This is a genomic window from Pseudobutyrivibrio sp. OR37 (assembly GCF_900113655.1).
In the GTDB taxonomy this organism is placed as follows: domain Bacteria; phylum Bacillota; class Clostridia; order Lachnospirales; family Lachnospiraceae; genus Pseudobutyrivibrio.
Window position 1 is genome coordinate 1 of record NZ_FOQF01000011.1, and the last position, 57,671, is coordinate 57,671.

Consider the following 57,671-nt stretch of genomic DNA (forward strand, 5'->3'; position numbering starts at 1 on the left):
AAAATACTACCTGTGTGAAGGAGCTTGGTCTCACGTGTGTTGCGACACAGAATACAAGCGCTTCTATGACATCAAATACAAAGAAGTCAACAGGAACCAGCACAAACGCGCACTCGCACTTACTGCCCGTAAATTTGCTAGATTGGTCTACAGTATGCTGAAGACTAATCAGCTATACAAAGCTCCTGTTTCAAAGTAGTAAATACTACTTTAGGAGTTAACGCCCTGTTTTTTTGAAACAGTACGGCAGGGCTTAGGCGGTCGTTCTTTCTTTTTTGAAAAATAACCAAAAAGAAAGGGACTTTTCAAGATTTTTCATCTTGACATATCACCGCTAGACTATTTATTAATTTTCCTCAAACAATGCCTTGGCGCGGGCGTAAGAAATGTTGAACTTTCTTATTCCCTCATAGTTTTCCTTTGGATAGGTGTAGCGCACCTCTTCTTCCAAATCCTTCAGTAGCTTCTTGTTACCTTTTAGTGCAGGGGCTGCATCTGGTGAAAGGTTTCCAGTAATGTATTCAGCTACATTTTCGGATTCGTCTACATAAGCTTCCACGTGAGCTAAATCATATTTTGCGATTTGGTAATCAGGATTTGCAAATGCAAATATGATGTAGGCAACAGTGATTGTGACCATGGCAGCCTTGAACACTGGGAAGGTTGATTTGTACATAGATACAATCAAAAATGCCAACCAGAGACTAAGTACGCATAAGAACCATAGTACAAAAACTCTTAAGAAGGTAAGCTGAAATGCCTGGATGTAAAGAATCATTCTCATGGCAGAGGATGCTACCATGATGTATGTACAAGCTCCTATTACTGAAAGAATAACTGTAAGTAATTTATTCTTGGCAAATGCACGTGAGCACACCAAAACAAGTGCAACATTAATCATGCAGACTGCAAGTAACTGATAGAAGCCTTCGTGAGCGTACTCTGCGTATGTGTAGCCAGTTGGAAGCTTCATGCTGTCTGTGAACAGGAAAAGTACCTGAATCAAGCAGAAGAATAAATATACTATTCCAAGCAAAATAGTAAATGTAATAGCTATTAATGGATTGTTATTTCCCTGCTTTGCTGGGCTGATATTTATATTTTTCTTATTGAGCGAATAAGGTATGGTGTATGCGCATACAAATGCTGCAAATAATGTCCATGCGATTCCAACAATATCCCAAATATTATCTGGAAGATGTATCTCACTAAAGGCCTTTTCTAACACTCTGCTGAACACTGCATCAGCTGATATAAGAAGGCTAATTACCACTGCAAGAAGTGGAATTGCAATGATAATTCCAAGACCGACAGCCATAAGAGCGCTCTTTCTCTCCTTGCTGGTTTCACTACCCTTATCTTTAACCCATACAGCAAAATCTCTAAATGGCCAAGGGAAATATTCTATCGGGCGAACTATTGTAAAAAATATTCCACAAATCCAGCCAGCAATATCCCAGCCTGTGGTATCAGCATATAGCTGCATGATAAATGACATAAATAATAGCACTATTGCAAGACTACTTAGGTTCTGCACGCTATGGCTTGTAAACATGCACTTTGAAACAGCCAGTAACATCAGCGATATTACATAGAAAAGATTAAGCCCCACCTTTCCATTTCTATCCTTTAGAAATGTTAGATTATCACTCTTTCTAACAAGGGCAATTAATCCCAGTGTTATTGCCATAAAGATTGGGTATGTTATTGATGTTCTATTGCTGTATAAACATATCGTATATACGATAGCAAATATTAATGCTACAAGACCGTATTTTTTGAAAGCAACTGCATCTCCATTTAGTTTGTTTTCCTTTTCAACTACTTCTGCTAATTTATTTTCAGTAACTGCGTTATCCATAACTATTCTTCCTCCGCTTTTTCTACATATTCAAGTATATCTCCTGGCTGACATTGAAGCGCTTCACAAAGCTTCGCAAGAGTTGACACCTTTAAGGCCTTTGCCTTGCCTGTTTTTAAAACCGACATATTGGCTACGGTGATTCCAACCTTTTCTGCCAGTTCTGTAACAGACATCTTTCTTTTGGCAAGCATTACATCTATGTTAAAAACAATTTCACCTTCCATACTTCCACCTCTTAAATAGTTAAGTCACTTTCTTCCTGAAGTTCTGCTGCGTTTTTCACCAATCTGGATAATACCGCCGATGCAACTGTAATAGATACTCCAATAAAAACTACCATTAATGAACAAAGTGTAATCCCCGGATGGCTCATGTTAAGAAATAGCAGTACCACATTTCCAATGAAGAAATATGCTGTATCTCCTGCGGCAACCCATGATATTCGCTTAAAATGCTCTACATTCGCTAGTGAAAAGGATTTGTTATTGCCTATGTTAGTAGCGATCATCCAGCCAATTACAAGCACCGCGTAGCATGGGATTCCGCTAACCCATAGAAAGATTAGCCATGGCCAATAGCAATAACTAAATTCCGGATTATTATATACAATGCTTTCACCTAATGCTGGAAAAAGCACAAAGTATAATACCAATCCACATATAGCCACTCCAATCAATATTACCTTTAACCATTTTTCCAAAGCTTTTAATTCCATAATCATTTCCTCACTTTATTAATACTCTAAGTTCCATATCTATGGTATAACACTTTCTGTATCTAATTGCAATAATAATTTATCGTTTTACGATAAAAATTATTCGTTGAACGTAAAAAACAGGAGACTCATTTCTGAATCTCCTGTTCGTATTACTCAATATGCAATTTCTAGAAATTGAAATATAAAAATGTGCTGATACCAGAAAATGACATCACACTGGCTGCTATTAGCACCGCTGTCCACAGCATGTTTTTAACGGATGGCTTGAATGAAGCCATCAGCTGATGTGAGTTACGGAAACCTAGCACTATAAACAACGCCAGGAAATAATACATTCCTACATAAATAAATGGAAGAGAATTCGTCACTGCAGTACCATCTAGGAAATACTTAAGTGCCGGTGTCTGGAAGGCATAAAGTATGTGCACATCGATGTTGGTGAAATCCACATACATAATCTGCTTGATAAATTCTATTGCATCACCGATTGTGTTAGCTCTAAAGAATACTAATGACACTGCGAAAAATGCCTGTGTAATCATCCAACCAAGAGCTGGGTGCATGTCATCAAATTTCTTTTTAAACATTCTAGTGATAATTACAAAAATACCATTGAGCACCGACCAAATTACAAATGTCCATGCAGCACCGTGCCAAAATCCACTAAGTAAAAATACTATGAAAATATTAACATAGGTTTTTACCTTTCCCTTACGATTTCCACCAAGTGGAATATACACATATCTGGTAAAGAATCGACCTAAGGTCACATGCCATCTGTTCCAAAAATCAGCAATGTTAAAGCATTTGTATGGACTGTCAAAATTCACTGGCAAATCGATATTGAGCATCTTGCCAAGTCCCATGGCCATATCACAATATCCGCTGAAATCAAAATACAGCTGAAAATAATATGCAATCATCACAAGAATTGCGTTGGTAGCCTTAAGTGATGGAACATCCTCAAAGCCCCAATTTACTGCCACGCCAAACACATCTGCTAACAGCACCTTTTTGCCTAGACCCATAGCAAACATGTAAAAGCCCTTTGCCATATTATCCCAGTTGATAGATTTCTTCTTAACATCCTTAAGCTGTGGAATCAATTCATCATGGGTAACGATAGGACCTGCCACCAGTTGTGGGAAAAATGTCACATAGCAGGCATAGGTAAGGAAACCATAATCCGGCACCTCTCCTCTGTAGGTATCCACAATGAAGGATATCTGCTGGAAGGTAAAAAAGCTGATTCCAAGTGGCAATACTATATGCATAAGTGGCCAGTCAGTTTTTGCTATCGTATTTACGTTTTCAATGAAGAAATCCATGTACTTGAAATAGAAGATTATTCCAAGGTTAATAGCTACTCCAAGAATCATCACTGGCTTGCTGCATTTCAATCTACCTACAGATGAAACTGGCAGGATATCAAGCTCAGGATTTTCCGTGGTGGCCTCAAGCAAGGTTTTGTGCTGTAAGGTCTTCATCCACTTGTAAATCAGATAGTTAATGATGACCGATGACACGATAATCAACAGATAGCTTGGATTAAAGTATCCGTAAAACCATAGCGACATGCCCAGCAAAAAGCCATGTCCCAATCGATAGTTTCCTGTTTTGTTCAACAGGAAATATCCAACTATACAGATTGGTAAAAAGCAAAATATAAATATATACGAATTAAATAACATAGTTATCCTCTACTATTATTTGAATGTGACTATTGTAACGCCGGCATCGCCTTCGCCAAATTCGCCTAAATGGAAATCGGCAACGTTCTTACACTTGCGAAGATACTGCTGCACACCTGCGCGAAGTGCGCCTGTTCCCTTACCGTGAACAACCCTTACAGATGTAAGGTGGCTGATGTAAGCGTCATCCAAATACTTTTCAAGCTTGGCGATTCCCTCGTCAACAGTGCATCCCAAAAGATTGATTTCTGGTGAGATAGATGCTGATTTGTTGAAGCCGCCGTAAGTCATGTTCTTAACACGTGTGCCCTTCTTTGGAACGAACTTGTCTTCCTCTTCGATGAGCACCAAATCCTTGATGTTAACAGTGGATTTCATGATACCCATCTGTACTGTTACATCGCCCTTGGCGTTTGGCTTAGAGCATACGTTACCAGTAAGATTCATTGAAAGCACCTTAACCTTGTCGCCCACATGTAAATCTGTAGGTACGTTTGTGTTTTCCTGAACCTCAACCTTTTCCTTGGCCTTGCTCTTGGCCTTGTTTACGCCCTTACCAAGTGCGGCACGCTTTGCTTCCATAGCAGAAATATTTCCGCCGCCCTTGCCGAATTTATTAAAGTCACGGATTGTTTCGTCAGCAATATCCTTTGCCTCCTGAAGGATAGCTGCTGCATCCTCATGAGCCTGACGGATAAGCTCCTCACGTTGCGATTTAATCTTTTCTTCTTTTGCTGTGGCATTTGCAAGCTTAGCCTCAGCTTCCTTAAGTGCTGCCGCAGCCTCTGCTGCATCCTTTTCAACCTGATGGCGCTTTTGCTCAAGGTCTACCATCAAATCCTCGAAGGATTTATCGTTTTCTGAAAGACGTCCCTTTGCATCCTCTATTAAATCTGTTGGAATACCAAGCTTTGATGAAATAGCAAAAGCGTTAGACTTTCCTGGCACACCGATAATCAAATGGTATGTAGGGCTGAGTGTCTCAAGTGAGAATTCGCAGGATGCGTTCTCAACTCCATCTGTTGAAAGAGCGTACACCTTCAGCTCGCTGTAGTGAGTGGTTGCCATTGTGCGCACATCTAATGTGTGAAGTCTATCAAGGATAGACTGGGCAAGTGCTGCACCTTCCTTTGGATCTGTTCCGGCGCAAAGCTCATCTATAAGGATTAAGAACTGTGGAACCTTATTAGGCTCGTTGGTTCCATGCAATACCTTGGAATGAACAAAATCTTTTGCGTTCTTTTCCACAAGCTCCTCGGTTTCATGGCTGTAGTTTCCACTGTTTATTGCCTCTAAAATGTGGACAATGTTCACCATGTGAGATGAGAATGTGGATAGTGACTGCTCGATAGACTGCTCGTCACCTATATCTGCATAAACATCGTCAAATACTGCTATCTGGCTACGGTCCTTTGCAGGAATGTGAAGTCCCGCCTGGGCCATAAGCGTAAGCAAGCCGCAGGTCTTAAGTGATACTGTCTTACCACCTGTGTTTGGACCTGTTACAAGCAGAAGATTGTAATCCTCGCCAAGCTTAATATCTGTTGCCACTACCTTCTTTGGATCAAGAAGTGGATGGCGGGCGCCGCGAAGATTAATGATACCATCCTCGTTAAACTCTGGGTTGCTAGCGTTTAATTCGATGGCAAATCTACCCTTTGCAAGGATAAAATCTATTTCTGTAAGCAATTCGAAATTGCGAATAATGCCTTCTGAGCTTTCTGCGATTCTGTTAGAAATGTTTGCAAGGATTCGGGCAATCTCATCCTGCTCTCTAACCTGAAGCTCTCTCAGTTCGTTATTCAAATCCACTGCCTGCATAGGCTCGATAAAGAATGTGCTTCCTGTTGATGACTGGTCGTGAACCATACCAGGCACTCTTGATTTGTAATCAGAACGAACTGGCAGACAGAATCTTCCGCCGCGGACTGTTACTACAGGCTCCTGAAGATAGCCTCTTGTAGTGCTGTTATTAAGCATGGAATTCATGACACTTTTAATCTTGTCATTGGTGCGCTTCATACCCATACGGATATCGTAAAGGGCAGTGCTGGCATCATCTGCGATAGTCTCCTCGTCAATGATGCAACGTCTGATTTCGTTCAAGATGGCTACCTCTGGCGAAAGTCCATTGAAGTAGAAGCTAAGAGCATCCTCCTCTTCCATCTGCTTGCCATAAGCGCTTACTCGCTTTGTAACCTCTAGCACATTTGCTACCGCAAGAATCTCCTCGATGGATAATGTTGAACCAAGCTCAAGACGTGCAAGGCTAGGACGTAAATCTGTAGTGCCGCTGGCGCTTACATCTGAAAACTTAATAAGGCGATTAAAGGCACAGGCAGTCTCCTGCTGCATCACCTTAATATCTTCTATGTTGTTTATTGGAAGAAGCTCCAAGCAGCGCTTCTTACCAGACTCACAGGTAGCAAGCTCTGCAAGCCTATTTATAATCTTGTCATATTCTAGTGTTTTTAATACTTTTAAATTCATCTTATTTCCTCAATTAATACTTGTTTGAAATCAACTGAATCAGCTCATTAGCCGTATACTTTCCAACTAAATCAACAAATTCATTTTCTTCTATATCTTCTATTAAAGACATTACTTCTTCATCAGGGATATTTTTAGTGTAATCGGTTGGCTTAACTGTGGCAATAAGAGAGTTCTCTTCTGCCTCATTGTCCTCATCAGCTGTATTATCATAATCATAGGATAAGCAATATATTCTTTCAAGTTTATTCTTTTTTATAGAATAATAGAGAGTTTGGTTTGTATAGTAATCTGAACCACTTTCTTCATCATGCAGCTTTATCCAATTATTTTTTGGCGAATACTGATAAGGCTCTTCACCAGTAACATAATAGTCTAACTCAATTGCAATAGGAGTAACCAAGCCATCCTTGAACGTGTATATGTTTATGCTTCCTGTTGCATTTTTTATCAGCTCTGGGATATCGTCACCGTCAATATAGGCTAGTGCATAGGTTTCACCATAATCGGAGCCTTCTACTTTTAGGAACTGTTTGTAGGCCTCCTGCCAATTATGGTTTGCTTTTCTTTCGGTGCCAATAATAGCTTCTTTTACAGTATCTATTGTGAGATTATCCGCTAATTCATTACTAAGTGAAAATGATAAATCACTAGATGTAAATAGACCATAGGTATCATCATATTTCTTCTCAGTTGTAAATATTATTGTTTTTAATATGGAATGGTTATCATATCCAATGGCAATTAAATCATTCACGCCATCACAGTTCAAATCGCAAACTTCAATATGGGTGATTTTTCTAATATCAATGATATCATCATCCTCTGAAGCGTATAGATTAACAAAATCCACCAACTGATTATCACCGATAATGGCAATCCTTGCAGAGTTACCATCGTCAAAATGAGCATCATCACTTTGATAGGTAACTAACCTGGCATCTGCTGAAAGCTGTGGAATATCAACATCAAATGTAAGCTTCTTATCATTTCCAACTTCCCACATGTTTACGCTTAACTTAACTACATAGCCATTTTCAGTCTTTACCAAAACCATTTTCTTATTAGGTTCTGTAATATCTCTTTTGTCACTAGCGACCTCTAACACATAGGTGTCTTTTAATTTCACTCCGGAAACGCAGGTGCATGGTTTATACTGTAAATAATCTAATTCCTTATAATAAAAATCCTTATCTTTATTATAGACCCACAGGAGGTCATCTTTTAAATCGATGCTAGTGCCTGTGTGCTTATATATATAATCTTTTATACTAGCTCCTGAAATGGCTATCAGCTCATAATCCAGTGAATTATAAGATCTATCATCATCTAAATAGAATTTTTTATCCTTTTTTGTTATCTTCTCCCTTGGAATTCCAGCCCCATCGGCTAACACTTCATTCCAATCTATGTCCTTTGGCTTATCAAATGTTACTCGGTAAAAGCCGTTATATTCATCTGAATCCAAAAGCTCTGTAAATTCCTTGCACTCATCCCATGACAAATCAACAGCATCCTTGGAAGCCTCTATTTCATCTGCATCGACAGTTCTTTTTAAGGCCTCTTGATATAGAGCTTCCTTACTGTATTTCTCATATGCTTCTTTTCCATAATAAGCTCCACCAATCGCCAGCAGGCCAACCAGAAGCACTACTATTAGTTTTTTCATTTTATTTTTATTCCCTTTATCTATAGGCCACGTAAGCCTTTCGAATCTTTCTATCAATCCTTTATAATTATAAGGTATACGGGGGCTAACACAAGCGAAATATTAGTAATCCAGAGTGCTTAACTTGAAATACCCATCATATTTCATTCATGTCAGCCGCTGGTTGCTCGTTACTACTATCTGCGATACTTTTTTCTATCTAGGCAGTAGTCATTCTCATTTTGTTTACTACCTACGATGTGTTTTTGCCTTCAGATAGTAGTCAACATTCATAGCTTTACTATCTATAATAATTTTTTCGCTATAGATAGTAATTAGAAGCCATTGCATTACTATCTGCGAGATATTTTTCTCTGTAGGTAGTAATTGATAGCTGATTCTTTACTACCTATATTCTCTTTTTCTTTTCAGATAGTAATCTCATTAAAATTGATTACTATCTATAAATTATTTTCTGACACAGGTAGTAGCCAGGTCAAAAAACACTACTATCTATGCCTCTATAGCAGTTTCATAATTGTATAATTCTATATACAAAAATTTTTGAACACCATATATATTTACATTACTCCACACAAATGGTATATTGAGCAGCGGATGGTATTCGAAAGAAACTATACCCTTTAATTTCTAAGTTTTAAAATAGTAGAACCCGCACGGCATGCTCGTATCATTTTGAACGAGACTGTATCACCCCCATAAAGGAGGTGTTGCCAATGAAGGTTGGATTTATAGGCGCTGGAAAGGTGGGCTGTTCCTTAGGAAAGCTTTTTGCCGAGACCCAGCATAATCTCACAGGCTATTATAGCCGTTCTTCATCATCTGCGGAATCTGCAGCTGAATTTACCAACTCAACATATTTTCAAAATTTAGAAGACTTAATTCAAGATAGTGATACAGTGTTTATCACCGTTCCTGACGACGCTATTACTGCGGTTTGGGAGCAGCTTAAACACATGTCAATTGCTGGAAAAATGATATGTCATTGCAGCGGTTCTTTATCTTCAGAAATCTTTAGGGATATAAAAGAAACTGGCGCTTACGGTTTCTCGGTCCATCCATTACTGGCGGTATCAGATAGATACATTTCATACCAGGAGCTTCCAAAGGCTTTATTTACAATCGAAGGAGATGCAAATCACATAGGTGATATTGAAGCATTGCTTACGGCAAGCGATTTGCAATCTGCTCGTATAAGCGCAGATGTAAAAACCAGATATCACGGTGCAGCTGTACTTTGTTCAAACCTAGTTGTGGCCCTTATTCAGGCTGCGGAGGATGAACTTCGTATATGCGGATTTTCAGAGGAACAGTTGGCTGATGCCATCGCACCACTTTTATTAGGCAATGTGAACAAGGTTCTTTCTGTAGGAACTAAGGCGGCTTTGACAGGTCCAATTGAACGAAATGATGTTGGAACCGTTAAAAAGCATTTAGACACCTTTGAAGGAATTGATAGGGAAATCTACAGGGTTCTTTCAAAAAAGACCTGTGAGATTGCAAAGGATAAGCATCCTTCCGTAAACTATGAAGCTTTGGAGCAATTATTAAACTCGTAAATGGAGGACGAATAATTTATGAAAAACACAGTAACTACCCTTCAGGCTATGAAGGCTAAGGGCGAAAAAATCAGCATGCTTACATGCTACGATTACACAACAGCATGCCTTATGGAGGAGGCTGGCATCAACGCTATCCTCATCGGCGATTCACTTGGCATGACAATGATGGGCTACAGCGACACACTTCCTGTAACAGTTGATGACATCATTCATCACTGCGCTTCTGTATCTCGCGGACTTAAGGATACATTCCTTGTAGCAGATATGCCTTTCATGTCTTACCAGACTAGCGTAGAGGACGCTGTAAGAAATGCAGGCCGACTTATTAAGGAAGGTCACGCACAGGCTGTTAAGCTTGAGGGTGGCGCAACAGTTGTTGAGCAGATTAAGGCTATTACAAAGGCTGATATACCTGTAGTTGCACACATCGGTCTTACACCTCAGTCTATCAATGCATTTGGTGGATTCAAGGTGCAGGGTAAGAACATCGAGCGCGCTCTTCAGATTGTAGAAGATGCAAAAGCTGTTGAGGCTGCCGGCGCATTCATGGTTACACTTGAGTGTGTTCCAGAGGAGCTTGCAACTCTTATTACTAAGGAGCTTTCAATTCCTACAATCGGCATCGGTGCTGGTAATAACTGCGATGGTCAGGTTCTTGTATATCAGGATATGCTCGGCATGTTCTCTGGCTTCAAGCCAAAGTTCGTAAAGCATTTTGCAAATATCGGTGAGGAAATGAAAAACGCATTTAAGGCTTATGATGCTGAGGTTAAGTCACAGGCTTTCCCTGCTGCAGAGCACAATTTCGCAATCGATTCAGAGGTAATTGCTGAAGTTGAAAAGCAGATTAATACAAAAGAATTTACAGTAAACATTGATTCAAACAAGGTTTTAGCATAAGGAGATATTATGATAAGAGCAACAAAAATTGATGAAGTAAAAGCCAACGTTAGGGAATGGAAAAAGGCTGGTCTTACAATCGGTCTTGTTCCAACCATGGGATATTTACATGAAGGGCACGCAAGCCTTATTGAGCGTGCTCGCAGGGAGTGCGACAAAGTTATCGTTTCAGATTTTGTAAATCCAATTCAGTTTGGACCTAAGGAAGACCTTGCCACTTACCCTAGAGATTTTGAGGCAGATTGCAAGCTTTGCGAAGGTCTGGGAGCTGATTTGATTTTTCATCCTGAACCAAGCGAGATGTATCTTGATGGTTTCCATTCTTACGTTGGTGTGGATACTTTATCCACAGAGCTTTGCGGCAAGAGCCGTCCTATCCACTTCAACGGTGTTTGCACTGTTGTTAGCAAGCTTTTCAACATCACAGAGGCTGATAAGGCTTACTTTGGTGAGAAGGATGCTCAGCAGCTTGCCATCGTAAAGCGTATGGTTCGCGACCTTAATTTCAACATTGAAATCGTTGGTTGCCCTATCATCCGCGAGGAGGACGGCCTTGCAAAGAGCTCACGTAACACATACTTAAACGATGATGAGCGCAAGAAAGCTCTTATTATTCATCAGGCTCTTACCAAGGGTGAGGAAATGGTTCGCTCTGGCGAGAAGGATGCTAACAAGGTAAAGGATACTGTTAGATCTATCATCGAATCAGAGCCAATCTGCCGTGTTGATTATGTGGAAATCGTTGACTGGAACGAGCTTCAGAAGGTGGATACAATCGATGGACCTATCCTTACAGCCGTTGCTGTTTACATGGATGAGAAGGTTAGATTGATTGATAATTTTATTGTTGAATAAGCTAGTGTATTAGAAATGAGGATATTATGAATTTAACAATGCTTAAAGGAAAGATTCACAGAGCAACCGTTACCCAGGCTGCTTTAGACTATGTTGGAAGCATCACAATTGATGAGGATTTATTAGATGCTGCTGGTATTTTAGAGTACGAGCAGGTACAGATTGTTGATGTGGAAAACGGAAACCGCTTCGAGACTTACACCATCGCTGGTGAGCGTGGTAGCGGAATGATTTGCCTTAACGGTGCCGCAGCCCGTTGCGTTCAGGTAAACGACCATGTAATTATCATGTGCTATTGCAGCATTGATTCCAAGGAAGCTGCAGACCACAAGCCTAACGTAGTGTTCGTGGATGACAAAAACGGAATCAGCCGCGTTACATGCTATGAAAAACATGGAAGATTAGAGGATATGTAAAAGCACTAAATAAAAAGCCACCTGGTTACGGTAACAAGGTGGCTTTTTAGTATCTTTATATTTCCCTATTTTTAATTTCGATGTAAGATTTTACGACTTCGATTAATCTGTCGTAGTCCATAACTCCGGTGTCTAGGCAGAAGTCGTAGTTGCGGGCATCGTTCCAATCACGGCCAGTGTAGTATTTGTAGTATTCGGCGCGGTGTTTGTCGATGTCGTGCATGCGTTTGATAAGCTCCTCATCTGTGCCGCTTACCTGCTTACGAAGACGCTCCAGGCAATCCTCCTCGGAGGCGTAAAAGAACAATGAAAGTACATTAGTTTTATCTCGCAAAATATAATCTGCACAACGTCCAACTATGATACAGCTTTGGGTATCAGCAATTTGTCTGATTACATCAGCCTGAAGCTCGAAAAGGTTATCATCTGATGTGAAGGCTGAATCCTCTGGTGTAAGAGGCTTTCCTTTATATTTGCCCTTTGCCTTCAAAAAGATTTTGCGAACGTGCTCATCTACCTGACCGAACATTTCCTCGCTGATTCCGCTTTGATCAGAGGCCATTCTTAGGATTTCTCTGTCGTACACTGGCAAATTCAGCTCTTTTCCAAGCTTCTTAGCAAGTGTAAGACCACCTGAACCATAACTTCTAGCAATACTAATAACTAACTTCTTTTCTTCCATAATTACCCCCTGTAATTTGGCTTAATCGACTGATAGATAGACTTCCTTTCCACCCTCATCAGTCAGCTTCGCTGACAGCTTGTCTCGCCTCCCGGCTCGGTCGTTGCTGAACAGGCTCCACTGGAGCCTAGCAACCCCAGAGGGGGAAGCCTTATTATTCGCCTAAGTACGCCTTCTTGATAGAATCGTCATTCATTAACGCATCGGCGTCGCCAGATAGGACGATGTTGCCTGTTTCGAGGACGTACGCCCTGTCAGCAATGGCGAGAGCCTTCTTTGCATTTTGCTCTACCAAAAGTACTGTGGTGCCTGCTTTAGAGATTTCTTCGATGATTTTGAAGATTTCATCTACGTAGATTGGAGACAGACCCATAGATGGCTCATCCATCAGGACGATGCTAGGCTTGCTCATAAGAGCTCGGCCCATGGCAAGCATCTGCTGTTCTCCACCTGATAATGTTCCTGCAAGCTGATTTTGACGTTCCTTCAGTCTTGGGAAGCTTTCGTAGATTCGTTCAAAACTATCGGCTATTTCTGCTTTACTACTTCTAGTATATGCTCCCATTTTCAAGTTTTCAAGCACTGTCAAACCGCTAAAAACTCGCCTGCCCTCTGGTACATGAGCAAGTCCCATTGAAACGATTTTGTGGCCTGGAATCTTTGTAATATCGGTGCCCTCAAGTAGGACTTTTCCGCTTGTTGGCTGAAGCATTCCAGATATTGTTTGAAGGGTTGTGGTTTTGCCTGCGCCGTTGGCGCCGATGAGGGCAATGACTTCACCTTTGTTTACTTCGAAGGAGATTCCTTTAAGTGCTTGGATTACTCCGTAATTTACTACTAAGTTTTCTACTTTTAACATTTTTATTCTCCTAAATACGCTTTGATTACTTCTGGGTCGTTTAGGACGGCGGAGGTCTCGCCGGAAGCGAGAACTCGGCCAAAGTTTAGAACTGTAAGCTTTTCACAGATTCCTGATACAAGCTTCATGTCGTGTTCAATAAGAAGGATGGTAACGCCGAATTCCTTGCGGATTAGAGCGATGGTATCCATCAAATCCTGTGTTTCGTTAGGATTCATTCCTGCGGCTGGCTCATCTAAAAGCAATAGCTTTGGGCCAGTAGCAAGGGCTCTTGCAATCTCCAGCTGTCTTTGCTTGCCGTATGGAAGATTAGAAGCAAGTACATCTGCCTCCTTATCCAAGCCAAATACTGATAGTATCTCAAGGGCTCTTTCATCCATCTTCTTTTCTGTTGCAAAATACTTTGGTAATCGGAACACTCCTGTGAAGGTTCCGTATTCATAGGAATTGTGTAATCCTATTTTTACATTATCTAAAACTGACTGGTCCCCAAACAATCTGATATTTTGAAAGGTTCTAGCCACGCCAGCCTTGTTAATATCAGCTGTGTGCTTTCCAGTGATATTATTTCCGTCTAAATGAATCATGCCATCTGTAGGCTTATAAATACCTGTAAGCATGTTGAAAACTGTTGTTTTGCCTGCGCCGTTTGGGCCGATAAGTCCATAAAGCTCACCCTTTTCGATGGTCAGGTTGAACTCGTCCACCGCCCTAAGTCCGCCAAAGGAAATGCCAAGATTTGTAACTTCTAGTAATGCCATTACTGCACCTCCTTATTCTTTTTAAATCTGCCAACAAGCTGCTTTGTAGTAAGGCCATGCTCTTCTCTGAATTTGAGAATTCCTGGTGCCCAGTTGAAAAGCATAAGGCCAATCAACACGATTGAATAAATCAACATTCTGTAGGTTGAAAGTCCTCTAAGCATTTCAGGAAGCATGGTAAGCACCACTGTTGCCACTACCGAGCCAGAGAAATTACCAATGCCACCAAGCACAACATATACAAGAATCATGATTGACATGTTGTAACCAAAATTGTTTGTTGTTGCGGTTAAGGAATTGATGTTGTGAGCATAAATCACCCCGCCAACACCAGCTATAGCCGCAGAAATAGTAAAGGCTGTAAGCTTATATTTTGTAATTGGAAGACCTACTGTTTCTGCCGCAATTTGATTGTCACGAATAGCCTTTACCGCTCTACCTGTTCTGGAATTTACAAAGTTATGTGTGATAATCAACGCAAGTATCAGCAGTACCACTGCAATAGTAAAGGTAGACTGACGTGGTGTTCCTGTGATTCCCTGGGCGCCGTTTACAATAACAACTCCATCAAAATCCATATTCAGGGACATCATATCTTTCAGTGAAAAATGGAAGCCATTTACATCCTTACCTACGTACAAAACATTGATTACGTTTTTGATGATTTCGCCAAAAGCAAGTGTAACGATTGCCAGGTAATCGCCGCTAAGTCTAAGTACTGGGATTGCAATAAGAAAACCAAACAATGCTGCAAAAAATGTTCCAATTAAAAGTGCAAGGATAAATCTTGGCACATCAGGTATCTCATTCTGAAATGCCTTTGAAAAGAAGGCCGATGTGAAGGCTCCCACACACATAAAGCCTGCGTGTCCTAGTGAAAGCTCTCCAAGATATCCTACGCACAGGTTAAGTCCGATTGCTACCAGCGAATATGCGCAAACAGGAACCAGCAATCCGCTCATAAGGGAGCTAAGATTTCCTGTAGCCTGCATGCCGTTCATCACTAGATAAAGCACTACGATTATTGCGATAGATGATATTAAATTTTTGGTTGAACCATTTAGTTTTTTCATAAATATCACCTACACTTTCTCTTTGATCTGCTTGCCAAGAATACCTGTTGGCTTCACTAAAAGCACGATAATCAGTACTGCAAATACAATAGCATCTGCCAACTGGCTGGATATATAAGCCTTCGCCAAAATCTCGATTACACCAAGTAAAAGTCCACCAATAAGAGCTCCTGGGATTGAACCGATTCCTCCAAATACCGCTGCCGTAAAGGCCTTGATACCTGGCATTGAACCAGTATAAGGATTCAAGCTTGGGTATGAGCTACAAAGCAATGCACCTGCGATTGCTGCCAAGCCTGAGCCGATTGCAAAGGTGAGTGATATTGTGGCATTTACATTGATACCCATTAATGTTGCCGCATCCTTGTCCTCTGAAACAGCACGCATGGCCTGACCTGGCTTTGTGTTCTTAACAAACCACATAAGGGCAAACATGATAATGAGACATGTGATGATAGTTACAATTGCGTTGCCAGTGATTTTAAGCTGTCCCCCTGCAAGTGATAATCCTGGCCATGAAACTACTGATGTGAAAGACACTGGGTTTGAACCAAAAATCATAAGTGCCATGTTTTGTAGAAAATAGCTGACACCGATTGCTGTAATAAGCACCGCAAGATTTGTAGCGCGTCTAAGTGGTTTGTATGCTATCTTTTCTATAATTATTCCGATGGCTGTACAGCAAACAATAGCAATAATAATAGAAAGTACAGCAGATAATCCTGAATTCGACATGCACATAAATACCAAATATGCGCCCAGCATAATTACATCACCATGGGCAAAATTCAGCATCTTTGCAATACCATATACCATTGTGTAGCCCAAGGCGATAAGTGCATATACACTACCAAGGCTAAGTCCATTTATCAAATAGGTTAAAAATCCCATATATCTTCTCGCTTTCATATAATAAAGTCGATGCGAGTTTCCCCGCATCGCCCTTGATGTCGAATATTTGTAATTTTAGATGAGGCTGTAGTCTACAAACTATATGTAACTTAAGCGAAGCTTTCCATGCTGAGCGTAGTTATATATAGTTTGTAGACGTAACAGCCGGACTCCATTATTCTACAGATACGTATCCGCCGTTTTGGATGATAACAGCCTTTGGACTCTTAGAAACTTCACCCTGGTCATTCCATGTCATGCCTTCTCCTGTAAGTCCGTTGTAATTTACCTTCTGGATAGCTGCAATAAGAGCATCACAGATTTCCTCGTTTGAAGCCTCTGGTGTAAGTCCTGCAGACTCAAGTGCTTCCTTTAAGATGTAAACTCCGTCGTAAGCATCTGCTGCAAACTGGTTTGGTGTGCCACCGAACTGCTCCTCATACTTAGTTACAAAGTTCTTTGTTGCATCGTCCTCTGCATCTGCTGCGAATGGTGTAAGAAGATATACGCCCTCTGCAAGGCTAACATCGAAATCCTTTACACCGAGAAGTCCATCAAAACCATCTACACCAAACATTACAGGTGCATAAGACATATCGTGTGCCTGCTTAAGAACTACTGAACCCTCCTGATAGTAGAATGGAAGGAATAATAAATCTGCTCCTGCATCCTTGCACTTCTGAAGCTGTGTTGAGAAATCTGTCTTGTTGTCGCTTGTGAAAGCTTCAGTTGCTACAATTTCAAGTCCTACGTTTGCTGCTTCCTTAGCGAAATTCTGGTAAACACCTGATGAATATGGATCTGAGCTATCGTAGATAATACCAATCTTTGTTCCTAGACCGTTATCAGCAATGTAGTCTGCTGAAACTGTACCCTGGTTAGGATCTGAGAAACAAATCTGGAAGGTATTGTCGTTTCCTTCAGTAACACTTGTTGATGATGCTGATGGTGTAAGCTGGAAAATTCTGTCGTTATATGTTTCTGCTGAAACTGCTGCACAAGCACCTGATGTTACTGTTCCTTCTAATATTTGCATGCCCCAATCCTTAAGTGTATTGTAAGCATTTACTGCCTTCTGGTTATCTGCCTCGTCGTCCTGGAAATTAAATGAAACCTTGTAGCCGTTGATTCCGCCCTCTGCATTTACTTCATCTACTGCTATCTGAATAGCATTCATAACTCCTTGACCATACTGTGCTGCACCCCCGGTGATAGGACCGATACCACCAATTCGCCATGTAAGCTCTCCTGATGTCTCAACTGTTTCCGGTGATGTAGCTGCACCATTATCTGCTCCGCATCCTGCAAATAAAGATGCTACCATTGTGGCGCAAAGACCAACGCTTAGAAACTTCTTCTTCATATTCCGTCCCTCCTATTCTTTATGAAACTGCCATCCCCAATGTTGCAATTTCACTTTCACTCTTTAACACTTTAAAGGCTAAAACCCCTCTGTTGAAACATATAATAAAACTTATTAATTCAAGAGTCAATACTTTAATTAGTTAAAGTGCTCGATTTCACAAATTTCCCCCATTTTTAATTTTTCTTCATCAAGCTTAAGAGGGCCAAATGCTGTTCTTTTTAGTTCTACAACCTCTCGGCCTACTGCAAAAAACATGCGCTTAACCTGATGGAACTTGCCTTCGTGAATAGTGATATAGCAGGTATTTCCCCCTTCGTATTCCACTGTAGCTGGAGCTGTCAAATCTCCCTCGCCGATATGTACTCCTGCTTCTAATGCTGCTACATCATCAGCTGTCAATTCGCCATCAAGGGTTACAAAATATGTTTTATCCACATGCTTCTTTGGAGAAAGCATGTCATGGGCCAGCTGACCATCGTTGGTAATAAGCAAAAGTCCTGTGGTGTCCTTATCCAATCGCCCCACTGGAGATAGGCCTCTCGGAGCATCTGGGCACTTGCTGTAAAACACATCCATTACAGTTCTATCATGTGCATCCTCAGTTGCGGTGATAACTCCCTTAGGCTTGTTCATAACATAGTAGGAAAATTTCTTATATGTGTATTCCTTACCCTGATATGAAATCACCACTGAATTTTCATCCACCTTCATCTCTGGCTTTGTTGCCTTTTCATTGTCTACAAAAATAAGGCCCTTCTTAAGAAGAGCCTTAACTTCAGACCTTGTTCCGATATTTAATTCTACCAAAAGCTTGTCTAATCTAATCATTATTCAATTCACCTTAATAAGAAATTACTTCGTAGCCTGTCTCTGTAACAAGCACCTGATATTCCCACTGAGCAGAAGGCTTACCATCAAGTGTTGAAACCTCCCAGCCGTTGTTAGGGTCTGTCTTAATCTTCTGAGTACCCATGTTAATCATAGGCTCGATTGTAAACATAAAGCCAGGCACAAGTAAAAGCTCTGTTCCAGGAAGTGTGTTATAGCCAACCCATGGCTCCTCGTGGAACTCTAAGCCTACGCCGTGTCCACCGATTTCACGTACAACCTGATATCCATTAGCATGAGCGTGCTTGCAGATAGCAGCACCTACATCACCAAGGAAGCCCCAAGGCTTAACCTGCTCAAGACCTAGGTCACAGCATTCCTTTGTAACCTCTACAAGCTTTTTAGTTTCAGGATCAACATCACCAATCATAAACATACGTGATGAATCTGAATAATAGCCATCTAATATTGTAGAGCAGTCTACGTTTACGATATCGCCGCTCTTAAGAATTACATCATCTGATGGGTAGCCGTGGCATACCTGATCATTAACTGATGTACATACACTATATGGGAAGCCCTCATAGTTAAGTGGTGCTGGGATTCCTCCCATTTTTGTTGTAGTTTCGTATACGATTTTGTCGATTTCTGAAGTAGCCATTCCCTCATGGATAGCTTCTGCAACTGCATCCAGACATGCCATATTGATAACTGCTGACTTCTTAATCTTTTCGATTTGCTCTGGTGTCTTAAGCATATCGTGAGTTGGAACCTTGTGTCCCTTTACTGCAAAGCTTTCGATTTTTCTATCGAAGGCCTCATGACATTGTTTGTATTTACGACCGCTGCCACACCAGCATGGGTCATTTCTGTTTAATTTAACCATTTGTATTGCCTTTCTATTTTTTGCTTTTTTTCTTGTCCTCATCAGTCAATCCATTTATATAATTTAGCTTTGAGTGTGTGAGTGTAATATCTCCAAGCACTAGCTTATTCCACAGCTTTTTATTCAGCTTAATATCATGGGTATCCTTAATCAGGCTGTAATAATAGCCGTCATATTTATAAGCCGCCTGGCTTGTGTTGTTCTCCCTAGCAAGATGATTGCCATATTTTTCAGCGATAGCCGCAATGCGAATCTGATTATTAATAGTGGCTTTATCGCAAGGCAAACGCTCCCACTGAACGTCCAGCATATCTTCCCAAAAATCTGCAATAGAGCCTTCAAGTTCTTTCTCTTCGGCATCTGTTAGCTCATCCATCCCCTCTGCAACAGCAAGCTGATAAAACAGATGGTCATGAACAGCCATACCAAGTACTACGGATTTTGCTTCAGACTGAATGAATTTATCATTGGTATGAATGTTCCAATAGTCCTTGGTGTATTCCTTATTATAGATTCTGGCCTGCTCCTCTACCTTTCTTTCCTCAAAAAGAATGTAGAAGGCTAAATCCTCAAAGGTGACATTTTTCTCATCAACGGTAAAGGCTGTATCCTCAAGATGCTCATTATAATCAAGTGGCCCCCTACCAGTTCCCATGGCAAGAAATGCGTAGAGTATCACCCCTACGCAAATCACTAGCACCATCGATTTAAGAAAAGTTTTTATTCTCATAGCACCCTTCGTATTGTAATAATTGAATGGCAGTTGACTGAGCGATAGTTAGTAATACCGGTAGCAGTACTTTGTGCTTCCACGATAGTACCTCCACCAGCATAGATTGCCACGTGACCTGGGTAGCAAACTATGTCACCGGGTTGCATGTAATTATAGCTAACCTCCTGACCGACATTCCTAAATCCGCCTGAAGTCATTCTTGCTCCATAGCTAATTCCAAAATTAGCCAGAACCTGTTGAACGAATCCTGAGCAATCACAGCCTTCTGTAAGGGAATTTCCTCCCCATACATATCTGTTGCCCACATATTGATTCGCGTATGATACAACGCTTGAACCACTGACGCCAGTTGAATATCCAGGGTTCAAATCGCCATTAACATTGTAACTAGAGCTTGCTGATGTATTAGCACCACCAGAGCTATTTCCATTTGCGGCTGCCGCTGCTGCAGCTCGTGCGGCTCTAAGTGCTGCTTCTCTTGCAGCAATTTCCTTGGCTTCCTTCAGCTCGGCATCCAAATCATCCATCTCGCCACGTTTTTCATCAATCATAGTCTCTAAGGCTGATTCTTGGGACGCCAGCTCCTTCTTGGAAGCTTCAAGTCCTGCTTTTTCTTCCTCTAAAGCTGCTGCCAGTTCTTCGATTTCTGCCTGAGTGGCCTCGAACTGATTAAGCTTTTCTCTATCGTACTCATAAACGCTATTTGCATATTCTAATCGATTTAAAAACTGGCTGATTGAGCCAGATGCAACAAGCATTTCAAATATGCTAGGATTTTCCTTTTCATACATATACTTGATACGAAGCTTCATGGATTTATACTGGGATTCCCTAGCTGCCTTTGCCTCCTGTAAGGAAGCCTCTGTATCAACAATTTCTGCCTCTGTATCAGAAATGGCATTTTCAATTTCTGTAATCTCACTGATTAAGCTATATAAATCAGCATCTAATGTATCGATTTCTTCCTGCAATGAATCCTGCTCTGCTTCAATCTCTGAAATAGAGCGGACCGCATTGGAAACCGTAGAATCCGACGCCAGCAAACATACCGAAACGGCCACGCCTAACACTGGCCGTAAAAATTTCTTATATTTCATAAACACTATCTCCAAACCTAGTGGGTGCCCCCACATCTAGCGGGTTTTCTCATAAACTCACAACATAATGATACAAGTTATCTCCAATGTTTTCAATATTAAAACCGACTATTCAAACTATCTTCACTTTTCATAAACGAAAAAAGAACCACCGTAGAAACGATGGCTCCATAAAATTCAATATTCAATTTTCAATTTTAATCATAACTAGTCTTGCAGGTTAGCAAAGCTTCATGCGGATTTCCTTAGTAATGATATCTGTGTAACTGAAGGAAAGCAACTGAGATGGGCTAGTCTCTGTGTCGTCCACTAAAATAGTGAACACACTAGGGTAAGCCTCCTGGATAACACCCTCTTGGATGTCAACCTTATTACGTCCCCTGTCTAATTGAATCACAACTCTACTTCCGCACTGCGATCTGACCGAATCGCGTACCTTGTCAAAATCCTCGCGCTCCATGATGTCTCCCCCTTTTCTAGCATTTGAATACTTAAAAGTATTCTTATGTCGTTGGAGAGAGTTTATCATATTTTGTGTAATTTGTCAAAATTTTGCTTCTATTTTTTGAATATTTATAATAAATTCAGTAATGATTGCTAAGAGGCTTAGTCTACTCTATAATAAAATTATTCAGAATTAACTGAATAATAGTTATATTTGGAGGACGATATGTTAAGAACTATCATTACTGTAACTTTTGTTACCATTTTTCTGATTTTAAGTATACCTATTTGGGGTATTCTATTGATATTAGAGCGCTTCAACAAACACGCTAAAGATGTGATTGCCTACAATATCGTTGCATGGGCCTTCGGTGTGGTTGCCTTTCTTGCAGGCGCCAGATACGAGGTTAAGGGCCTAGAGAACATTCCAAAGGATAAATCCGTTTTATTTATCGGTAACCACCAGAGCTTTTTCGATGTAGTCCTTGGTTATCACCTTTGCCCAGCTGTTACAGGCTTTATGTCAAAAAAGACCTTCGAAAAGGTCCCTTTGTTAAACGTATGGATGTACATGAATTACTGCTTGTTCCTTACAAGAACAGATCCACGACAGGATTTAAAGCTTATTATTAAGGCACAAGAGTTCATCAAGGCAGGTATCTCAATGTTTATCTTCCCTGAAGGAACTCGTTCTAAAACAGGCCAGATGGGGGACTTCCATGAAGCTTCCTTCAAGATTGCCACCAAAACAGGCTGCCCTATCGTGCCAGTTGCATTCACAAATACTCGCGAGGTTTTCGAAACACATCTGCCTAAGCTTAAAAAGACACGTGTTATCGTAACCTTCTGCCCACCTGTTGATCCTACTGCCCTTGAGGGAGAGGATAAAAAACATGTAGGTGCTTACGTAAAAAGAATACTTGAAAAACAGCTTGAAGCTGATGCTAAGCTAATCTAGTTTTAAGAGCCTCCACTACCTGACTAAAGTTCATGAAGTGTGAGGCTTTTACTAATATTGTATCTCCGCCTCTAATGATTGGAAGCAAATCATCAAGCATATCCTCTAATGCGCTGTAGTGATGAGCCATACATGAGCTGTTGGTATTGCTAAGTGATTTGTTAATCTCCTCAGAAAGCTCTCCCACTGTAAATACATATCCAATATGATTTTCTTCAAGAGCCTGTCCGATTTCATAATGAAGGGCGCGCTCATCATCACCTAACTCACCCATGTCACCTAAAACCGCAATTGTACGGCCTGCTGCTTTTCCAAGCACCTCAATAGATGCTTTCATAGAAACAGGATTTGCATTATAGCAATCATCGATGATAGTGATGTCACGAATCTTGATAAGGTTGTTTCTACCAGAGATTGTTTCTGCATGGCTTAAGCCTGCAGCAATCTCCTGTATAGAAAGCCCAAGCTGACGGCCTACTGCTGTAGCAGCAAGGGCATTCATTACATTATGACTACCTGGAAGAGGTATAGTCACATCGAAGGTCTCACCAAAGGCTGTGATAGTAGCCTTTGTCTCCTCCATACCTACTGGAGTAACCTCTGTAGCTCTAACCTCACCGTTGTTTAATCCATAGAAAATCTTGTTAAGGCCAAGTGTATCAGCGCCTATAAGCTTGTCATCATCACCGTTTAAGATAACCAAACCGTTTGATGGCATGTGCTCAAACACCTCTGTCTTTGCCTTTAGAATTCCATCACGAGACTTTAAGAATTCCAAATGGCACTGGCCAATATTAGTCATGACAACAATATCAGGCTTTGCAATATCTCCAAGACGATGCATTTCGCCGAAATCTGAAATTCCCATTTCTACAACTGCAACCTGATGCTCGGCCTTGATTCGGCAGATTGTAAGAGGAAGACCTATTTCATTATTGAAATTGCCTTCTGTCTTAAGGACCTTGAACTTTGTAGAAAGTACCGAGGTAATCATTTCCTTTGTGCTGGTCTTACCTACTGAACCTATAACACCTATAACAGGGATAGTAAGCTCACGGCGATATGCTGTTGCAATCTGCTTTAATGCAAGCTTTGTATCCTTTACAAGGATATATGGGCCTACTGGATTTTCAAGCTCGCGCTCTGAAAGAGAAGCCAAGGCTCCATCCTTAAAAGCCCCCTCTATGAAATCGTGTCCATCTACTCTAGCTCCAACCATAGGTATAAAAAGAAAATCCTTTTCTACCTTACGATTGTCGTTTACCGCACCATCTATTTCCTTTTTTGCAGCCTCTTCGAATCCCTCAGGAAGAAAAAGCTTTCCTTCTGTAACTTGAGCGATTCTCTCTAGTGTCATGTTTTTCATATATATCTCTCTTACTTCTAATAAATTAGTTATTATACTTCTTCATTGATACCTGAATTAAGTGCTCACACAAATCTTCAAAATTCATTCCAACGACTGCTGCTTCCTGAGGAAGTAAGCTTGTTGGTGTCATGCCTGGAAGTGTGTTAGCCTCAAGGCAATACAGATTTTCATCGGCATCCATCATGAAATCCATTCTGGCATAGGTGGTAAGACCAAGTGCCTTGAAAGCCATTTCTGCATACTTTTGCATATTTGCTGTAGCTGTATTACTGATTTCAGCTGGGCAAGTTTCTACAGCAGAACCTGCTGCATATTTATTCTTATAATCATAGAAGCCCTGCTTTGGCGCAATTTCAATGATTGGAAGTGCCTTTCCTTCAATAACACCATCGGAAAATTCTCTACCAGAAATGAACTGCTCGATTACAACCTCATCTTCCCAATCAAAGGCTGCATCCAAAGCTGCGCTAAGCTCTTCAGGTGAATTAACTATTGTTACGCCGATAGATGAGCCACCGCAATTTGGCTTAACGATACATGGATATTTATCAAAGGTAAAGCCTGCTCTGTTAGCCTTTTTCAAGGATGTTCCAGCTGGTACTGGAACGCCTGCTCTATCAAGCACATCCTTTGTCATCTGCTTGTCCATAGCAATAGCGCTTGAAATGTAATCATTTCCTGTATATTTAATACCGTATAAATCAAAGGCAGCCTGAACCTTACCGCTTTCACCGTCACCACCGTGAAGCGCCATAAATACTATATCAGCCTTCTGGCAAATCTTTATTACATTTGGACCAAAGAAGCTTGGGCTTTGGTCTGGACGACTTGCGATAATCGCCTGAATATCAGGTGCTTCTGTAGGAATTGAATCTGTCTGCACCGAATTCTTCTCACTATCTTCAAAAATATCTGTAATGTCACATTCTTTATCAGAATATCCCATAAAGACATCTAATACTAATGCTCTGTGTCCTCTTGCACGAAGAGCTTTTGCTACCATTGTACCTGATTTAAAAGATACATCACGCTCGGAGCTAAGTCCTCCGGCTAAAACTACTATATCCATAATAAGACCTCTTTTAATTATTTCAAAACGTTCATTGGTTAATATAGTATTTTTCGCAGCAAATTACAATAGCACATATCATGCAGTTTGTTTTAATCTATATTTTCTCAATATGTGTAGCATAAGCTCCTTGGAAGCTTGCAAAAACCGGTCTATTATCTCGGCTCCCACATAGTCTCGGTTCAAAGTGCATAATTCCGAAAGCAGACAAATAGCTCTGTAGATTATCCTGGTATCAGCCTCGTTAAAGTATTTTGCAAAGATGAAATCTAAGCACTCGAAGGATGATGAAATATCTTTCCTATCAAAATACATTCTTGCCATTATGGAAGAAATCTCCATGAACCGTTCCTTATTATTAGGGCTTTCCAAATATCCCTTATTATTTAAAAGACCTCGAAAGATTTGTTCAGCAGTTTTGTCATCTCCTAGGGCCATGTGTGTTTTTCCAATCACTAGAAACAGTTCATATTCTATATTGGAAAGCTTTATATTCGGAATATCATTAAAATCAGGTATTTTCCTTCTCAGCTCGAATATTCCAATAGCCTGAGCCAAAAATTGCTCCAAGGGCATTCCTCTCCTTCTGGAGCATACCAGATGAGCATAAACAAAATATTGCTTATCAATATTATCATCTGAATCATAATGAATTCTTTCCCAATCCCTAACTTGTCCATCATAATATTTATCCAGGCTTTCCTTATTAACTCTTTGCTTCTCCTTCATGTACTTTTCAAATTTATCCAGCTTCTTTTCTATATCCTTTAGCCTTCCATTTTTTATAGCATGCAACAATTCACTTCTCGCCTGCTTAAACTTGAAAATTTTTTCCATGTGAACTTCATCGTAAACCATTCCAAAGCCTTCAAATATTTCATTTAATCTATTAAACAATCTATATCCTATAAACTCTTCCCCATTTTCAATTTTTGATATTGTTGGCAAGGAGCAATCTATCATATTGGCCACCTCCATCTGTGTCCAATTATTACTCTTTCTAAACCATCTTAAGTAATTTCCAAAACCCTTTAAATCCATAAAAAAACCTCCTCTCACTAACATCGCTAGTACTGCGATTATAGCAAGAGGAGGTTAATAGTTTTTGTTTATTCTGTTTTCAAATTTTAAAACTTAGAACTCTGGTTCAATCAAACCGTAAGCTCCGTTTTTTCTCTTATATACTACGTTGATTTCATCGGTATCGGCATTGCGGAACATAAAGAAATCATGTCCTAGCATTTCCATTTCAAGGCAAGCATCCTCAGCATACATAGGCTTCATATCAAATGTTTTCTTACGGATGATCTGGATTTTCTCCTCATCTGCTTCCTTCTCTTCTATGAAATCCTGAGCGAAGATTGTTCTTGAATCTGACTGCTTTCTATCGATGATTTTATTTCTGTGCTTTTTAAGCTGTGCCTCTAATGTATTTGTCACTGCTTCGATTGAAGCATACATGTCTGATGTGGTTTCCTCAGCTCTAAGATAAGAGCCCTTCATAGGAATAGTAACTTCGATTTTCTGACGTCCTTTCTCTACGTCAAGAGTGATTATAGCCTCTGTGTCCTTATTAAAGTATTTGTCTAATTTGGTGAAACGCTCCTCCACAGCGTCCTTTAATCCTGCAGTTAACTCAATATTCTTTCCTGTGATTGTTGTTTTCATGATGTCTACCACCTTTGCGACGTATTTGAAAAACTTTGAAGCAGATTAGCTATTAAGGCTAATTTGATATTTGCCAAGAGGTTTTTCATGTAAAAATTATACCAAGACTATCACTTTTTAACAAGGCTTTTATCTGAAATCTTTCTTAATTAATTATTAATTGTATATACAATGAGTCTATTCCTAAGGAATAACTGTTTTCTGAGGAATAAAAAAAGATGTGATATAATAACTATCAAAAGGAAGGTACATACAATGAAAAAAACTGCAATCATAACTGGAGCAAGTAGAGGAATAGGTAGGGCTTGTGCGTCTGCCCTTGCCAAGGAAGGCTATCACCTCGCTCTGTTTTGTCACAACAATATAGATATGCTTAACGACTTCGCAGCAACACTGCGCAAGGATTACAAAATAGAAGTTTACACCTATGCCGGCGACATTGCTGACAGCGGCTTCACTATTCCTGCCTGCGAGGATGCCATAGAAAAGCTTGGCCAGGTAGATGTTCTTATCAACAATGCAGGCATCGCCCACATCGGCCTACTTACAGATATGTCGTTAGATGAGTGGGACGAGATGATTGGCACTAATCTTTCGCCACTTTTTTATACTGCAAAGGCTGTTGTCCCTGCTATGGTTCATGCAAAATCAGGCAGCATTATCAACATTAGCTCTATGTGGGGAACTGTGGGAGCCAGCTGCGAGGTGGCTTATTCTGCTGCAAAGGGCGGAGTAAATTCCTTCACTAAAGCATTAGGTAAGGAGCTTGCACTAAGCGGCATAGCCGTAAATGCCATTGCCTGCGGTGTGGTTGACACTGACATGAACGGCATGCTATCTGCCGAAGAAAAGCAAGAGCTTTCCGACGAAATCCCAGCTGGCCGCTTCTGCAAGCCAGAGGAAATCGCCGAGGTAGCTCTTTCAATAATAAAAGCCCCATCTTACATGACAGGGCAGATAATTGGTGTGGACGGTGGCTATATCTAAGCTAGACCATAAGGGTCCTTTCCATTTCGTCCCACTCTAATTTATGGAAATGTGTTTTGAAATCCGCGATTTGTTTTTGATCCACTTCTGGGAGCTGATATGTGCTAAGCTCTTCTAAAATCATTTCCACAGCACCATAGTCCATGGAAGAGCACACTTCCCTAAGGGCACTATAAGCATCTTCAAGCTCATCCTCGGTGATGGGCTTTTTTATTGCTTTAAGGCGCTGTTTCTCGGTCATGTAGCTGGCGAGCTTTATAGAATAGCTTCTGTATAAGGAAAGAAAGCTATCAATATTCGCATCAATGTATGGCATGTTTGCTGATTTACCAGATACTTCAAGCAACCGTGCCTCTTCTGAAAGCTCCTTTGCACCAATCATTCTTGCAGAGGTTTTAAGTGCATGTACCTTTATAGTGAAAAGCTCTATATTAGCCTTTTGATATGCATCTTCCAGTGTATTAGCATTGTCCTCGATATCAGTGTAAAATGCTTCCAAAAACTTATCAAAATCCTTCAGGCTTCCGCAATACTGTAGGCCATCCATAAGGGATATGCCGTCAACCTTGGAAAGCTCTATCTTATTAATATTCATTTCTACCCCACTTTTAAATTATTACATCCCTAGTATTTTTCTCAAGTATTCTTTAAACTTTGCCTCTTCTTCGGGAGGAAAGCAAATGGTAGCCCCAATTCCTGTGAGCCATCCATATAGCTGAGGAGATACTGCCACAGATACTCTTGCCTTCACGTGGCTATCTCCGTCAGGTCTAACATCGATTTCCTTGCCAAATTTATCCAGCACAACACCAATCAGACGCTTTTCAAATCTGATAGTGACCACCCTTTCGTCACCTGAAAACATACTGATGTGCTGCTTGGCGTATTCATGCGGATTAAGAGCCTCACGTTCTTTGACACCGGAACGCTCCTCGAGAGCCATAGACGCCGATATCATTTTATCTACACGGTAATGTCTGATTTCTTTGCTATCATCATCGAAGGCAACCAGATAATAGTTTTCATCATTTCGAAGCAAAAACGCAGGGCTTACCGTATAGATTTTACCACCATGTCTAGGCTTCATTTCCTTGGTAAGAGTCCACTCCTGATATTTGAAGGACATTTTCCTATCGTTATCAAGGCACTGATAAATAACATCAATAGTATAAAAGATTTTTTCATTACCTGCTGCTGTTTTTTCTGGCACCACCACCTGACGTGATAACTGAGCCGCATCATCTATGCTGGCAAGACCAGTAAGCTTATCCACAAGCTCCTTTGTTTTGGTGGTAGATATAAACTTTGATGCACCTACCGCGTCCACAAGTAGCTTCAGCTCTGCCAGTTCAAACACTCGGCTTGCAATATAATAGCCTTTTTCTCCCTTAACCACGTCGATACCTGCATCCATGAGAATGTCCATATCCCTGTACACAGTCTTTCGCTCCGCCGGAATCCCCTTTGCCTTCAGGCGCTTTGTCATTTCCACTGCATTTATCTGATGATTCTCGTCGCTTTCTTCCATGAGAATCTGATATTCATTTAATATCTTAAATTTCTGTCCCCCGACGTGTGGCATTGGCTTACTCCTCGCTATTTTTACTTGAATTATATTGTGCTATAATATACTTCGATTATAAAAGATTTATTTTTTGATTTAAAGGAAATATATGAGTAGAGAAGATTTTTATAAGAAATGTAGAACAGATTATCCCACATTTACTTATCAGGGATATTCTTACAAATTAGATGATAAAGGTGTTAGCATGACCTTCGATTTTTCAATCGATGGTCTTTCAGAGTTTCACCCAACATGGTTCATTCCAAGAATCCATGCTACCTGCGATTTAGATGAGAATCTCATTGATGAAATGGTATTCTCACTTGGTATGGTTGAGCTTATCAGCTATTGGAAGATTGCCTGCCCACCAACTGTTTTCATCAAAGACAGAATGCTTAGTGCTGAACAGGTTAAATGGTGGAAGAAGCTTTACTGGGGCGGCCTTGGAGAATTCTATTACACCAACGGCATCGAGGAAAACCAGGATTGCTTCATGTCTATCAAATGTGATTCTGAAAAAGCCTGCAACATGCCTAAGTTTGCTACAAATAACAATCTTGAAACAGGTGATACACCAAAGGTAATGATACCTGTTGGTGGCGGTAAGGATTCGGTAGTTTCTATCGAGCTTCTTAAGAATAAGGCTGATGTTAACTGCTACGTTATCAATTCACGTGGTGCCACTGATGCCACTGTTGAAGTAGGTGAGCTTACCGACAAAACTATCTACGCTAAGCGTACACTTGATAAAAACATGCTTGATTTAAATGCAAAGGGATTCCTTAATGGACACACTCCATTTTCAGCCTTGGTTGCATTCTCAAGCATTATTGCAGGATATCTTAACGGCCTTAGCTTCGTGGCACTTTCAAATGAATCCAGTGCCAACGAATCCACAGTTGCTGGCAGCTATGTAAACCATCAGTACTCTAAGTCTTACGAATTCGAAGAAGACTTCAGATACTACGAGCGCACATTTATCGGAAGCGGTGTTTACTACTTCAGCTTCCTTCGCCCACTTGCAGAGCTTCAGATTGCTATGCTGTTTTCTAAATTCAAGAAATACCACAGCGTGTTCAAAAGCTGCAATGTAGGTAGCAAGCAGGACATCTGGTGCGGCCACTGTCCTAAGTGCCTTTTCGTTTACATTATTCTTTCTCCATTCCTTACATTAGAGGAATTGGATGCCATCTTCGGCAAAAGATTATTTGAAGACGAAGGCCTTATGGAAGACTTTGATAAGCTTTGCGGAATCCTTCCAGAAAAACCATTTGAATGCGTAGGAAGCCGTGATGAGGTTAACGCATCTATCATTGAAGCAATTCGCATATACGATAACAAGGGAATCGAACTTCCACTACTTCTTAGCCACTACAAAGATGCTAAGCCTGTAGCTTCAGACGATTTCAAAGCTATAGTAAATGCGTACTCTAACGAGCATGGCCTAAATGAATATTTCGAAAATATAATAAAGGACGCTTTAAAATAAAATGAAAGAGACAATTAGAAATTTAGTTAAAGATAAAAAGGTTTTAATTCTTGGTTTTGGTCGCGAAGGTCAGTCAAGCTTTCGCCTTATTTCTTCAGTAGGAGGATATGAATGCTTAGACATCGCTGATGCTAATGCAGTAAGCTCAGACCTTACAGCCATGCACAACGTTATCACTGGGGCAAACTACTTAGATTGCCTGGATGATTATGATGTAGTATTAAAGAGCCCTGGCATCGTTCTTCCTAAGGATATCAAGGAATACAAATGCCACATAACATGTCAGGCAGATTTATTCCTTATGGTTTACGGTGCTCAGACAATCGGTATCACTGGTACAAAGGGCAAGTCCACAACTTCTTCACTTTTATATCATATACTTAAAACATGCGGTAAGGACGTGCTATTCGGTGGTAACATCGGTCTTCCTATTTTTGATATTACAGACCAGATTCATCCACGTACCATTATCGTATTTGAGCTTTCTTGCCACCAGCTTGAATATGCTCATTATTCACCATCTAAGGCCATCCTTCTAAACCTTTACGAGGATCACCTTGACCACTATGGCACTGTTGAAAAATACTGGAACGCTAAGAAAAACCTTTATAGAAATCAGGGCTACTGCGATTTCCTTTTCTGCAATCCTGATTTCCTACCAACACCTGGAGAATGCAAGGCTGCTGTTATCAAGGTTAAGTCAGCAGACCTTCCTTTCAAATCATTTGAAGAAATCCCTGGTGTTACTCTTCGCGGAACACACAACCTTTTCAACACAGCCTTTGTATATGATGTTTGTAGAAGATACGACATCACTGATGATGAATTTATGAAGGCTCTTGCAAGCTTCAAGACACTTGCTCATCGTCTTCAGTTCATTGGCAAGAAGGATGATGTTGATTACTACGACGATTCAATCTCTACCACAGTAGAATCTGCCATCAGCGCAGTTCGTGCCATTCCAAATGCTGGCACTATCTTACTTGGAGGTATGGATAGAGGAATCGATTATGACCCATTAGTAGAATTTTTACCTACCACTAGATTAGAACACATTATTCTTATGTACGACAGTGGTAAGGTTATTTTAGATAAGCTTAAGGCTACTGCAAGCGAGGATTTCATGAGCAGAGTTACTTACATTGAAGAGCTTGCTGACGCCTGCACATTTGCTCTAGAAAACGCTAGCAAAGGAACTGCTGTTATTTTATCACCAGCCGCTGCCAGCTACGGACACTTCAAAAACTTTGAGCAGCGCGGAGATTTCTTCAAGGAACACGTTGGTCTATAGAGGGTATCCCCGGAGGATTAAACTATGCCAAGACTAAACCTAAATCCAGAAGGTCCAATCACAAGACATTGCGAAAAGTGTGGTTGCAGGATACCTGTCAGCTCACCTTACGATAAATGTAAGGAATGCATGAAAAATGAACTCTTTCCAAAAGTGAAAGAGTTCATTCTAAATAACTATGATGTTAATGAAATGATGGTAGCCCAGGAATTTGGAATCGATAGAAGTCTCATCCATGAGTGGGTCCGTGAAGGTCATCTTGAGTACAAACGTACTCAATTATAACCTACTATCATGACATGTGAAATACACGGTCTGGCGTTCATCCGCTATAGTATGAAGGAGTTTTAACGACTCCTTTATTTTTTTGTCGTCAAGATTGGTGAATGGATCATCCAAAATGAGGATTGGCTTTTCCTCTGGATAGAGCACATCTACAAGTGCAAGGCGAGAGCAAAGTGCCACCAAATCCTGATATCCCTGAGATAAATACTCTGCGCTCTTGGTACTTCCTGAATAGCTAAGCTTGATGTTAAGGTCCATATCAAGCTCGAAATCATCAATGGCGTAGCCAGACTGTGTTCCCTCTGGACCATCAATAAGGCTTAAGTATTTATGCAAGCCATTCTGAAGTGGCTGCATGTATTTGGACTGGAAGCTTTCTCTGGCGCGATTAAGGAAATCTTCTGTCTTGCCTAAGATATCAGCTTCCTTTTTGTACTCCTTTTCCTTTACCTCAAGACGCTCTATCTGCTCTGATATATCGCTTAATCGCTCTACCTCTTCAAGAGCCTGTGAAAGATTTTCCTTCTCCTGAATCAGCTGCTTATTAAGCTCCATAATCTGTTCATCCAGTTCTGACTGCTTCTGCTGCAAATCATCAACGGATTGAACCTCTTCGTTTACATCGAATTCAGCTTCAAATTGAGCTATAGAGTCCTTAAGTTCATCAATACGAGCCTTAATCGCCTCGTATTCACGCTTTTTAATACCAATGCTTTGAATAGCCTCAGCGCGACGCAACGTCTCATCTACAGGATATCTTTTGACGATGTTTTCAATATCAGCAGTCATGGTTCTGATTGAGTTCTCATGACTGGCCAGTTCCTCTAAAGCTTCAAGGTGCTTGGCGTATTTATCGGAGTCCTTCTTAAGCTGAGCCAAAAATTCGTATTCACCACCCATATCATACAGATTAATTCCATAGCAGCTGGCAAATGGCTGAATCTTGGTGTAAAGCTCCAGCTGTAAATCCGCAAGCTCATCAAGTGTGCCCTCAGCCTCCTGATGGCGTGAGTTTTCCTCATCTAAAAGATGTCTATATTGGTCAAGCTTACGTCTGATTTCGTAAACATTTTCCTGCATGGTTGAAGCTCGTGTAAGAAGGAAGTGTGATAAGAATTCCTCGCATTCTTCCTCTAATTCTCTAAGTTCCAAATTGCTAAGCTCAAGTGCATCCTCTTCCTCTTCAACTCTATCTGCATATTCTTCAGACTGCTTAAGCTTATTCTTGTGAGAACGGCGTCCACTAATTATCAGGAATATCAAATCAGCAATGATAGCCACAACGCTGACAATTTCAACAATCCTTCCAACAATATCTGCCATGTAATTGCTAAACACAACGCCTGAAAGGATAAATATAACAAGAAGGATAGTGCCAAGTATGTGCCAAACCGTAACGGTATTGTTGCGGCTTACCTTTTCGTTGGCCTCCTGCTCTGCCCTTAAGGTAATAAGTCTTTCGTTGCTTTGGCTAATACGTGCCTGAAGACCTGTAATCTGGGTTGTCTGACGTTCTATGTGAGCCAGCTGCTCATCTGTAGGCACCAGCTTATCAAAGAAGAATTTAAGCTCTGTAAGCTGTTTAGATGATTCCTCTGATAGCTTTGAATGTTCTGCCTTGGCTCTAAGCTCAGAAAGATTCGCAGCCATTTTGTTCCACATGGCAAACTCTGTGTCATCTGGGATTCTGTTCATAAATGGCTTATCAAAAACATTTCCTTCTCTATCAAGGTCTTCATTTAAGGCCTTAAATGCTCTCTCGTGAACAGCCAAATCACGTTCGGTCTGTTCCAGCATGATTATCTCATCATCTGTAGGAATGCCTGCTGCAAAGAAGTTATCAAGGTCTGATATCTTTTGCTCCTCGGCCATAAGATTTTCCTTGTGAATCTTATAGGCGCCAAGCTCCTGCTCCTTTTTACTCTGAAGCTGGATTCTTTCTGCAAGCTTTGCCTTTTCATTGTTAAGATTATCCAAGTTCTGCTGCTTTTCTTCAATAAGGCAGCTCATGGCCTCAACGCTCTCTTCAATGGCTGGAAGCTTTTCAAACTCTTCCTTGCATTTATTAATTTCCTGCTTGGTGCCAAATAACTTACCTGGGTTTATCTTACTGTTGCGGGTGTATTCTACCCTTGCATCCTTAACGCTTTTAAGGGCTGTATCAAAGTTATTGATATCATCCCTGGCTGATGTAAGATTTCCCATTTTAGCATTAAGGGAATCTGTCATGGCTGTGCCCACAGAAAGCTGTGGAATGTAAACACTCTTCTCGAAAGAATCCCTGTCCACTAAAAACAGCTCCTCGCCAATGTTCTCTGTAAAATCATTACACTCTATGCCTGTAACATTGTCATACAAAGCAAAGGTATCGTCCTTATCAGTCTTGCCAAAGGTACGCTCAATGCGGTACTGTCTATCCTTTACCGCAAATACGATATTACCGCCACACAGACTTCCATCCCATGGCAGATAGTGATTTCGCTCTAATAGCTTTTTTCTAGTATTTGGTGAATACTCCAGACCGTAAAACATAGCCTTAATAAACACCGAAAAGGTAGTTTTACCCCAACCATTCTCCTGAAGGATTGAGTTAAAACCATCCTTGAAGTCATATTTAAATTCTGTAATCTTGCCAAAATGGGCAATATAACAAGAAATCAGTTTCATTTACAATTCCTCCCCCATTATGGCTCTAATGCCGATTTCGATAATTTTAGCCTTTTCGTCCTCATCCATATCCTGAGACTGAACAAGTCTGACGAATTCGCCCTTCAGACTCTTATCGTATTTGAAGCTTTCGTAATCTACAAGAGTCTTGGTTCTGTCATAACACTTTACAAAGAAGTATCTATTTTCGAATAAGCGAACAAAACGAATGATATCAAGCTCATCATCCAGCTCACGCTCGCCTGTAAGTACAAACTTAACCAAATCCTGATCATCTACATCTAAAAGATTCTCTCTAGCCTTGGCAGCTACCGCCTGTAAATCCATATCAGCAGTAACCTCTACATTTATTTCATGCAAGCGTCTAAGAGCAAATGGAATGAATTCAGATGTAATCTGACCATCCTCTATCTCCATGAGAACAAAGCCCTTATCACCTGTCTCATCGAAGCCTCGGCCCTCCAGGCAGCCCGGATAGCAGTACACGCCTCTATCATCCAGCGCCTCAAAGATAAACTTATGAACATGGCCTAAAGCCAGGTAATCAATAAACTTACCCTTAAGAGCCTGTGTATTGATAATCTCTGCCCCGTCTTTGCCATCATAATCAGACTGCTGACCATGAAGCATAACGATATTGGTAGCTGCTGAATCAAGCACCAAACGCTGAGCCATAGTAGACACATTGGCAGCATTCAATTCCATACCTGTAATAACAACGTCCTCACAGGTATAGCTAGTCCAACCATCAGCATTAAACATATGAAAATTAGAAGGTATTTCATCTATACCCTCTTCCATAAAATCGCATCTGTCATGATTGCCCTTAAGATAGTAGAAATCAATCTCTGGAGCATCAACAATCTGCTCCACAACACGTCTCTTAATATCCTTACGAATATGAGTCTTGTCAAACAAATCTCCGGCAATCATAATAGCCCTAACACCGTTTTGCTTGGCGAATTCTACCATACGCTCGTAGGTCTCCACCAGCTCAATACGACGAAGAGCCGCTTGCTCTTTATCTAAATTACTTTCCATTTTGGAATCTAAGTGCAGGTCTGCACAGTGAATAATCTTCATTCGCATTATCCCCCGATAAAACTACGTACATTCTATCATATTTGTTACATCTTGTAACTAACAACCTCCATGTAGAAGGGGCTTCTTACATTACTATTTCTACTCTCAGGCCCCACTACTGCACAGCCCTCCATGGTAATACAATCGCAGATTCTAGTTTATCTAAATGTGTGTTATCTTGCTTATCTATTAGTAGGTGTTCTTACAAGGTTTTACAATTCTGTCGGTAAGGTGTGTAGGGAGCGGACATAAAACGAAAGTATAGTGGCATGAGGATGAAGGGTGTAGGCCCTCCCCTATTTGCCTTGGAACGAGCTTAGTAAAATAAAAAGTGAGTTTCACATATATTGGCATGAACCGCTAGGATGGCGGTTCAAGTGCGAAAGCAACACGATGTTGCATAGAGCACGGTGCCTATATATGAGAAACTCACTTTTTTAATTTTACTTAGCGAGTGGAGTGGCAAATAGGGGAGGGCCTACACCCTTCATCCACATGCCTCTCAGCCTACAATTATGTCCGCTCTCTACACACATTACCTTCGAATTGTAAAAGCCATGTAAGTACACCTACATAAGCAAGATAACACACATTAAGATAATCGCGAATCTGCTCAAATGATATTACCATGGAGGGCTGTGCAGTAGTGGGGCCTGGGAGTGCATTAAAAAATGAGGCCACCTATAAATAAATAAGTGACCCCACCTTTTGATGAGTTTATTCTTCAGATGATAATCTGAACTGGCTAACCACCTGTGTAAGGCTTTCGGAAATCTCGTTTTGTTTATCAGACATTTCGTTGATTCCTGTGACTGTTTCTGAAAGATTTTCGATGGAATCCATTACGTTACCGCTGTTGGCTGCAGTGTTTTGTGTGGCCTCTGCGATGTTTTGGATGGCATCTCGTACCTCGCTCATGATTTCCTGAATTGAATCAGTCATCTGAGATAGCTTTTCTGAGGTCTCCTTGATAGACTCAGCATCCTGTCCATATCTTTCAGCTACATCCACGAAATTCTTGTAATCAGGTGTAACCGTTTCGGAAACATAATCCAGAAGAGATTTTGCATTTGTAGCAAGTCCTTCGAATGCATCCTGTATTCCAGAAATTGTTTCCTGAATCTTTTCAACAGAATCAGTTGTCTGGCCTGCCAGCTTTCCGATTTCTGTGGCAACTACTGCGAAGCCCTTGCCCTGCTCACCTGCACGGGCTGCTTCGATAGATGCATTTAGAGATAGTAAAGTGATTTGGTCGGCAATGTCTGCGATTACGCTGGCCATCTCACCGATATTTTCAACAACCTTTGACTGTGCAATACTGCTTTCAAGTTTTTCCTCAAAGCTGCTCTGCAAAGTCTGTGATTTATCAAATGCTTCCTGGCTGCTCTTGCCAATTTCTGCTGCACGCTTCTGAATGTCGATTGCCAGGTCGAGACTGCCTTTAGTCTCATCATTCAGATTGTCTGTAGACTGTGCAACCTGATCTACTGATGCTGAAAGCTGCTGAGTTGCTGCAGATGAATTCATCATATCTGCATTAACATCTCCCATTACATCAACAATCTTGTCGAACTCTATCTTTAGCTCTTCAGCAGAGTATTTTAATCTACTGCTGGCCTCATTAATATCTACAGAATAATCAGCAATGCTTTGGATTACACCCTTGTTATTTCCATACATTTCGTTAAGAGATGTAGACATAACAGCAAGCTCATCCTTACCCTTTACGGATAGATTATCAATAGTGAAATCACCACTGGCAAGCTCGGTTGCAAAATTCTGAACCTTGCGGATTGTCTTGGCAACACCACCGATTCCGATAACGATGATTACAATGGCAACTAGCACTGCAACTATACATACTGCAATCAATCTGTTAATCAACAGATAAATAGGCTGCATTAATTCGTAAGCATCTATGGAAACCATCAGCTTCCATCCTGTTAAGCCGATAGTATCGTAATATACCTTGTGATCAGTCTTTCCATCATTGTAGGTTGTGATTCCATTAGTGTTCTTTAGAACTTCGCCAATCATGGTCACTACTGATTTATTATCATCTTCAGTAAGGAAAGCACCTTCCTGAACCTTGGCATCATCATAGCCTGCTATAAGAAGACCATCTGCAGATGTAAGTATTCCAACGCCGGACTTACCGACCTTGATACGTCCAATAATATCTGTTATGGCATACAGCTCGATATCTACAGTAACACAACCGATTTTTTTCCCATCCACAACAATTGGTGTTGAGCAAGATGACATGACTATTCCTGATGTTGGATCATAGTAAGGGTCTGTAATCATCGGACTGTCACTATTCATGGCGTTTGTATAGTATTCCTGGTTAAAATAATCGTACTCTGCATTACTGTATTCCCATGTGGTGACTGCAGCATTACCATCCTTGTATACATAAGGGCCATAGTACTGCTGCTCAGGGTCGTATGCGTATGGCTCAAACCAAAGTCCAGAGCCTAAGACAATATCATTTGTAGCTATCATATTCTCAAGCATCTTCTCATAAGCTGCCCACTCTGTGTAGGTGTATGAAGATGCAACACTGATAGCAATAGAATCTGCCAGGGTTTCTACATCCTTTAAATAGCCCGTTACTTCTGAACTATTTGCTCGAAGCTCAGCGCTCATTGATTCCTGTGTTTTCCTATCTACCAAAATCTCACTTGACGTAGCAGACATGATTGTCAACACAATCTGAGCCAGTATTAATACTGGAAGTATCATTACCAGCATCTTAGTACTAATCTTTTTAAAACTCATATCGTTCCCTCCACATAGTAACCCCATGGTTATAAAATGTATTCTATTACCTATGTGTGTATAAATGTTGAAAATTCCTCAGATATACTATGAACTTTTCTATGCATAAAAAAACCGCCTGGCAACTATCTGCCAGACGGTCTAAATTCAATTTATTGTTCTGCCTGCTTTAAGAAAATATTTTCAATAGCATTGATTATCTTGGTCTGCATAGGTGGCTTTACAAAATAGCCTGCTGGCTTCAAATCAAGTACGGCATCTACATGCTCCTTATCAGCTATTCCTGTAAGGAAGATAACTGGAACATCTTTGTAATCATCCTCTGAACGAATCATCTCAAGAGTCTGTCTGCCATCTACCACTGGCATTTCGTAATCAAGGATGATTAAATCAGGTCTGTCCTGCCCCAAAGCCTTCATACACTGAGCTGCTGATGTGGCAAGAGTGACTCTGTATTTATCCTGAAGCATGTTACGCATATTGCGAAGTAGCACTGGATTATCATCTACAACAATGATATGGCGCTTGTCTGTTTCAACAACCGCATTTAAAATAGCATCTGCATTCATTCCAAATTCCTTGCAGATGGCTCTGATAATAAGCTCTCTGTTGGCCTGCAGAACGTTCTTAAACTGGCCTGAGTAGTAGTAAGAAATGAACATCTGCTTCTTAAGCTCTTTACCATAAGTAATAACAGGTAGTTCGCCATTATATTCCTTGATTGTTTCGAAGATATCATCCTGAGTTGCATCAAAATCATCGATATCCATGAGCACTAAATCAGGTGTATATAATTTCAGCATGCTTTTAACGATTTTTGCATTGCTGGTGCACAACTGTGTATGAAAATGTTGTGACAAAAACGAATTAACATCAGTTGGCGAGTCCGAACTAAAATCCCCTACAATTAGTATTTTACGCATATTATTCTCCTTAACTCTGTAGCTTTTCTATATCAGATAGTGCCTCATCTTCTTCTAAATTCATTACATGCATATTCAGATGCTCCAATCGTTCCTGGGTTTGGGCATCATAGGAATATGACATTATCTGTTTCATATTATTATCCGCAGCCTCTGAATCGTGGGTCATGATAGCCATCTTCAGCATCTCAAGTAACGCAAACAAATCATCCATATCTTCCATTTTTGGTTTCTCTACCTCTGATGATAATACAGATAATCTATTCTTCATAGTATCTAATTCTTCTATTAGAATAGGAGTTAGCACTTTTATTCTGTCCAAATCTCCATCTCTGGCAGCATATTCACAAAGCTTGGCAAGTCCACCTAAGGATGTGGCGCCAATCGTATTGGACATACTCTTAACACCGTGGACTTTTATTCGATAATCCTCCAAAATAGAAGCATCTAGACTATTATAATACCTTAGAATCTCATCTCTTTCAAATCCTACTGAATCATAAAAATCTATTGCTGTCTGATAAACCATATTTGTATCTGGGAAATGAAGTAATGCATAATCCCAGTCTATACCTTCTATGTCAGGTAATTCAATCTTCTTTGTACGATTTTTTCTTGCTTCATCCTTGGCATCTGGCTCGTGATATTCCATCAAGTTTTCTGGTAGGAAATCGCGAATCATCTTTTCAAGCTGAGCTGGAACTACAGGCTTTGACAAAAATCCATGGAAGCCCATAGTCAAATATCTATCCTTTGCTCCTGCAATAGCATTGGCTGTGAGGGCGATGACAGGTGTTCCAAGGCATCGGTTTCCATCAACCGTAGCCATAGCCCTGAAGGTTTCTACACCGTCCATTCCAGGCATCATGTGATCCAGGAAAATCATATCAAAGTGCTGATTTTTTATAAGCTGTAAGCACTCTGCGCCGCTAGCAGCCTCTTTGATTTTCACCTTTGAATCCTTCAACAGTGCCACAAAGACTTTTCTATTCATGGCATTGTCATCTACTATCAAGAAATTAGCGTTTGGTGCCTCAAAGCTGGTGCTGTACTCATAATTTGATGTGAGCTGCTTAAGCTTTTGGGCAAAATCTCCAATTGGCTCCTTGTTTACTATTTCCTGGGTAAGAGTGAAGTAAAATGTGGAACCAGAGCCATAAACGCTTTCCACCTCCAGATTACTTCCCATCATCTTAAGCAGATTCTGAGTGATGGTCATTCCAAGGCCAGCGCCCTCAATGTTTCTGTTACGATTAACCTCTAATCTTTCGAAGGATTCAAACATTCGCTTGATATCCTCCTGCTTGATTCCTATACCTGTATCCTTTACCTTGAAGGTTAAATCTACAAAATTTCCAAAGCCCTTTTCACAGCTAACAGATATTTCGATATATCCCTCCTGAGTATATTTCACCGCATTAGTAATAATATTTGTAAGTACCTGCTTGATACGAATATCATCACCTAGCATGTCGCATGGGATGTTGCTGTCGATATTTAGCTTAAGCTCCAGATTCTTTTCCTTGGCGCGAAGTGTGACGTTGTTAAGCACATCATGCATAAGACTCATGAAGGCATACTCGCCTTTTACGATGCCCATCTTACCTGATTCGATTTTGGTGATATCCAAAATGTCGTTGATAAGTGAAAGAAGATTCTGGGATGCTGTCTTTATATCAAGGGCGTATTCCTCTACCACCTTTTCAGAGGTCTCCCTTAAAATCATCTCATCCATACCCATGATAGTGTTGATTGGGGTTCTGATTTCATGGGACATGTTTGCAAGGAAATTGCTTTTTGCCTCTGTCGCAGTCTGTGCCTGTTTCTCAGCCTTCTTTGCCTGCAGCGTTTTTTCTAGAAGGTCATCATTATTGATTGCCGCCTGCTTGTAAAGTCTATCGTAAATGCTTCGCTGGAATTTGATAATCAATCCCATGGCAAATGCGCTGATGAGCAGTGACTGAACAACATCAAAGAATTCACTCTGTCTAGATTCAAGACTAATAACGTATTCAGGATGATAATAGGAAATTGCATAACAACCTGAAATAATGGCTACATCTGTAAGTAGCATGAACAAAAAATCCATGCCATCCAATAGCATAAAGATGAAAATTATGCCCATTGAAAACCAACAGACCATACCGCTGTTTATTCCACCAGTCACGAAAAACATAACCGGGAACAAACCAATAGCTACAGCAAAGCATACCGCTATGGTGCTATTCTTAAGGCAATTACGGAAATTGGCCATGTAAATGCACACGCCATCAATAATTATAGATATGAAAATTACGGCTGTCAGTACTGCTGACATGCCGTTTATTATATTAAATGGAATTGTTACGACTCCACCCACAAAACCAGTAATAGTAATTATATTAAACAATACTAAATCTGTAGGCAGGTCCTGGCTAAAAAATTGCTTATTAAATGCCTTGAGCTTCTCCAAAACTGTCACTCCAAACTTTATTAGACTTATCTACAGGAATAGCATGCAATACGCGATACGCATGCTATTCTAAGATAAATATAATAAAATATTATGGATTCCACAAGTACTTGAAGGCGTAGAAAAAGTGAAGATTTTGTGTCCTAAATATTTTCTATTTGCCAATCGATAGGAGCAAGATTATGTTCCTTTAAAAACTGATTAGTCTGGCTGAAATGTTTGCATCCAAAAAAGCCTCTGTAGGCTGATAAAGGTGATGGATGTGGTGCTCTTAAAATCAAGTGATTAGGGTTGTTAAGCTTGGCGCATTTTTTAGCTGCTGGAGAACCCCAAAGCAGGAATACTATTGGTCTGTCCTGCTTGTTAAGAACATCTATTACTGCATCTGTGAACTGCTCCCAGCCCATACCAGCATGACTGGCCGCCTGATGAGCACGAACTGTAAGTACATTGTTGAGCATCAGTACACCCTGTCTGGCCCATTTTTCAAGGTAACCATTATTTGGGATATAGCAGCCCAAATCATCATTTAATTCCTTATAAATATTTACAAGTGAAGGTGGTGTCTTCACCCCAGGCTTTACTGAAAAACAAAGTCCATGTGCCTGACCAGGCTCATGATAAGGATCCTGCCCAATGATTACCACCTTAACATCCTTAAGTGGTGTGAAATCAAAGGCATTGAAAATATCGTCTGCTGGTGGGTAGACAACATTTTCATGGTATTCCTTTTTTACATTTTCATATAGTGACTTGTAGTATGGTTTCTTAAATTCTGGAGTAAGTGGCTCCAACCAATCATTAGAAATCGCTGACATTTATTCTCCTTCTACTGTAATATCCAGTCATCCAGTGGCAGCCAGAACCCCTTCTCCTTAAGCTCCTCCTCAATCACATCCAGTGTCTCCTCACTATCAGCGCTGATAACGTGATAATGGTATCCGCTGGTTGCAGAGCTAAGTGATTTGGATTTTCCTGACTTGATAGCCTCCATAAATTCCTTGGCGGCTCTTCTACTGCTGACATTAAGTGGAGCTTCTAATCTGTTGTAGTATCTATGATTGATGATGATGTTTTCAGCACATCCTCCATTATCTACAATTGCATATAATTCATCTAAAATCTCATCATCTGTGTGATGGCTTTTGATGATTCGTTTGCATTTGCTTTCAGCATTAATAACATAGCCTCTGTTGGTAGAAGTAATATCCACTCCATTGGCTCTGATCAATGCCATGTCTGTGACGATAACCTGACGGCTTACATCCAATTCTTTAGCAAGGGCAGTTCCGGACACAGGAGTATCGCATTTACGAATTATTTCTATTATCTTTTTTCGTCTTGTTTCTCCGTCCATTTTGCCTCCATTAAATTGCATGCAGATTCTTCATTGAAATATCAAGTATTGGTGCAGAATGTGTAAGCGCACCGCTTGATACATAATCAACTCCACTGTCTATTATGTTTTTAATATTTTCCTTTGTTACATTGCCAGAGCATTCTGTCTTTGCTCGGCCATTAATTATTTTAACAGCTTCCTGCATAGTTGCAACATCCATATTATCAAGCATGATAATATCTGCTCCTGCATCTGCAGCTTCCTTTACCTGCTCAAGAGTCTCTGTCTCAATTTCAATCTTTCTAACAAATGGAGCATATGCCTTTGCCATTTCTACTGCCTTCGCAACAGAGCCGGCCGCACCGATATGATTATCCTTTAAAAGTACACCATCTGAAAGATTGTATCTGTGGTTTTGACCGCCTCCGCACTTTACAGCATATTTTTCGAAGATTCTCATGTTTGGTGTAGTCTTTCTTGTATCCAGTAAGACTGTCTTGCTGCCCTCTAAAAGCGCTGCCACCTCATGAGTGTAGGTTGCGATGCCGCTCATTCTCTGTAGATAATTAAGGGCCACACGCTCGCCAGAAAGGAGCACACGAATATCGCCCTTTACCTTTGCCATAAGCTGTCCCTTGATTACCTTGTCACCGTCAGAAACATATTTTTCTACTTCTGTATTTTCATCAAGGATTTTGAATACACGCTCATAAACCTCCATACCGCAGATGATTCCATCCTGCTTTGCAATAAGCTCAACCACACCTGGCTTAGACTCTGGCATTACTGCATTGGTGCTTACATCCTCGCTTGATATATCTTCTCTAAGAGCCATTTTGATTAGCTCGTCTGCATTCAGTCTCATAGTAATATCGTTCATTATATTGCCTCCTTCTCGGCTCTAAGATTTGCTTCTTTTTCGATTTCTCCCACTACCATGGCATGATAGTTTTCCATTATGCTAGGAAGGTCTTCATACCCGTCCATATTTACAAGGTTAGCAAAATCCTCTGCATGTTTAAAGCTGTTTTTAGCAGTAATATCTGCTGCTGCACGCTTGGCAAAAACCAGACTCTCAAGTAGTGAATTGCTGGCAAGACGATTTCTGCCATGAACACCATTGCAGCTGGTTTCACCTACGGCGTAAAGCTGCTCCATTGTGGTCTTGCTGTCCTTATCCACATAGATTCCGCCCATGAAATAATGCTGCGCTGGCACTACAGGCACCCAGGTCTTTAGTGGATCGTAGCCTGCCTCCACACATCTCTTGTAGATGTTTGGGAAATGATTCAATATCTCATCCTTTGGTATTGGTGAAAAATCAAGCCACACATGCTCTGTGCCCTGCTCCTTCATTTTTGCAAGGATGGCATTGCTTACCACATCTCTAGGCTGTAGCTCATCTGTAAAGCGGTCACCATTTTTATCACGAAGAACTGCACCCTCTCCTCGCACTGATTCTGAAATAAGGAAGCTTCGTCCGTTCTGTCTTGTAAAAAGTGTTGTTGGATGAATCTGTACATAGTCGCAATTTTCCAAGCGTACATTGTGATACATGGCAAGTGCCAATGCATCACCTGATATGTGGCGGAAGTTTGTGGAATGTGGGTAAACTCCGCCCAAGCCACCGCAGGCAAGCACAGTAACATCTGCTTCGATAGCTTCTGTTCTGCCATCCATATCTGCTACCACGATTCCGTAGCAGGTGTTATCATGGCATACCCAGTCTACCATTGTGGTGTGAGCCTTAAGAGTGATATTATCACGTTCCTTAACTCTTGCTAAAAGCTTGCTGGTGATTTCCTTTCCAGTTACATCTGCATGGAACAGAATTCTGTTGTTGGAATGAGCTCCTTCCTTCGTAAATACGAATTTGCCATCCTTCTTTTCGAATTCCACGCCATAGCCTTCCAAATCGGCAATAATATCCTGTGAGCTTCTAATCATTATCTCAACAGATTCCTTACGATTTTCGTAATGTCCGGCGCGCATGGTATCCTCGAAATAGGCCTCATAGTCGTCCTCGTCCCTAAGCATGCAGATACCGCCCTGTGCCAGGAAGCTATCACATCCATCTAACGCATCCTTTGATATACAAAGTATCTTTTTATCTGTAGGAAGACTAAGTGCACAAAACAGACCTGCTACACCAGTTCCTACTATTACAACATCATATTTTTCCATTATTTTGCCAACTCCAACATTCTTTTTAGAGGTACAAGGGATTTTTCCCTCTTCTCCTCACTCACCTCTACTACTCCACTAGTATCTCTTAAGCAATCTCTTACCTTTTCAAGTGTCACCTTTTTCATGTTTGGGCAAATCTGCACTGACCCAGCTGCGTAGAATTCCTTTTCAGGATTATTCTTCTTAAGCTGATAAAGCACACCAAGCTCTGTGGAGATAATGAATTTCTTTTTGTCCGATTTGGTTGCATAATCAATGATTCCAGAGGTGCTTCCGATATAATCAGCAAGCTCAAGCACATCAAGTGTACACTCTGGATGAATAAGCACTTGGGCATCAGGATGGGATTCCTTGGCACGCTTAATCATATCTGCCGTAACAGCCTTGTGTACATGACAGTAGCCATCATTGAAAATGAAATTCTTCTCTGGCACCTTGCTTGCAATATATCTTCCAAGATTTTCATCAGGGATGAAAAAGATATTTTTATTTGGAAGCGCCTTCACTATCTTCATAGCGTTTGCCGATGTAACACATACATCTGAGTGCATCTTAAGCTCCGCTGTGGAATTGATGTAGCAAACCACTGCCAGGTCATCATATTCCTTTCTCACCTCTTCGATACGCTCTATCTGAGCCATGTGTGCCATAGGGCAATCCGCCTTGGCGTCTGGAAGGAGCACTGTTTTTTCAGGGTTAAGAATCTTTGCGGATTCTCCCATAAACTGAACTCCTGCAAACACAATAGTGCTTTCCTTCAAATCTACTGCTACCTTTGCAAGGTAATAGCTATCCCCTACATAATCTGCAATAGCCTGCACATCATCATTTACATAATAATGAGCAAGGATTACAGCATTCTTTTCCTTCTTCAACTGCTTTATTTCTTCCACCAGTGTCATAACATTTCTCCTTTTACGAATAGCCTTAATTGTCAGCTAGTATATCACATGCATTGTCTACTGACAAGACAGTAGTTAATACAGTAAAAGGTTACATGTTTTATTGGACTTTATATTTCAAAAATGTATAATAATAAGGTTGTAGAAATAAAAAAGAATAAGAGGTATTTTTGATGAGTAAAAACAGTTCACGAGCATCTAATTTTGAACTACTTAGAATACTGGCAATGCTCATGATTATTTCATATCACATCATTATTCATTGTGTTAATGTACAGTTGGTAAACACTGATTCCATCGAAAGATTACAAAACGGATGGTTTAATCAGCCTTTGTTTTTCAGGCAGCTTTTAGGCGTTTCCCTTATGATGCCATTTGGTCTTGTGGGAAATTCATTATTCATTATGATTTCTGGATATTTTTTGGCAGAGAAAGAAATAGATATTTTTAAGACTTCTAAGAAGCTTTTGTTGCAGCTATTATTTGCAGCCATTGTACTTGTTGGCGCTTCTGCTTACTTCATCTACAAGGCTCAATATTCACTACATTCAGATACATTGTTTAGCTATATCCGAATCCAGTATTTCAACAAGATGTCATGGTTTGTAGGCTACTACTTCATCATCATCTTTATTGCTTACCTGGGCCTTAACAAATTTTTATCATCCCTTGATAGCAAAAAATATTTAGGATTTTTGCTTGCAATACTTACATTGTCACAGCTGGGTTGGTCTGGCTCACTGTTAGATGATTTAGCGAAAGGCCTTCGTACTGTTGTTGTTGGAATTTTCCTATTCGCACTTGGCGGATACATCAAGAGATTTAATCCTTTTGATAGAATTAGAGCTTATGTATTTTTTGTAATCATTATCCTTACCAATGTTTTGATTGGAATTTCTTATTACAACACTGCCAACGGAAAAATTCAGGCGTATTACTACGGCATCACTGATACCACAGTAGAGCCTGCAGAATTCGTCCAGTATATGCCTAAATATGAAAACTACAGCATCGTGGTAATCATCCTTGGGGTTTGCATCTTCGAGCTTTTCAGAAGACTCCCTATGCCTTCTATAAAGGTTATAAACTGGATTGCAGCACCAACCTTTATGATTTACCTACTTCACGACAATGGCTTTGCTTACAGCATCTGGGAAACCAACGATTGGGTAACTTTACTGTATTACGATTTCTCTGGCTTCGCTGTTAAGCTCTTCACCTGGGCCTTGGCTATTTTTACAGTAGGCTTTGTTGCTTACTATATTTACTTCGCATTAGTTAAGCTCATTATTAAAGGAAAGTGGTTATTTATAAAAAGCGAATAAAATTAATATGATTTTATAATAAAAAAGGGCTCTTACAGCAAATGCTGTAACGAGCCCTTCTTTAGTCTTATTTATTGATAGCCTGTTCAATTCCAAGGGCAAGCTGATCTGCGCAGCTGGTGCCTTTGAAACCACAGATATTTCCTTTAAGAATTTCTACTGTGTGAGCAGCATCAGCGCCCTCTAAAAGCTTGCTGATTGCCTTGGTGTTGCCATCGCAACCGCCTGTGAATTTAACATTGTAAAGCTTGCCGTCCTCAATCTCAAAATTGATTTTTCTAGCGCAAACTCCCTTTGGTGTAAAACTGTACTGTTCCATCCTGACTCCTTTAATCCTTTTTCAAAAATACATCTGTAACCATGTGGTCTATTATAATGGCAGCAACAAGTGAAATCAACGCTGTTACCAATATGGATACCAACATTCCAAATCCATGTAGACTATCCACACGAATGTGCAGCTTGCCTCGTGTTATCCACATCAAAGTCCACCAATGTATCAAAATAATTTGATAACTATATTTGCTGGCTATCCGGATTATCCATGGTTCTTTTTTAAATAGCTTTTTCCACTGTAGGAAGATGGCGAAGGTGCCCATTCCCATAAGCTCCATGATAGGAGACATATTACCTGTAAACAGGCTGTAGTTTTCATTGTTTGCAACCAGCCAGATGGCAACTATAAAGGCTATCAGGCCAGCCATTATGATTGGCTTATAGTAAGCTGCTGTTTCTTCCCTGGTAATCCAATATCCGATTATGGCTATTCCTACCCATGACACAAACACAAAGGATATGCCTATCTTTAATCCCCATATAGCTGGAACAATTACCTGTATTACTGAAAATACGATAGTTAATACCACAAGCCAGGTGAGCTTTTCATAAGGCATGTCCTTTAGCATATATCGTAAAAACGGAATTGCAATATACACAGATAACAACATATACATAAACCAAAAATGTGGAAAACTTGGGTTATTTGCAGTTATAAAGTTTAAAAGTACATATCTCAGTGAATCAACAGAAAAATCAGTGATTATCTGAGTAATCCACACGTAGAACAGATAATATACTACCATCGGTATCAAAACCTTACTGAATCTTCGCTTAAAGAAATGGCCTAAGGATTCTTCCTTGTATTTAAGCAGGAAGGCGCCTGAAAGCATTACAAAAATCACGTTAGTGCTTTCAAACCATATCTCAAGTGATTGCTGTATGTTACAGATTTTGACATTCTGAATTAATCCATCTGAAAAATCTGTTTTGAATACGTGGATACCAATTACCATTAAAACGGCAAGTACTCGTAGGTAATCATACATACAGATTCGTCCAGAGGCTTCCCTTATGGCAAAGGTATCCTTTAAAAAATCTATTCCTTTAGCTTTTGCTGATTTGTAATGAGTAAATATGGCTGCTGCAAAAATAATAGCTACTATTACATTCAAAAGAATAGAGCCACTAAAGCGCCATATACCATAAGACAGGATAGCTGCAAGTATCACATCAACAGCTGTTACTAAAACTTCTAGCATCTTATACCTCTCACGATTTACATTGTATCCAAGGAATTAAGCATATCTAGGTTCTTTACCTCAGTTTCTGTGAAAATATCCTCTGTGAAATCCTTTGGTAAGATTGATGGTGTATACCATATCTGACCCATGAAATAATTGTAGATTTCCTTATCCTTGAAGGAATATCCATGTCTTGCATAGATTTCGTTTTTAGCAATATGAATAACCTCTGGCGAAAGTCCCTTGAAATCTGAAGCAGAATATACCTTTTTATCTGTGTCGAACAAATACTGGCAATAGCATGCAACATCTGTTACCTGTCTGGTTCCTTCCCAGTAAGCTGAAACCTCTGGCCAGTACTTATTGTTTTCAAGATATCCCTTGCGCTCGCTGATTGCTGCATTAATCTCTTCTGCAGACCAATCTGCAATTGCTGGAGCATAGCCACTAGGATCTACTACAGTAATGACTACATCTGAGAAATCTTCATCTGGCTCTTCTTTTGTATCTGCTGCACCAGTAGTGGCAGTCTTTTGATCTTCAATCGCTACTGCCTTTTCCTCGCTTACCTTAAGCTTCTTGTCCTCTTTGTTTAGAAGATTAAAAGTGATTAAACCAGCAAGGATTCCTACGATAAGTGCAACACATAATTCTATGGACCATCTTCTCACATTACTTCTAGGCTTAAAGCTCTTAGTCCCTGTTTTGCCTTTAAAAAGCTTGCGCATTCCGTAATGCACATCATCAATTAAATCTAAAAATTCTCCCATTATTCGTCCCTCTTAATTCATAAACTTTCTCAAGTATAACATAAAGCCTGTAAATGTTACAAATTTATTACAATGTGTTTTCTATCTGTGTTCTGGTAGCATTTACACTACCCTGTGCCATTTGCTTGCTGCCACCGCCTTTAGCACCAAGCAATTCTCTAAGACCTGTAGCTATTGCAGAACAATCTCTCGACTTGCTACCAATCACAAAATTATATCCATCATCATCATTTCCCGAGAAGATTGCACATAATCCATCATGTCTTTCTACTAATGTGTTAACACCATCTCTCATAATCTTTGTATCCACATCTTCCACAAAGATAGTTACATCTGTAAGATTTGGTGAAATAGTTTCGATTCTATCATTCAATAATCCAGTTTCTATATCGTTTATACGATACTTTAATTGCTTAGTATCTTCTATTAAGCCATCAATTTTGTCTGGAAGCTCATCCTCTTTGCAGTTAAGCTTTTGATATGAGCTGGCAAGGATTTTCATCCTTCTGTTGTAATCCTCAAGTGCGCGCAGGCCGCAAAGAATATACACTCGTGTGCCACCCTTATATTTTCCATAGGATATTACTTTGAGCATTCCTATCTGCCCTGTAGACTTCACATGGGGAGCACAGCAGGCACATAAATCTACTCCCTCAATTTCTACCAATCTAACAGGTCCATCTATTTCCTTTTTGCTACGATAATTGATAGCGCCAAGTAGCTCCTGATTAGGATAGTAAGCCTTAACCTCCACATCACTTGCTATGATTTCATTGGCCTTTCGCTCAATGAAATCAACCTGTTCCTCACTAAGCTCAATATCCAAATCTAAAGTTACCGTATTATCGCTTAGATGGAAGCCAACATTTTCAGCTCCATAGCTATTATGAGCGATTCCCGTAAAAAGATGCTCACCTGTGTGCTGCTGCATATTGTTGAAGCGATGCTCCCAATCTATTATTCCATGAACCTCTTCCCCAATAAGAAAACCAGCGGTACAGTAGTGGTAAACCAAACCATTCTCTATCTGAACATCTATGACCTTTGTTTTGTCTAATGTTCCAATGTCACTGCTCTGTCCACCCTGTTCAGGGAAGAATAGAGTATGATTTAGCACTACCTTATAGGCTGTTACATCATCTTTTTTTGCTTCTTCGCAAGAGATAACCTTTGCTATGAATTCTTTTGCATAGGCATCTCGATCATATAGCATTTCTGTCCTCATAATCCTACCAATCTATTTACTTTTTCTATATAGCATGTCTCTATTAATTTCTGTGTAGAAGGTGTTTCTTAGCTGTTCACCTGTGTAGCCCATCCCTTCTATCCACATAAGTTTTGTGATAGTAGCCTCCAATGTCATGTCGTAAGCCTCTATCATATGGAAATCATGCTTAATCTGACGGCCTACCTCGTAGACTGTCATATTGCTGCCCTCATTGGCAACCTGTGTAGTCATAACTGCCAGCTTGTCCTGGCCTGCCCACTTATCCATCTCCTTGTAGAATGCTTCCATCAGTGTTTCTGGCATTCCGCCTACACCAAAGCTTTCGATTACGATGATATCGTACTGCTCGAAAAGGAAGCTTAGGATACATGGATTCATACCTGGATAAAGCTTTAGCAACGTGACCTTATCCGACATGTCGAAAAAGAATTTCACATCACCTGTTATCTTTGTCTCAGGGATATATCTAAGCAACACCCCATCCTGTATTACTGCAAGATATGGGAAATTGATGCTTGAAAATGCATTGTAGCTCTTGGCCCTCTCCTTTTTAGCGCGAGTTCCACAGATTACCTTTCCATCAAATACTATGCTGACATTCTGAGAATTATCATCAGCTGCATAGATGAAGGAATCCAAAAGATTTGTTTTGGCATCTGTAACATCCCTGCTGATAGGCTTTTGCGAGCCGGTTACAACGATTGGCTTTTTTGAATTCTGAATCATGTAGCTAAGAGCTGCTGCAGTATATGCCAGCGTATCTGTACCATGACATACTACAAATCCATCATAATCGTCGTAATTGTCCTTAATGCATTTAGCAATACGCACCCAAAGATCAGGTGTCATATTAGTGCTATCAATGTTCATCAGCTGCAGAGCATGAACCTGGCACACCTTTTCTACGGCTGGTATGTAGGATAAAATATCCTCTGCTGTAAGTCCCGGTGTAAGCCCTGCTTCTGTTTGTTTTGACGCGATAGTTCCGCCCGTTGCAATCATTAAAATATTCTTCATTCTAATTCTTTCCTATTGGCATTCCAAAAAACTTAGCCTGGAAGCCTTCTGCTAATGTTTCATAATCTGTATAGCTGATATTACTTTTGAAATGACTGTTCCATGTATCTTTCAAAATATCGCATATACGAATTGCTTTTTCATTTTCTTCCATCTGTAGTATAGATGGAAAAACATAAAAAATCATAAAATAGTTAAGGTTCATTAAATCCCCACCACGAACCTTTCCAAACTTTTTGAAAGCTGCGGTAACATCCTCGCATAGAAGCTTCGCCTGTGATTGTAGCTGGCTGTCATCAGCACCCACCAGGTCTTTCAGCAATTCATATCTATTGCTTTTGAACATCTCTATATTGTCCTCATAAGCTTTCTTATTGTTGACCTTGCTAAGTTGGCCAGCATCTTCAAATATTTTTTCTACATTATATCCCATAGTATTCTCCCTTTTTACTCAATCACATCATTAAGCTCTCTTATATCATCAACCTTTGCCACATAACCATCTACTGATTTGCCGTAGCCGTAGGCTGCCCAGATGAAATCCACACCTGCATTGTCGCAAGCATCCTTATCACCCTGGATGTCTCCAATATATACTGGATGCTTAAGCTGATTTTTTTCAACTAAGCCCCTGATGTTATCAGCCTTGCCAAGTCCATTGTCTCCGTAGCAGATATAATCTGTGAAAAGATACCCTAAGCCGCTTCGCTCAAGGAAGGTTTCGATATAGCCCGACTGGCAATTGCTTACGATGTATAGCTTTGTGCGCTTACTAAGGGCTTCAAGGGTTTCCTTCAAGCCTGGATAAGAAGTATCAACTGTACTTTCAGCTAAATCCTTCATTTCGTACTCTTCACATAAATGAAGTGTAGCATAGCGTCTATCAGCGTCTTCATCTGGTATGCAGGCATCTGCAATATCTGTCATAGTCTTGCCGAACAGCCCCTTTAGCTTATCCTCATCAAACTTAACATCATAACCCATATCCTTACAGGCTCTCTCCCAGCTAGGCGCAAACACTGGGGTGTTATCCCAGATAGTGCCATCCATGTCAAAAATAATCCCATCTGTGTTAATTTTCTTCATGTTAAAAACCTTACTTTCTAAACTAATCGATGATATTTTACCGCATTTTCAGTATAATTGATACATATTTATCGAAGGATGGAACACACGATGACAGATGATGAACAGCTTTTATACAAACGCTTAATCGAGCTTTCAAACAGAGCTTATCAAAACAACATATATTGCTTTAGTGACTTCCTCAGCCTAAGCCAGCAGGAGGTCTTGTATCAGGCTGCAAGGGACAAGGCCTTTGCACCTATCAAATATGATTTGTCTGGTGGATATGAAAACTGTGAACGCCAGATGGCTCGCTTCGGAAGTGAAGCGGATTTCGGCTATGAAGTGGATTTTCCAATCAAATGCATCAAGGTAGAGCCACTGGCAAAGAAATTTGCAAAGGAATATACTCACCGCGACTATCTGGGCAGCCTTATGAGTCTTGGAATAGACCGAAAGAAATTCGGAGACATATTTGTAGATGGCATGGATGCCTATATGTACGTAGACGATTCCACTGCTGACTATCTTCTGGAAAATTTTGTATCTGTAGGCCGCAACGCTGTAAAATGCAGCTTCAGCGAGCTACCTGAATCATACAAAAAAGCAGCCCTAAAAGAAGTCACCATACAGGTAGCTTCCCCTAGGGCTGATGCAGTTATCGCAAAAGTATACAACCTAAGTCGCAAGGACACCATTCCTTACTTCACAGAAAAGAAGGTATCTGTAAACGGGCACATAGTAGAAAACAACGACAAGCTTCTTGCTGCCGGTGACACCGTCTCCGTCCGCGGCTTTGGCAAATTCAATCTTATAAGCGAAGGTGGCCTATCCAAAAAGGGCAAGCTCAACCTCAATGTAGAAGTATTCGGGCGCTAGCCCCGGCCCGCCAGGGGTTAGCTACGCTTGTAGGCTGGCATAAGTTCTAGCTTGTGGAGGTTTGCCACGTGCTTGCGCTCGATAGATGCGATGATGTCGGCTGGGATGCCTTCCTTGTTGCCTGAGATATATTCATCAAGCTGTGCGTATGTAAATCCAAGCTTGTCTTCGTCAGACATTCCTGATAGACCATCAGATGGAGTCTTGTGTACAAGGCTTTCTGGAAGGCCTAGGTATTCGCCAATCTGAAGAACCTCATGTACTGTGAAGTCCTGAAGAAGTGATACGTCACCTGCTGCATCACCGTTTTTTGTTGAGTAGCCTACGTAATCCTCAGATGCGTTGCATGTATTTACTACGAAGGATGTTACGCCCTGACCCTGTGCTGCTGCATATAGTGTAGACATACGAAGACGTGGAGCAAGATTTATCTTTAAGTCCTTTGTTACTTCGAAGGTGGTAGCCTTTTCAAATGTAGAAATGGCTGCATTGTAATAGTCTGTGATAGGTATGATTTCGTATGTGAGTCCTAAGTGGTCAGCTAAAAGCTTAGCATCGTCTAAATCGCTCATTTCACCGTTTGGCATGATGATAGCTCTGATACGCTCAGTACCAATTGCTTCCTTTAAAACTGCTGCAGTAACAGATGAATCCTTACCACCAGAAATACCTATAATCGCTCTTGAATCTGTTCCAAATTTGTTGAACCACTCTCTAGTGTATTCAATTAATTGCTTTGTCTGCTTTTCAACATTAAACTCTCTCATTTTTAGTCCTTCTTTCTTACTATAAAGATTTATATGTTACAGTGCTGCAATCAGACGCTGTGCTATAGCTGCAAATCCTGCATCATTTGGATGTCCCGCAAGGAAAGAGCCTATCGTATATACGGTACCATCCGCTGCGGTGTACTGATCCCCTGCATGAAGCATATATTCAGACTCTCCCTGAATACCCGCAAGGCTCACGTAAGTGCATCCCATCTCTGATGCTACAGCTTTTTTTGTTTTGATTATGCTATCATATTTCCAAAAATTATCAAGCATTACTATTCTGGCATTTGGATTATATGCTTTAATGTATTTAATCATGTCAGTCAAATCTTCCTTGAAGTGGTCCTCATGGCCTTTGACATTTTCACCTAGCTCTATAACTATTGTTTTGTATTGGTATTTGCTGATGTACTGGTCTAAATCATCCACTTCATAGTTTCGTGTGCTGGAGAATTCCCAGCTGCGCAGTGACATGTAATCAAATTTATCATAGCCCTTTGCCGCTACTGTCTGATGTACATAATCGTTTTCTGCCGAAGTGGCACCGCATCCCCAGTAGGCGCCCCACCAATCTGCTGTAGGTGGATATAATGTTATGGAATTTCCTATAAAAAGTATGTCCTTTGTGGCAGATGGTATGCTGCCCACACTTGGCAATGGGATATCAATGTATTCCTCTGATACATCATTTGGAGAGATGTAACCATAATCACCATTTATTTTCATCTTGTAGTAATCTGTTTCGTTACACTGAGCTACAATCGCCACCTTTTGGTCTACTGTAAGGGTTCCTAAAATCTCCGCTGAATCATAAGGATTCTCCCTGACTATAGCTTTAGATACGGCATAGAAATTTGCTTCCATATCTGTGAAGGTGTACTCATCTGCCTTGCCTTCCTCTGCAAGCTCTTTGGCCTCTTGCTCGGCCTCCTCCTCTTCTACCATAAGGCGCTCCTGTTCCGCCTCTATTCTTGCCTCTTCAGCCCGCTTTGCAGCCTCTTTTTTATTCTGCTGCACCACCGTTAGGCCAAATGCTATTATAAGTAGTACTAAGGATATCCAAAGTGTAATAACTATTTTCTTCTTCAAGACATCTACTCCAATCTTTTGATTTATATCTATTCTGATAATGTATTTATCACCCGCTGTACGCAGTCAAAGGCTTCATAATCAAAACGTTCAACTGCTTCTATCACTATGATATCAGCCGCTTTAATATCATCCTTTGCATCACTCATATAGTCCCTATGGATGAAGCTACATTTTGTGAAATCCTTTGACAGATACGGCATCATGCCCTCTCTGTAACTATCGCCTAGAAGACACAGCTTTTTGTCTATCGGACCATCGGATGTAGTCCTGTTTATCATCGAGTGAATGTTTAAACCATTGACCGTTATATCAGGCTTATAATCTACAGTCATTTCATAATCATCATAAGTAATATCAGACTCTGGCACGCCCATGTATTCAAACAAATCATATCTCTCCGCAGGCTGAGGACCTGTGATATATACGCTAGGGTCTTCATATCCTATACCCATTTTTTCATAAAGAGTATTAACACCAAACAATGCCCCCAAATGATTCCAGTGACTATCATATTTGTAGTAAACAGGATATCTACCAGTTGCCGTCATTTCCTCCCCCAGAGGATATATAAAGGGAACATCGCAATTCGTATTTACGTATTCATATAGCTGCTGAATTCTCTTCCAATCACTTACAATATCTACTGTAGGCATGTACTTGTAATAAACAGAGGATTTGTTTGGCGGGATGATTACATACAATTCCTTTCCTCTAGCATCACATAATGCCTTCAATTCCTTCAGCTTATTAACGTAGACTTGCTTTTCCTCCTCGGAAAGGATGTTTGTACCCTGGTAGCATTCAAATTCATTTTCGCCATATAGGAACAACCAACCATCCCTGCCGATAATTACATCGTTATTAACATTTAAAGGGAAGAATTGTTCATAAGGGGAGATTTCCTGTGGTTCCTCCACCTCATCCACCTGAGGCTCATCGGTATGCTCATCTACTACCACCGGTTCTTCTACAGGTTTGTATAGCTTTGAGCCGATTGCAGTTTCTATCCACTGATATTTCGATTCAATAGCCCCGTTCAAGCCCTTGTACCAGGCTATGAAGGTGTATCTGAAGGGAATTCTGTCATCCACATAATTGGAAATACTCTCACCAGTATTCAAAAGATTCCCCCATTCAATTTCCGCCATCTTACGCTTTTCCGTTTCCACCACCGAAAGCTTTTCATAGGTAGATTTGCTCACA

54 protein-coding genes and 1 pseudogene (1 of these 55 running past the window's edge) are annotated in these 57,671 nt (G+C 40.5%); 12 read left to right on the top strand and 43 right to left on the bottom strand.

Features of this window, described 5'->3' with window-relative positions:
- A pseudogene (locus BM097_RS16495) lies at positions 1-199 on the top strand (IS110 family transposase); the annotation flags it as partial.
- A gap of 147 nt (positions 200-346) precedes the next feature.
- Here BM097_RS16495 and BM097_RS07060 read toward each other — a convergent pair.
- The 6 genes from BM097_RS07060 to BM097_RS07085 all read right to left on the bottom strand — a co-directional run bounded on the left by BM097_RS07060 (position 347) and on the right by BM097_RS07085 (position 8,432).
- Positions 347-1,861, bottom strand: coding sequence for a DUF4153 domain-containing protein (locus BM097_RS07060; RefSeq protein ID WP_090547374.1), 1,515 nt, complete (start codon positions 1,859-1,861; stop codon positions 347-349).
- 2 nt (positions 1,862-1,863) lie between these two features.
- A complete protein-coding gene (locus BM097_RS07065; RefSeq protein ID WP_090547376.1) occupies positions 1,864-2,088 on the bottom strand; it encodes a helix-turn-helix domain-containing protein in 225 nt (74 codons plus the stop codon).
- Between the two features lie 11 nt (positions 2,089-2,099).
- The gene (locus BM097_RS07070) at positions 2,100-2,579 is read right to left on the bottom strand and encodes a DUF2975 domain-containing protein (RefSeq protein ID WP_090547378.1); all 480 of its coding nucleotides are present in this window, start codon (positions 2,577-2,579) and stop codon (positions 2,100-2,102) included.
- 170 nt (positions 2,580-2,749) lie between these two features.
- A complete protein-coding gene (locus BM097_RS07075; RefSeq protein ID WP_090547380.1) occupies positions 2,750-4,273 on the bottom strand; it encodes an MBOAT family O-acyltransferase in 1,524 nt (507 codons plus the stop codon).
- A gap of 15 nt (positions 4,274-4,288) precedes the next feature.
- Complete coding sequence (locus tag BM097_RS07080) at positions 4,289-6,763, bottom strand: endonuclease MutS2 (protein WP_090547382.1); 2,475 nt, start codon at positions 6,761-6,763, stop codon at positions 4,289-4,291.
- 13 nt (positions 6,764-6,776) lie between these two features.
- Positions 6,777-8,432: a hypothetical protein gene (locus BM097_RS07085; RefSeq protein ID WP_090547384.1), complete on the bottom strand. Its 1,656-nt coding sequence runs from the start codon at positions 8,430-8,432 to the stop codon at positions 6,777-6,779.
- A 698-nt stretch (positions 8,433-9,130) separates the two neighbouring features.
- Between BM097_RS07085 and BM097_RS07090 the strand changes: the two genes are divergently transcribed.
- From BM097_RS07090 to panD, 4 genes are read left to right on the top strand one after another with little or no spacing between them, the layout of a single operon-like run.
- Positions 9,131-9,991: a Rossmann-like and DUF2520 domain-containing protein gene (locus tag BM097_RS07090; RefSeq protein ID WP_304442196.1), complete on the top strand. Its 861-nt coding sequence runs from the start codon at positions 9,131-9,133 to the stop codon at positions 9,989-9,991.
- A gap of 18 nt (positions 9,992-10,009) precedes the next feature.
- Complete coding sequence (panB, locus tag BM097_RS07095) at positions 10,010-10,894, top strand: 3-methyl-2-oxobutanoate hydroxymethyltransferase (protein WP_090547389.1); 885 nt, start codon at positions 10,010-10,012, stop codon at positions 10,892-10,894.
- 9 nt (positions 10,895-10,903) lie between these two features.
- The gene (gene panC, locus BM097_RS07100) at positions 10,904-11,749 is read left to right on the top strand and encodes a pantoate--beta-alanine ligase (protein WP_090547392.1); all 846 of its coding nucleotides are present in this window, start codon (positions 10,904-10,906) and stop codon (positions 11,747-11,749) included.
- 26 nt (positions 11,750-11,775) lie between these two features.
- Entirely contained in the window at positions 11,776-12,165 is a 390-nt protein-coding gene (panD, locus tag BM097_RS07105) for an aspartate 1-decarboxylase (protein WP_028241878.1), read from the top strand.
- 55 nt (positions 12,166-12,220) lie between these two features.
- Here panD and BM097_RS07110 read toward each other — a convergent pair whose 3' ends face one another.
- The 11 genes from BM097_RS07110 to BM097_RS07160 form a co-directional block, all read right to left on the bottom strand.
- Positions 12,221-12,847: a cytidylate kinase-like family protein gene (locus tag BM097_RS07110; RefSeq protein ID WP_090547395.1), complete on the bottom strand. Its 627-nt coding sequence runs from the start codon at positions 12,845-12,847 to the stop codon at positions 12,221-12,223.
- Positions 12,848-13,001: 154 nt separating this feature from the next.
- Positions 13,002-13,712 carry an ABC transporter ATP-binding protein gene (locus BM097_RS07115; RefSeq protein ID WP_090547397.1) on the bottom strand — a complete coding sequence of 237 codons (711 nt, stop codon included), beginning with the start codon at positions 13,710-13,712 and terminating at the stop codon, positions 13,002-13,004.
- The gene (locus BM097_RS07120) at positions 13,709-14,467 is read right to left on the bottom strand and encodes an ABC transporter ATP-binding protein (RefSeq protein WP_090547400.1); all 759 of its coding nucleotides are present in this window, start codon (positions 14,465-14,467) and stop codon (positions 13,709-13,711) included. The genes BM097_RS07115 and BM097_RS07120 overlap by 4 nt, the downstream gene beginning before the upstream one ends.
- Positions 14,467-15,540 carry a branched-chain amino acid ABC transporter permease gene (locus BM097_RS07125; RefSeq protein ID WP_177197397.1) on the bottom strand — a complete coding sequence of 358 codons (1,074 nt, stop codon included), beginning with the start codon at positions 15,538-15,540 and terminating at the stop codon, positions 14,467-14,469. Before BM097_RS07125 ends, BM097_RS07120 begins: the two co-directional genes overlap by 1 nt.
- 9 nt (positions 15,541-15,549) lie before the next feature.
- Entirely contained in the window at positions 15,550-16,431 is an 882-nt protein-coding gene (locus BM097_RS07130) for a branched-chain amino acid ABC transporter permease (RefSeq protein ID WP_090547405.1), read from the bottom strand.
- Between the two features lie 175 nt (positions 16,432-16,606).
- Positions 16,607-17,794: an ABC transporter substrate-binding protein gene (locus tag BM097_RS07135; RefSeq protein WP_090547408.1), complete on the bottom strand. Its 1,188-nt coding sequence runs from the start codon at positions 17,792-17,794 to the stop codon at positions 16,607-16,609.
- A gap of 138 nt (positions 17,795-17,932) precedes the next feature.
- The gene (locus tag BM097_RS07140; protein WP_090547411.1) at positions 17,933-18,625 is read right to left on the bottom strand and encodes a pseudouridine synthase; all 693 of its coding nucleotides are present in this window, start codon (positions 18,623-18,625) and stop codon (positions 17,933-17,935) included.
- 13 nt (positions 18,626-18,638) lie between these two features.
- Positions 18,639-19,511, bottom strand: a complete 873-nt coding sequence (locus BM097_RS07145) for a methionyl aminopeptidase (RefSeq protein WP_090547628.1) — start codon at positions 19,509-19,511, stop codon at positions 18,639-18,641.
- 13 nt (positions 19,512-19,524) lie between these two features.
- A complete protein-coding gene (locus BM097_RS07150) occupies positions 19,525-20,241 on the bottom strand; it encodes a hypothetical protein (protein WP_090547414.1) in 717 nt (238 codons plus the stop codon).
- Positions 20,238-21,341, bottom strand: coding sequence for a coiled-coil domain-containing protein (locus tag BM097_RS07155; RefSeq protein WP_177197398.1), 1,104 nt, complete (start codon positions 21,339-21,341; stop codon positions 20,238-20,240). The genes BM097_RS07150 and BM097_RS07155 overlap by 4 nt, the downstream gene beginning before the upstream one ends.
- A gap of 220 nt (positions 21,342-21,561) precedes the next feature.
- Positions 21,562-21,801, bottom strand: a complete 240-nt coding sequence (locus BM097_RS07160; RefSeq protein ID WP_090547419.1) for a Veg family protein — start codon at positions 21,799-21,801, stop codon at positions 21,562-21,564.
- A 210-nt stretch (positions 21,802-22,011) separates the two neighbouring features.
- Here BM097_RS07160 and BM097_RS07165 point away from each other — a divergent pair, with 210 nt between their 5' ends.
- A complete protein-coding gene (locus tag BM097_RS07165) occupies positions 22,012-22,743 on the top strand; it encodes a lysophospholipid acyltransferase family protein (RefSeq protein ID WP_090547422.1) in 732 nt (243 codons plus the stop codon).
- On the opposite strand, the gene BM097_RS07170 is transcribed toward BM097_RS07165, so the two are convergent.
- The 4 genes from BM097_RS07170 to hpf all read right to left on the bottom strand — a co-directional run bounded on the left by BM097_RS07170 (position 22,730) and on the right by hpf (position 26,849).
- Entirely contained in the window at positions 22,730-24,109 is a 1,380-nt protein-coding gene (locus BM097_RS07170; protein ID WP_090547424.1) for a UDP-N-acetylmuramoyl-tripeptide--D-alanyl-D-alanine ligase, read from the bottom strand. The two genes, BM097_RS07165 and BM097_RS07170, sit on opposite strands and share 14 nt — an antisense overlap.
- 25 nt (positions 24,110-24,134) lie before the next feature.
- Complete coding sequence (locus BM097_RS07175) at positions 24,135-25,181, bottom strand: D-alanine--D-alanine ligase family protein (protein ID WP_090547427.1); 1,047 nt, start codon at positions 25,179-25,181, stop codon at positions 24,135-24,137.
- Positions 25,182-25,259: 78 nt separating this feature from the next.
- On the bottom strand, positions 25,260-26,222 hold the full coding sequence (locus BM097_RS07180) for a helix-turn-helix domain-containing protein (RefSeq protein ID WP_090547429.1): 963 nt from the start codon (positions 26,220-26,222) through the stop codon (positions 25,260-25,262).
- Between the two features lie 93 nt (positions 26,223-26,315).
- Positions 26,316-26,849, bottom strand: a complete 534-nt coding sequence (gene hpf, locus BM097_RS07185; protein WP_090547432.1) for a ribosome hibernation-promoting factor, HPF/YfiA family — start codon at positions 26,847-26,849, stop codon at positions 26,316-26,318.
- Between the two features lie 255 nt (positions 26,850-27,104).
- On the opposite strand from hpf, the gene ymfI reads away from it, so the two are divergent.
- Complete coding sequence (gene ymfI / locus BM097_RS07190) at positions 27,105-27,836, top strand: elongation factor P 5-aminopentanone reductase (RefSeq protein WP_090547434.1); 732 nt, start codon at positions 27,105-27,107, stop codon at positions 27,834-27,836.
- 1 nt (position 27,837) lies between these two features.
- Here ymfI and BM097_RS07195 read toward each other — a convergent pair whose 3' ends face one another.
- Together BM097_RS07195 and BM097_RS07200 are read right to left on the bottom strand one after the other, a co-directional pair.
- Entirely contained in the window at positions 27,838-28,431 is a 594-nt protein-coding gene (locus tag BM097_RS07195; RefSeq protein WP_090547437.1) for an Hpt domain-containing protein, read from the bottom strand.
- A gap of 21 nt (positions 28,432-28,452) precedes the next feature.
- Entirely contained in the window at positions 28,453-29,418 is a 966-nt protein-coding gene (locus BM097_RS07200; RefSeq protein ID WP_090547440.1) for a helix-turn-helix transcriptional regulator, read from the bottom strand.
- 91 nt (positions 29,419-29,509) lie between these two features.
- Between BM097_RS07200 and BM097_RS07205 the strand changes: the two genes are divergently transcribed.
- The 3 genes from BM097_RS07205 to BM097_RS07215 are packed head-to-tail and all read left to right on the top strand — an operon-like array spanning position 29,510 to position 32,465.
- Positions 29,510-30,889: a MurL-like N-terminal domain-containing gene (locus BM097_RS07205; protein ID WP_090547443.1), complete on the top strand. Its 1,380-nt coding sequence runs from the start codon at positions 29,510-29,512 to the stop codon at positions 30,887-30,889.
- A gap of 1 nt (position 30,890) precedes the next feature.
- The gene (gene murD / locus BM097_RS07210; protein WP_090547445.1) at positions 30,891-32,180 is read left to right on the top strand and encodes a UDP-N-acetylmuramoyl-L-alanine--D-glutamate ligase; all 1,290 of its coding nucleotides are present in this window, start codon (positions 30,891-30,893) and stop codon (positions 32,178-32,180) included.
- Between the two features lie 24 nt (positions 32,181-32,204).
- On the top strand, positions 32,205-32,465 hold the full coding sequence (locus BM097_RS07215; RefSeq protein ID WP_090547448.1) for a hypothetical protein: 261 nt from the start codon (positions 32,205-32,207) through the stop codon (positions 32,463-32,465).
- Here BM097_RS07215 and BM097_RS07220 read toward each other — a convergent pair.
- The 10 genes from BM097_RS07220 to nadA all read right to left on the bottom strand — a co-directional run bounded on the left by BM097_RS07220 (position 32,460) and on the right by nadA (position 46,799).
- Positions 32,460-35,132 carry an AAA family ATPase gene (locus BM097_RS07220; protein ID WP_090547450.1) on the bottom strand — a complete coding sequence of 891 codons (2,673 nt, stop codon included), beginning with the start codon at positions 35,130-35,132 and terminating at the stop codon, positions 32,460-32,462. The two genes, BM097_RS07215 and BM097_RS07220, sit on opposite strands and share 6 nt — an antisense overlap.
- A complete protein-coding gene (locus tag BM097_RS07225; RefSeq protein ID WP_090547453.1) occupies positions 35,133-36,215 on the bottom strand; it encodes a metallophosphoesterase family protein in 1,083 nt (360 codons plus the stop codon).
- A 717-nt stretch (positions 36,216-36,932) separates the two neighbouring features.
- Positions 36,933-38,996, bottom strand: coding sequence for a methyl-accepting chemotaxis protein (locus BM097_RS07230; RefSeq protein WP_177197399.1), 2,064 nt, complete (start codon positions 38,994-38,996; stop codon positions 36,933-36,935).
- 152 nt (positions 38,997-39,148) lie between these two features.
- Complete coding sequence (locus BM097_RS07235; RefSeq protein WP_090547458.1) at positions 39,149-39,919, bottom strand: response regulator; 771 nt, start codon at positions 39,917-39,919, stop codon at positions 39,149-39,151.
- Positions 39,920-39,929: 10 nt separating this feature from the next.
- Positions 39,930-42,371, bottom strand: coding sequence for an ATP-binding protein (locus BM097_RS07240; protein ID WP_090547460.1), 2,442 nt, complete (start codon positions 42,369-42,371; stop codon positions 39,930-39,932).
- A 143-nt stretch (positions 42,372-42,514) separates the two neighbouring features.
- On the bottom strand, positions 42,515-43,189 hold the full coding sequence (gene ung / locus BM097_RS07245) for a uracil-DNA glycosylase (protein ID WP_090547462.1): 675 nt from the start codon (positions 43,187-43,189) through the stop codon (positions 42,515-42,517).
- Positions 43,190-43,200: 11 nt separating this feature from the next.
- Complete coding sequence (locus tag BM097_RS07250) at positions 43,201-43,728, bottom strand: transcription repressor NadR (RefSeq protein ID WP_090547465.1); 528 nt, start codon at positions 43,726-43,728, stop codon at positions 43,201-43,203.
- Positions 43,729-43,738: 10 nt separating this feature from the next.
- Positions 43,739-44,590 carry a carboxylating nicotinate-nucleotide diphosphorylase gene (gene nadC / locus BM097_RS07255; protein WP_090547468.1) on the bottom strand — a complete coding sequence of 284 codons (852 nt, stop codon included), beginning with the start codon at positions 44,588-44,590 and terminating at the stop codon, positions 43,739-43,741.
- Entirely contained in the window at positions 44,590-45,894 is a 1,305-nt protein-coding gene (locus BM097_RS07260) for an L-aspartate oxidase (protein WP_177197400.1), read from the bottom strand. Before BM097_RS07260 ends, nadC begins: the two co-directional genes overlap by 1 nt.
- Positions 45,894-46,799, bottom strand: a complete 906-nt coding sequence (gene nadA / locus BM097_RS07265; RefSeq protein ID WP_090547474.1) for a quinolinate synthase NadA — start codon at positions 46,797-46,799, stop codon at positions 45,894-45,896. Before nadA ends, BM097_RS07260 begins: the two co-directional genes overlap by 1 nt.
- Positions 46,800-46,972: 173 nt before the next feature.
- Here nadA and BM097_RS07270 point away from each other — a divergent pair, with 173 nt between their 5' ends.
- Positions 46,973-48,124: an acyltransferase family protein gene (locus BM097_RS07270; protein ID WP_090547477.1), complete on the top strand. Its 1,152-nt coding sequence runs from the start codon at positions 46,973-46,975 to the stop codon at positions 48,122-48,124.
- Between the two features lie 67 nt (positions 48,125-48,191).
- On the opposite strand, the gene BM097_RS07275 is transcribed toward BM097_RS07270, so the two are convergent.
- The 7 genes from BM097_RS07275 to BM097_RS07305 all read right to left on the bottom strand — a co-directional run bounded on the left by BM097_RS07275 (position 48,192) and on the right by BM097_RS07305 (position 53,745).
- A complete protein-coding gene (locus BM097_RS07275) occupies positions 48,192-48,443 on the bottom strand; it encodes a TIGR03905 family TSCPD domain-containing protein (protein ID WP_090547480.1) in 252 nt (83 codons plus the stop codon).
- A 10-nt stretch (positions 48,444-48,453) separates the two neighbouring features.
- Positions 48,454-49,662 carry an acyltransferase gene (locus tag BM097_RS07280; RefSeq protein ID WP_090547482.1) on the bottom strand — a complete coding sequence of 403 codons (1,209 nt, stop codon included), beginning with the start codon at positions 49,660-49,662 and terminating at the stop codon, positions 48,454-48,456.
- A 17-nt stretch (positions 49,663-49,679) separates the two neighbouring features.
- Complete coding sequence (locus BM097_RS07285; protein ID WP_090547485.1) at positions 49,680-50,414, bottom strand: YARHG domain-containing protein; 735 nt, start codon at positions 50,412-50,414, stop codon at positions 49,680-49,682.
- Positions 50,415-50,481: 67 nt separating this feature from the next.
- Positions 50,482-51,627: an alanyl-tRNA editing protein gene (locus tag BM097_RS07290; protein WP_242944676.1), complete on the bottom strand. Its 1,146-nt coding sequence runs from the start codon at positions 51,625-51,627 to the stop codon at positions 50,482-50,484.
- A 24-nt stretch (positions 51,628-51,651) separates the two neighbouring features.
- The gene (locus BM097_RS07295) at positions 51,652-52,659 is read right to left on the bottom strand and encodes an asparaginase (protein ID WP_090547491.1); all 1,008 of its coding nucleotides are present in this window, start codon (positions 52,657-52,659) and stop codon (positions 51,652-51,654) included.
- A 1-nt stretch (position 52,660) separates the two neighbouring features.
- Entirely contained in the window at positions 52,661-53,092 is a 432-nt protein-coding gene (locus tag BM097_RS07300) for a hypothetical protein (protein WP_090547492.1), read from the bottom strand.
- A gap of 14 nt (positions 53,093-53,106) precedes the next feature.
- Positions 53,107-53,745 carry an HAD family hydrolase gene (locus BM097_RS07305; RefSeq protein WP_090547494.1) on the bottom strand — a complete coding sequence of 213 codons (639 nt, stop codon included), beginning with the start codon at positions 53,743-53,745 and terminating at the stop codon, positions 53,107-53,109.
- Positions 53,746-53,835: 90 nt separating this feature from the next.
- On the opposite strand from BM097_RS07305, the gene BM097_RS07310 reads away from it, so the two are divergent.
- Entirely contained in the window at positions 53,836-54,603 is a 768-nt protein-coding gene (locus tag BM097_RS07310) for a YlmH family RNA-binding protein (RefSeq protein ID WP_090547497.1), read from the top strand.
- Positions 54,604-54,620: 17 nt separating this feature from the next.
- Here BM097_RS07310 and nadE read toward each other — a convergent pair whose 3' ends face one another.
- The 3 genes in view from nadE to BM097_RS07325 are tightly spaced (at most 36 nt apart) and all read right to left on the bottom strand, a layout consistent with a single transcriptional unit that may run on beyond the window.
- Positions 54,621-55,370 carry an NAD(+) synthase gene (gene nadE / locus BM097_RS07315; protein WP_090547500.1) on the bottom strand — a complete coding sequence of 250 codons (750 nt, stop codon included), beginning with the start codon at positions 55,368-55,370 and terminating at the stop codon, positions 54,621-54,623.
- 36 nt (positions 55,371-55,406) lie between these two features.
- Positions 55,407-56,465, bottom strand: coding sequence for an SGNH/GDSL hydrolase family protein (locus BM097_RS07320; protein WP_090547502.1), 1,059 nt, complete (start codon positions 56,463-56,465; stop codon positions 55,407-55,409).
- Between the two features lie 29 nt (positions 56,466-56,494).
- Positions 56,495-57,671, bottom strand: the 3' portion of a protein-coding gene (locus tag BM097_RS07325) for an alginate O-acetyltransferase AlgX-related protein (RefSeq protein ID WP_090547504.1). 92 nt of this gene lie beyond the right edge of the window; the window shows 1,177 of its 1,269 coding nt (coding positions 93-1,269); its start codon lies beyond the right edge, outside the window; it ends in the stop codon at positions 56,495-56,497.

Bases quoted from the DNA above. Each gene is read 5' to 3' on its own strand.
- BM097_RS07060 (WP_090547374.1), bottom strand. From the start codon at position 1,861: ATGGATAACGCAGTTACTGAAAATAAATTAGCAGAAGTAGTTGAAAAG.
- BM097_RS07065 (WP_090547376.1), bottom strand. From the start codon at position 2,088: ATGGAAGGTGAAATTGTTTTTAACATAGATGTAATGCTTGCCAAAAGA.
- BM097_RS07070 (WP_090547378.1), bottom strand. From the start codon at position 2,579: ATGGAATTAAAAGCTTTGGAAAAATGGTTAAAGGTAATATTGATTGGA.
- BM097_RS07075 (WP_090547380.1), bottom strand. From the start codon at position 4,273: ATGTTATTTAATTCGTATATATTTATATTTTGCTTTTTACCAATCTGT.
- BM097_RS07080 (WP_090547382.1), bottom strand. From the start codon at position 6,763: ATGAATTTAAAAGTATTAAAAACACTAGAATATGACAAGATTATAAAT.
- BM097_RS07085 (WP_090547384.1), bottom strand. From the start codon at position 8,432: ATGAAAAAACTAATAGTAGTGCTTCTGGTTGGCCTGCTGGCGATTGGT.
- panB (WP_090547389.1), top strand. From the start codon at position 10,010: ATGAAAAACACAGTAACTACCCTTCAGGCTATGAAGGCTAAGGGCGAA.
- panC (WP_090547392.1), top strand. From the start codon at position 10,904: ATGATAAGAGCAACAAAAATTGATGAAGTAAAAGCCAACGTTAGGGAA.
- panD (WP_028241878.1), top strand. From the start codon at position 11,776: ATGAATTTAACAATGCTTAAAGGAAAGATTCACAGAGCAACCGTTACC.
- BM097_RS07110 (WP_090547395.1), bottom strand. From the start codon at position 12,847: ATGGAAGAAAAGAAGTTAGTTATTAGTATTGCTAGAAGTTATGGTTCA.
- BM097_RS07120 (WP_090547400.1), bottom strand. From the start codon at position 14,467: ATGGCATTACTAGAAGTTACAAATCTTGGCATTTCCTTTGGCGGACTT.
- BM097_RS07125 (WP_177197397.1), bottom strand. From the start codon at position 15,540: ATGAAAAAACTAAATGGTTCAACCAAAAATTTAATATCATCTATCGCA.
- BM097_RS07130 (WP_090547405.1), bottom strand. From the start codon at position 16,431: ATGGGATTTTTAACCTATTTGATAAATGGACTTAGCCTTGGTAGTGTA.
- BM097_RS07135 (WP_090547408.1), bottom strand. From the start codon at position 17,794: ATGAAGAAGAAGTTTCTAAGCGTTGGTCTTTGCGCCACAATGGTAGCA.
- BM097_RS07140 (WP_090547411.1), bottom strand. From the start codon at position 18,625: ATGATTAGATTAGACAAGCTTTTGGTAGAATTAAATATCGGAACAAGG.
- BM097_RS07145 (WP_090547628.1), bottom strand. From the start codon at position 19,511: ATGGTTAAATTAAACAGAAATGACCCATGCTGGTGTGGCAGCGGTCGT.
- BM097_RS07150 (WP_090547414.1), bottom strand. From the start codon at position 20,241: ATGAGAATAAAAACTTTTCTTAAATCGATGGTGCTAGTGATTTGCGTA.
- BM097_RS07155 (WP_177197398.1), bottom strand. From the start codon at position 21,341: ATGAAATATAAGAAATTTTTACGGCCAGTGTTAGGCGTGGCCGTTTCG.
- BM097_RS07160 (WP_090547419.1), bottom strand. From the start codon at position 21,801: ATGGAGCGCGAGGATTTTGACAAGGTACGCGATTCGGTCAGATCGCAG.
- BM097_RS07165 (WP_090547422.1), top strand. From the start codon at position 22,012: ATGTTAAGAACTATCATTACTGTAACTTTTGTTACCATTTTTCTGATT.
- BM097_RS07170 (WP_090547424.1), bottom strand. From the start codon at position 24,109: ATGAAAAACATGACACTAGAGAGAATCGCTCAAGTTACAGAAGGAAAG.
- BM097_RS07175 (WP_090547427.1), bottom strand. From the start codon at position 25,181: ATGGATATAGTAGTTTTAGCCGGAGGACTTAGCTCCGAGCGTGATGTA.
- BM097_RS07180 (WP_090547429.1), bottom strand. From the start codon at position 26,222: ATGGATTTAAAGGGTTTTGGAAATTACTTAAGATGGTTTAGAAAGAGT.
- hpf (WP_090547432.1), bottom strand. From the start codon at position 26,849: ATGAAAACAACAATCACAGGAAAGAATATTGAGTTAACTGCAGGATTA.
- ymfI (WP_090547434.1), top strand. From the start codon at position 27,105: ATGAAAAAAACTGCAATCATAACTGGAGCAAGTAGAGGAATAGGTAGG.
- BM097_RS07195 (WP_090547437.1), bottom strand. From the start codon at position 28,431: ATGAATATTAATAAGATAGAGCTTTCCAAGGTTGACGGCATATCCCTT.
- BM097_RS07200 (WP_090547440.1), bottom strand. From the start codon at position 29,418: ATGCCACACGTCGGGGGACAGAAATTTAAGATATTAAATGAATATCAG.
- BM097_RS07205 (WP_090547443.1), top strand. From the start codon at position 29,510: ATGAGTAGAGAAGATTTTTATAAGAAATGTAGAACAGATTATCCCACA.
- murD (WP_090547445.1), top strand. From the start codon at position 30,891: ATGAAAGAGACAATTAGAAATTTAGTTAAAGATAAAAAGGTTTTAATT.
- BM097_RS07215 (WP_090547448.1), top strand. From the start codon at position 32,205: ATGCCAAGACTAAACCTAAATCCAGAAGGTCCAATCACAAGACATTGC.
- BM097_RS07220 (WP_090547450.1), bottom strand. From the start codon at position 35,132: ATGAAACTGATTTCTTGTTATATTGCCCATTTTGGCAAGATTACAGAA.
- BM097_RS07225 (WP_090547453.1), bottom strand. From the start codon at position 36,215: ATGAAGATTATTCACTGTGCAGACCTGCACTTAGATTCCAAAATGGAA.
- BM097_RS07230 (WP_177197399.1), bottom strand. From the start codon at position 38,996: ATGAGTTTTAAAAAGATTAGTACTAAGATGCTGGTAATGATACTTCCA.
- BM097_RS07235 (WP_090547458.1), bottom strand. From the start codon at position 39,919: ATGCGTAAAATACTAATTGTAGGGGATTTTAGTTCGGACTCGCCAACT.
- ung (WP_090547462.1), bottom strand. From the start codon at position 43,189: ATGTCAGCGATTTCTAATGATTGGTTGGAGCCACTTACTCCAGAATTT.
- BM097_RS07250 (WP_090547465.1), bottom strand. From the start codon at position 43,728: ATGGACGGAGAAACAAGACGAAAAAAGATAATAGAAATAATTCGTAAA.
- nadC (WP_090547468.1), bottom strand. From the start codon at position 44,590: ATGAACGATATTACTATGAGACTGAATGCAGACGAGCTAATCAAAATG.
- BM097_RS07260 (WP_177197400.1), bottom strand. From the start codon at position 45,894: ATGGAAAAATATGATGTTGTAATAGTAGGAACTGGTGTAGCAGGTCTG.
- nadA (WP_090547474.1), bottom strand. From the start codon at position 46,799: ATGACACTGGTGGAAGAAATAAAGCAGTTGAAGAAGGAAAAGAATGCT.
- BM097_RS07270 (WP_090547477.1), top strand. From the start codon at position 46,973: ATGAGTAAAAACAGTTCACGAGCATCTAATTTTGAACTACTTAGAATA.
- BM097_RS07275 (WP_090547480.1), bottom strand. From the start codon at position 48,443: ATGGAACAGTACAGTTTTACACCAAAGGGAGTTTGCGCTAGAAAAATC.
- BM097_RS07280 (WP_090547482.1), bottom strand. From the start codon at position 49,662: ATGCTAGAAGTTTTAGTAACAGCTGTTGATGTGATACTTGCAGCTATC.
- BM097_RS07285 (WP_090547485.1), bottom strand. From the start codon at position 50,414: ATGGGAGAATTTTTAGATTTAATTGATGATGTGCATTACGGAATGCGC.
- BM097_RS07290 (WP_242944676.1), bottom strand. From the start codon at position 51,627: ATGCTATATGATCGAGATGCCTATGCAAAAGAATTCATAGCAAAGGTT.
- BM097_RS07295 (WP_090547491.1), bottom strand. From the start codon at position 52,659: ATGAAGAATATTTTAATGATTGCAACGGGCGGAACTATCGCGTCAAAA.
- BM097_RS07300 (WP_090547492.1), bottom strand. From the start codon at position 53,092: ATGGGATATAATGTAGAAAAAATATTTGAAGATGCTGGCCAACTTAGC.
- BM097_RS07305 (WP_090547494.1), bottom strand. From the start codon at position 53,745: ATGAAGAAAATTAACACAGATGGGATTATTTTTGACATGGATGGCACT.
- BM097_RS07310 (WP_090547497.1), top strand. From the start codon at position 53,836: ATGACAGATGATGAACAGCTTTTATACAAACGCTTAATCGAGCTTTCA.
- nadE (WP_090547500.1), bottom strand. From the start codon at position 55,370: ATGAGAGAGTTTAATGTTGAAAAGCAGACAAAGCAATTAATTGAATAC.